51 protein-coding genes (1 of these 51 running past the window's edge) are annotated in these 57671 nt (G+C 67.6%); 31 read left to right on the top strand and 20 right to left on the bottom strand.

The features are described from left to right. The 5 genes from MRBLWO13_RS08960 to MRBLWO13_RS08940 form a co-directional block, all read right to left on the bottom strand. A protein-coding gene (locus tag MRBLWO13_RS08960; protein ID WP_341978105.1) for an LPXTG cell wall anchor domain-containing protein crosses the window boundary here: on the bottom strand, positions 1-1224 show its 5' portion. 1137 nt of this gene lie to the left of the window's left edge; 1224 of the gene's 2361 nt are visible here — the first part of the coding sequence; it begins with the start codon at positions 1222-1224; its stop codon lies beyond the left edge, outside the window. Between the two features lie 53 nt (positions 1225-1277). Continuing rightward, positions 1278-2117 (bottom strand): carbohydrate ABC transporter permease, encoded by an 840-nt coding sequence (locus MRBLWO13_RS08955; protein ID WP_341978103.1) that lies wholly within the window; start codon positions 2115-2117, stop codon positions 1278-1280. 2 nt (positions 2118-2119) lie between these two features. Further along, positions 2120-3067, bottom strand: coding sequence for a sugar ABC transporter permease (locus MRBLWO13_RS08950; protein ID WP_341978101.1), 948 nt, complete (start codon positions 3065-3067; stop codon positions 2120-2122). Continuing rightward, entirely contained in the window at positions 3064-4395 is a 1332-nt protein-coding gene (locus MRBLWO13_RS08945; RefSeq protein WP_341978099.1) for an extracellular solute-binding protein, read from the bottom strand. The genes MRBLWO13_RS08950 and MRBLWO13_RS08945 overlap by 4 nt, the downstream gene beginning before the upstream one ends. A gap of 81 nt (positions 4396-4476) precedes the next feature. Continuing rightward, a complete protein-coding gene (locus MRBLWO13_RS08940; protein ID WP_341978096.1) occupies positions 4477-5475 on the bottom strand; it encodes a LacI family DNA-binding transcriptional regulator in 999 nt (332 codons plus the stop codon). Positions 5476-5555: 80 nt separating this feature from the next. Here MRBLWO13_RS08940 and MRBLWO13_RS08935 point away from each other — a divergent pair, with 80 nt between their 5' ends. Continuing rightward, positions 5556-6932, top strand: coding sequence for an alpha-L-fucosidase (locus MRBLWO13_RS08935; RefSeq protein ID WP_341978095.1), 1377 nt, complete (start codon positions 5556-5558; stop codon positions 6930-6932). Between the two features lie 18 nt (positions 6933-6950). Then, positions 6951-8021 carry an alpha/beta hydrolase gene (locus MRBLWO13_RS08930; protein ID WP_341978092.1) on the top strand — a complete coding sequence of 357 codons (1071 nt, stop codon included), beginning with the start codon at positions 6951-6953 and terminating at the stop codon, positions 8019-8021. Positions 8022-8046: 25 nt separating this feature from the next. On the opposite strand, the gene MRBLWO13_RS08925 is transcribed toward MRBLWO13_RS08930, so the two are convergent. Beyond that, positions 8047-9420, bottom strand: coding sequence for a pyridoxal-dependent decarboxylase (locus MRBLWO13_RS08925; RefSeq protein ID WP_341978090.1), 1374 nt, complete (start codon positions 9418-9420; stop codon positions 8047-8049). 9 nt (positions 9421-9429) lie between these two features. Then, entirely contained in the window at positions 9430-10068 is a 639-nt protein-coding gene (locus MRBLWO13_RS08920) for a TetR/AcrR family transcriptional regulator (protein WP_341978088.1), read from the bottom strand. A 63-nt stretch (positions 10069-10131) separates the two neighbouring features. On the opposite strand from MRBLWO13_RS08920, the gene MRBLWO13_RS08915 reads away from it, so the two are divergent. The 6 genes from MRBLWO13_RS08915 to MRBLWO13_RS08890 all read left to right on the top strand — a co-directional run bounded on the left by MRBLWO13_RS08915 (position 10132) and on the right by MRBLWO13_RS08890 (position 17205). Next, positions 10132-11154: an agmatine deiminase family protein gene (locus MRBLWO13_RS08915; protein WP_341978085.1), complete on the top strand. Its 1023-nt coding sequence runs from the start codon at positions 10132-10134 to the stop codon at positions 11152-11154. Positions 11155-11262: 108 nt separating this feature from the next. After that, positions 11263-12978: an amidase gene (locus tag MRBLWO13_RS08910; protein WP_341978083.1), complete on the top strand. Its 1716-nt coding sequence runs from the start codon at positions 11263-11265 to the stop codon at positions 12976-12978. Positions 12979-13189: 211 nt separating this feature from the next. Continuing rightward, entirely contained in the window at positions 13190-14044 is an 855-nt protein-coding gene (locus tag MRBLWO13_RS08905; RefSeq protein ID WP_341978081.1) for a tryptophan 2,3-dioxygenase family protein, read from the top strand. Further along, positions 14044-15093 (top strand): hydrolase, encoded by a 1050-nt coding sequence (locus tag MRBLWO13_RS08900; protein ID WP_341978079.1) that lies wholly within the window; start codon positions 14044-14046, stop codon positions 15091-15093. Before MRBLWO13_RS08905 ends, MRBLWO13_RS08900 begins: the two co-directional genes overlap by 1 nt. Position 15094: 1 nt before the next feature. Then, positions 15095-16309 (top strand): aminotransferase class V-fold PLP-dependent enzyme, encoded by a 1215-nt coding sequence (locus MRBLWO13_RS08895; RefSeq protein WP_341978077.1) that lies wholly within the window; start codon positions 15095-15097, stop codon positions 16307-16309. Further along, positions 16306-17205: a PaaX family transcriptional regulator C-terminal domain-containing protein gene (locus tag MRBLWO13_RS08890; RefSeq protein ID WP_341978075.1), complete on the top strand. Its 900-nt coding sequence runs from the start codon at positions 16306-16308 to the stop codon at positions 17203-17205. Before MRBLWO13_RS08895 ends, MRBLWO13_RS08890 begins: the two co-directional genes overlap by 4 nt. Here the strand turns inward: MRBLWO13_RS08890 and MRBLWO13_RS08885 are convergent. Beyond that, positions 17192-18199, bottom strand: a complete 1008-nt coding sequence (locus MRBLWO13_RS08885) for a LacI family DNA-binding transcriptional regulator (RefSeq protein WP_341978073.1) — start codon at positions 18197-18199, stop codon at positions 17192-17194. The genes MRBLWO13_RS08890 and MRBLWO13_RS08885 overlap by 14 nt on opposite strands. Positions 18200-18344: 145 nt before the next feature. Between MRBLWO13_RS08885 and MRBLWO13_RS08880 the strand changes: the two genes are divergently transcribed. From MRBLWO13_RS08880 to MRBLWO13_RS08865, 4 genes are all read left to right on the top strand, one after another. Next, positions 18345-19628, top strand: coding sequence for an extracellular solute-binding protein (locus MRBLWO13_RS08880; RefSeq protein WP_341978071.1), 1284 nt, complete (start codon positions 18345-18347; stop codon positions 19626-19628). A 10-nt stretch (positions 19629-19638) separates the two neighbouring features. Next, complete coding sequence (locus MRBLWO13_RS08875) at positions 19639-20703, top strand: sugar ABC transporter permease (RefSeq protein WP_341978070.1); 1065 nt, start codon at positions 19639-19641, stop codon at positions 20701-20703. Next, a complete protein-coding gene (locus MRBLWO13_RS08870) occupies positions 20700-21575 on the top strand; it encodes a carbohydrate ABC transporter permease (RefSeq protein WP_341978068.1) in 876 nt (291 codons plus the stop codon). Before MRBLWO13_RS08875 ends, MRBLWO13_RS08870 begins: the two co-directional genes overlap by 4 nt. A 61-nt stretch (positions 21576-21636) precedes the next feature. After that, positions 21637-23985 carry a glycoside hydrolase family 3 N-terminal domain-containing protein gene (locus tag MRBLWO13_RS08865; protein WP_341978066.1) on the top strand — a complete coding sequence of 783 codons (2349 nt, stop codon included), beginning with the start codon at positions 21637-21639 and terminating at the stop codon, positions 23983-23985. On the opposite strand, the gene MRBLWO13_RS08860 is transcribed toward MRBLWO13_RS08865, so the two are convergent. Next, on the bottom strand, positions 23963-24448 hold the full coding sequence (locus tag MRBLWO13_RS08860; RefSeq protein WP_341978064.1) for an FBP domain-containing protein: 486 nt from the start codon (positions 24446-24448) through the stop codon (positions 23963-23965). The two genes, MRBLWO13_RS08865 and MRBLWO13_RS08860, sit on opposite strands and share 23 nt — an antisense overlap. 312 nt (positions 24449-24760) lie before the next feature. Here MRBLWO13_RS08860 and MRBLWO13_RS08855 point away from each other — a divergent pair, with 312 nt between their 5' ends. Continuing rightward, positions 24761-25108, top strand: a complete 348-nt coding sequence (locus MRBLWO13_RS08855) for a hypothetical protein (protein ID WP_341978062.1) — start codon at positions 24761-24763, stop codon at positions 25106-25108. A gap of 34 nt (positions 25109-25142) precedes the next feature. Here the strand turns inward: MRBLWO13_RS08855 and MRBLWO13_RS08850 are convergent, their stop codons facing one another. After that, entirely contained in the window at positions 25143-25532 is a 390-nt protein-coding gene (locus MRBLWO13_RS08850; protein ID WP_341978060.1) for a hypothetical protein, read from the bottom strand. Positions 25533-25770: 238 nt separating this feature from the next. Here MRBLWO13_RS08850 and MRBLWO13_RS08845 point away from each other — a divergent pair, with 238 nt between their 5' ends. Beyond that, on the top strand, positions 25771-25977 hold the full coding sequence (locus MRBLWO13_RS08845; protein ID WP_341978058.1) for a CsbD family protein: 207 nt from the start codon (positions 25771-25773) through the stop codon (positions 25975-25977). Positions 25978-26020: 43 nt separating this feature from the next. Here the strand turns inward: MRBLWO13_RS08845 and MRBLWO13_RS08840 are convergent, their stop codons facing one another. Next, positions 26021-26185: a hypothetical protein gene (locus tag MRBLWO13_RS08840; protein WP_341978056.1), complete on the bottom strand. Its 165-nt coding sequence runs from the start codon at positions 26183-26185 to the stop codon at positions 26021-26023. A 128-nt stretch (positions 26186-26313) separates the two neighbouring features. Between MRBLWO13_RS08840 and MRBLWO13_RS08835 the strand changes: the two genes are divergently transcribed. Together MRBLWO13_RS08835 and MRBLWO13_RS08830 are read left to right on the top strand one after the other, a co-directional pair. Continuing rightward, a complete protein-coding gene (locus MRBLWO13_RS08835; RefSeq protein WP_341978054.1) occupies positions 26314-27393 on the top strand; it encodes a YbdK family carboxylate-amine ligase in 1080 nt (359 codons plus the stop codon). 61 nt (positions 27394-27454) lie between these two features. Continuing rightward, a complete protein-coding gene (locus tag MRBLWO13_RS08830) occupies positions 27455-28849 on the top strand; it encodes an MFS transporter (protein WP_341978052.1) in 1395 nt (464 codons plus the stop codon). Between the two features lie 22 nt (positions 28850-28871). Here the strand turns inward: MRBLWO13_RS08830 and MRBLWO13_RS08825 are convergent, their stop codons facing one another. The 3 genes from MRBLWO13_RS08825 to MRBLWO13_RS08815 all read right to left on the bottom strand — a co-directional run bounded on the left by MRBLWO13_RS08825 (position 28872) and on the right by MRBLWO13_RS08815 (position 35577). Next, positions 28872-30254, bottom strand: coding sequence for a HupE/UreJ family protein (locus MRBLWO13_RS08825; protein WP_341978050.1), 1383 nt, complete (start codon positions 30252-30254; stop codon positions 28872-28874). Further along, on the bottom strand, positions 30244-34680 hold the full coding sequence (locus MRBLWO13_RS08820; protein WP_341978048.1) for a LamG-like jellyroll fold domain-containing protein: 4437 nt from the start codon (positions 34678-34680) through the stop codon (positions 30244-30246). Before MRBLWO13_RS08820 ends, MRBLWO13_RS08825 begins: the two co-directional genes overlap by 11 nt. Positions 34681-34842: 162 nt before the next feature. Then, complete coding sequence (locus MRBLWO13_RS08815) at positions 34843-35577, bottom strand: GntR family transcriptional regulator (protein ID WP_341978046.1); 735 nt, start codon at positions 35575-35577, stop codon at positions 34843-34845. Positions 35578-35776: 199 nt separating this feature from the next. Between MRBLWO13_RS08815 and MRBLWO13_RS08810 the strand changes: the two genes are divergently transcribed. The 5 genes from MRBLWO13_RS08810 to MRBLWO13_RS08790 all read left to right on the top strand — a co-directional run bounded on the left by MRBLWO13_RS08810 (position 35777) and on the right by MRBLWO13_RS08790 (position 39327). Continuing rightward, positions 35777-36577: an endo alpha-1,4 polygalactosaminidase gene (locus MRBLWO13_RS08810; RefSeq protein WP_341978044.1), complete on the top strand. Its 801-nt coding sequence runs from the start codon at positions 35777-35779 to the stop codon at positions 36575-36577. Positions 36578-36716: 139 nt separating this feature from the next. Further along, positions 36717-37604, top strand: a complete 888-nt coding sequence (locus tag MRBLWO13_RS08805; protein ID WP_341978042.1) for a CPBP family intramembrane glutamic endopeptidase — start codon at positions 36717-36719, stop codon at positions 37602-37604. A gap of 9 nt (positions 37605-37613) precedes the next feature. After that, positions 37614-38276 carry a hypothetical protein gene (locus MRBLWO13_RS08800; protein WP_341978040.1) on the top strand — a complete coding sequence of 221 codons (663 nt, stop codon included), beginning with the start codon at positions 37614-37616 and terminating at the stop codon, positions 38274-38276. Next, positions 38273-38830 carry a hypothetical protein gene (locus tag MRBLWO13_RS08795; RefSeq protein ID WP_341978038.1) on the top strand — a complete coding sequence of 186 codons (558 nt, stop codon included), beginning with the start codon at positions 38273-38275 and terminating at the stop codon, positions 38828-38830. The genes MRBLWO13_RS08800 and MRBLWO13_RS08795 overlap by 4 nt, the downstream gene beginning before the upstream one ends. Beyond that, a complete protein-coding gene (locus MRBLWO13_RS08790) occupies positions 38827-39327 on the top strand; it encodes a hypothetical protein (RefSeq protein ID WP_341978036.1) in 501 nt (166 codons plus the stop codon). The genes MRBLWO13_RS08795 and MRBLWO13_RS08790 overlap by 4 nt, the downstream gene beginning before the upstream one ends. On the opposite strand, the gene MRBLWO13_RS08785 is transcribed toward MRBLWO13_RS08790, so the two are convergent. Then, a complete protein-coding gene (locus MRBLWO13_RS08785) occupies positions 39211-40485 on the bottom strand; it encodes a hypothetical protein (RefSeq protein WP_341978034.1) in 1275 nt (424 codons plus the stop codon). The genes MRBLWO13_RS08790 and MRBLWO13_RS08785 overlap by 117 nt on opposite strands. 38 nt (positions 40486-40523) lie before the next feature. Further along, on the bottom strand, positions 40524-41336 hold the full coding sequence (locus MRBLWO13_RS08780) for a phytanoyl-CoA dioxygenase family protein (protein ID WP_341978032.1): 813 nt from the start codon (positions 41334-41336) through the stop codon (positions 40524-40526). 56 nt (positions 41337-41392) lie between these two features. Here MRBLWO13_RS08780 and MRBLWO13_RS08775 point away from each other — a divergent pair, with 56 nt between their 5' ends. After that, the gene (locus MRBLWO13_RS08775; RefSeq protein ID WP_341978030.1) at positions 41393-42238 is read left to right on the top strand and encodes a helix-turn-helix domain-containing protein; all 846 of its coding nucleotides are present in this window, start codon (positions 41393-41395) and stop codon (positions 42236-42238) included. Positions 42239-42266: 28 nt separating this feature from the next. Here the strand turns inward: MRBLWO13_RS08775 and MRBLWO13_RS08770 are convergent, their stop codons facing one another. Continuing rightward, positions 42267-42719, bottom strand: a complete 453-nt coding sequence (locus MRBLWO13_RS08770) for a DUF6463 family protein (protein WP_341978028.1) — start codon at positions 42717-42719, stop codon at positions 42267-42269. A 201-nt stretch (positions 42720-42920) separates the two neighbouring features. Between MRBLWO13_RS08770 and MRBLWO13_RS08765 the strand changes: the two genes are divergently transcribed. From MRBLWO13_RS08765 to MRBLWO13_RS08730, 8 genes are all read left to right on the top strand, one after another. Next, the gene (locus tag MRBLWO13_RS08765; protein WP_341978026.1) at positions 42921-43961 is read left to right on the top strand and encodes a substrate-binding domain-containing protein; all 1041 of its coding nucleotides are present in this window, start codon (positions 42921-42923) and stop codon (positions 43959-43961) included. A gap of 51 nt (positions 43962-44012) precedes the next feature. Further along, complete coding sequence (locus tag MRBLWO13_RS08760) at positions 44013-45530, top strand: sugar ABC transporter ATP-binding protein (RefSeq protein ID WP_341978024.1); 1518 nt, start codon at positions 44013-44015, stop codon at positions 45528-45530. Between the two features lie 23 nt (positions 45531-45553). Further along, entirely contained in the window at positions 45554-46555 is a 1002-nt protein-coding gene (locus MRBLWO13_RS08755) for an ABC transporter permease (protein ID WP_341978022.1), read from the top strand. A 2-nt stretch (positions 46556-46557) separates the two neighbouring features. Then, positions 46558-47541, top strand: coding sequence for a sugar-binding transcriptional regulator (locus MRBLWO13_RS08750; protein WP_341978020.1), 984 nt, complete (start codon positions 46558-46560; stop codon positions 47539-47541). Further along, positions 47534-48526 (top strand): aldo/keto reductase, encoded by a 993-nt coding sequence (locus MRBLWO13_RS08745; protein ID WP_341978018.1) that lies wholly within the window; start codon positions 47534-47536, stop codon positions 48524-48526. Before MRBLWO13_RS08750 ends, MRBLWO13_RS08745 begins: the two co-directional genes overlap by 8 nt. Before the next feature lie 61 nt (positions 48527-48587). Continuing rightward, the gene (locus tag MRBLWO13_RS08740; RefSeq protein ID WP_341978016.1) at positions 48588-50306 is read left to right on the top strand and encodes a glycerol-3-phosphate dehydrogenase/oxidase; all 1719 of its coding nucleotides are present in this window, start codon (positions 48588-48590) and stop codon (positions 50304-50306) included. Positions 50307-50329: 23 nt separating this feature from the next. Beyond that, complete coding sequence (locus MRBLWO13_RS08735; protein WP_341978014.1) at positions 50330-51148, top strand: class I fructose-bisphosphate aldolase; 819 nt, start codon at positions 50330-50332, stop codon at positions 51146-51148. Further along, positions 51138-52655 carry an FGGY-family carbohydrate kinase gene (locus MRBLWO13_RS08730; RefSeq protein WP_341978012.1) on the top strand — a complete coding sequence of 506 codons (1518 nt, stop codon included), beginning with the start codon at positions 51138-51140 and terminating at the stop codon, positions 52653-52655. Before MRBLWO13_RS08735 ends, MRBLWO13_RS08730 begins: the two co-directional genes overlap by 11 nt. Positions 52656-52723: 68 nt before the next feature. Here the strand turns inward: MRBLWO13_RS08730 and MRBLWO13_RS08725 are convergent, their stop codons facing one another. Both MRBLWO13_RS08725 and MRBLWO13_RS08720 read right to left on the bottom strand, forming a co-directional pair. After that, positions 52724-54247, bottom strand: a complete 1524-nt coding sequence (locus MRBLWO13_RS08725) for a CoA-acylating methylmalonate-semialdehyde dehydrogenase (protein ID WP_341978010.1) — start codon at positions 54245-54247, stop codon at positions 52724-52726. A 38-nt stretch (positions 54248-54285) separates the two neighbouring features. After that, a complete protein-coding gene (locus MRBLWO13_RS08720; RefSeq protein WP_341978008.1) occupies positions 54286-55458 on the bottom strand; it encodes an iron-containing alcohol dehydrogenase in 1173 nt (390 codons plus the stop codon). Positions 55459-55576: 118 nt separating this feature from the next. On the opposite strand from MRBLWO13_RS08720, the gene MRBLWO13_RS08715 reads away from it, so the two are divergent. Then, entirely contained in the window at positions 55577-56491 is a 915-nt protein-coding gene (locus tag MRBLWO13_RS08715; RefSeq protein WP_341978006.1) for a LysR family transcriptional regulator, read from the top strand. Between the two features lie 51 nt (positions 56492-56542). Here the strand turns inward: MRBLWO13_RS08715 and MRBLWO13_RS08710 are convergent, their stop codons facing one another. Then, on the bottom strand, positions 56543-57562 hold the full coding sequence (locus tag MRBLWO13_RS08710; RefSeq protein WP_341978004.1) for a 2-dehydropantoate 2-reductase N-terminal domain-containing protein: 1020 nt from the start codon (positions 57560-57562) through the stop codon (positions 56543-56545). Positions 57563-57671 lie beyond the last annotated feature (109 nt).

Raw genomic sequence — 57671 nt, 5'->3', positions numbered from 1 at the left:
GCCCTCCTCCCCGAACACGACGTCTTGGAAGGGGGTGTAGCTCGGAGCGATCCACGAGTTCCATGACACGAGTCGCTCCGGGTTTCCGGTGCGAGCAGCGTTGCCCAGCTCTTCGAAATCGGCCGGGTAGTAGATGAGGCCGTCGTCGAAGAACCAACCGTCGAGCTTGTCGCCATAACGTTCGCCGATCTCGCCGACGATCGTCTTCCAGTTCTGGATCATCGTCGAACGGTCACCGGCGCCGGTCGGGGTGAACGAATTCGGGAACTGCTGGGCCTGCCAGAAGTCCGTCGAGTTGTAGCCGAGGTGCTCGTCCTGCCCGACGTGGTAGTAGAGCATGAACATGATGCCCCGCGACTGCAGTTCGGTCGCCAGTTCCCCGATCAGATCGCGGGATGCCGTGCGGTCGCCGTTTCCGACGACGCCGTCCACCGACGAGATCGGCGCCTGCAGCTGATATGTCCACCACGACACCGACCAGATGACATGGCCTGCGCCGACGCTCTCCACCAGGTCGGCGAAGGCTTCGACATCGAAGGCGTCGGTGTGCGCCTCGATATCGGGGTTCTCTCCGGTGGTCGGGTAGGACCACGGGCCGTACTGGAACATCAGCCCGAGGCCGGACTTCGAGAACTCGGTTCTCGTCGGGATCGCCGCTGCCTTGAAGTCGGCGACCCGCTCCTGGAATCCCGCCCAGGCATCGGCGGAGACCAGCTCGATCGACTTGATCGACGCGTCGCCCGATCCGCCATCGCGATACGCCGTGATCGTGCTCTCACCGGCAGGGACCGTGATGGTGCCGGCATCCAACCGCAGCCAGCCCGCCTCCGGAGCAGTGACCCGCGTTCCTGCACCGCCGGCGACGTCGATCACGAAGTCGTCCCCCGACTGCGCTGCAGCCAGCAGATCGACGCGGAACGATGTCTCGACCTCAGTGCTGACCGACCAGGTCACGGTGCGCGAGCTGTCGGTGAATCCATCGACCCAGAAGTGCTTGGGCTGAGCTGTCTCCCAGCGAACGGTGAGCCCGGGCGACTTCTCACCGGAAGCGGCCATCAGCACGGTCGGCGCTTCCACTGCCCCGGACGACGGCAGCGAGACTGCTTCTGTCGCCGCAGTCGCTGCGTTCGTGGCCCCCGCCCCGAGCAGCGCCGCGACGACCGCCGTGGCCGCGGCCAGGGCTGTCAGACGTCGGCCTCTGCCGACGCGTGTCGTTGTATTCATCATGCTCCTTTGCATCATTTGGTAGTCCCCCGAGGTTGTTCCGCCCGCCCGAATCACTCCTTCAATCCGCCGGCGGCGAGTCCCCTCGTCACGAATCGGAAGGCGAAGACGATGATCAGCAGCGCCGGAACGCCGAGGAGCACGAGGGCCGCGAAGTACTGCGACGACTCGAGCGGCGTCGGCGCGAAGGCGCTCTTGATCGACTGCACGGCCTGCGCCGCGGTGGTCAGCTCAGACGAGCGCAGCAGCACCGAGGGGAAGATGAAGTCCTGCAAGGACCACATGATGCTCAGCGCGGCGAGGTTCGCCAGCGGTCCGCGGCACAGCGGCAGCACGACGTGGCGGAAGATGCCGACGTGCGTGGCCCGGTCGATGATCGCCGCCTCGACGAGCTGGCGGGGGATGTCATCCATGCGGTTGCGCAGCAGCAGCACCGCGAACGGCAGGGTGAGCACCGCCTCGGGCAGCGCGACACCGATGTGGCTGTTGAACAGGCCGAGGGTGCCGCTGATGAAGTAGACCGGCACCAGGATCGCGGTCGCGGGAACGGCGAGGAACAGCAGGACGCCGTAGTACATCGCCTCGCGGCCGCGGAAGTCGATGAACGAGAAGGCGTACGCGGCGAGCGCGCCGATCGTGCAGACGAGGAGCGCGTGCATCACGGCGACGATCGCGCTGTTCAGGAAGCTCTGCGGGATGGAGACGCCGTTGAGATCGCGGGTGAGAACCGCCCAGTAGTTGCCGATGCCGCCCACCGCGAGCGACATCTGCACGGCGTTCACGAGGGGCGCCGCGAACGCCACGGCGAACACGATCAGGAACCCGTAGATGAGGATGCGGTCGACCGGGCGTGCGCGCAGCGGCAGCGCCTCGACGTCTTCGGTTCGCGCCATGGTCACAGCTCCTTTCGCTTGACGACGATCTGGATCACTGAGATCGCGAGGGCGATGACGAGGACGAGGATCGAAGCGGCTGCGGCGTACCCGACCCGGTCGAGGCCGAGGGTCGCCTTATAGATGTAGGTGCCGACGATGTCGGTACGCCCTCCCGGCTGTCCGCCCGTCGAGAAGTAGATGATGTCGAAGGCCCGGAAGCTGCCGAGGATCACCGAGAGGATGACGGTGATGTGCGTCGAGCGCAGCAGCGGGAACAGCATGATCCGGTAGATCTGCCAGACCGAGGCACCGTCGAGGGTTGCGGACTCGACGATCGAGGCATTCACCTGAGCGACATCGGTCGTGTAGTACATGATCGGCAAGCCGATCGTGTAGGTGAGCAGGATGCCGACGGCCACGTACGCCGCGGTGGGATCGCCCAGCCAGTCGGGTGCGATCGCGTCGAGCCCGAACTGTCGCAGGAACTGGTTGAACGCACCGTCCTTCGTCTCCAGCATCCGGCCGAAGACCGTCGCGAACAGCGACATCGGGATCAGTGACGGCAGCAGGAAGACGGTGTAGAAGAGCCGTCGGACGCGGATGCCGGAGGCCAGCATCATCGCCAGGGTGAAGCCGAGGGTCAACGAGACCAGCACGCTGATCACACCGAACAGGACGGTGTTCAGCAGCGACCGATGAAACGACGGGTCCTGGATGACGAGTACGAAGTTCTGCAAGCCGACATCCACCGCGTTGCGGAAGGTGAGCCCGACCTGCTGGGTGCTGACGACGCCGAGGATGCCGAAGCTGTACAGGAAGTACACCGCATAGAACACCACGAGCGGCGCGAGGAAGCCGACCGCGTATCCCCACCCGCGCATCGGCGAACGACCCGCCCGCGACGGGCGCCGGCGCGAACGCCGACCCCCGTCGCGAGTGACCATGGTGCGGGTCTCGTCGGATGTCACTTGTCGGTTCCGTGCGGGTAGCGGCCCGACTCCCACTCGGACTGCATCCGGGCGGCGGCGTCCTCCGCGGTCGCGGTGCCGCGCAGCACGTCGAGGATCGCGTTGCCCTCGACCTGGTTCAGGAAGTCCTGCTGGCTGTCGCGCTGCGACGTCGGCGCGGAGATGACCTCGGTGGCCGCGGCGAAGCCGTCGCGGGCGGCGTCGCTGGTGAGCACGGTGTCGGGCAGCTCGTAGCCGGTGAGGCTGGGCACGAGCACGAGGTCCTTCGCCCAGACGTCCGCGCCTCCGGCGCCGAGCATGAACTCGACGAACTTCGCCGCCGCCTCGACGTTCTTCGACGACGAGGGGATGCCGAGGCCGCCCTCGGCGAGCGCGCGCACAGCCGGCTTGCCGCCGTCGAGCACCGGGAGGGGCGCCACGCCGACGTCGGCGAGGTCGATGCCGTTGTCGGCGCGGAAGGTCTCCGACAGCAGCGAGTTCTGCCAGGAGCCGTCGATGTAGAACGCGGCGTCACCGGCGGCGAACAGCTCGCTCGGACGGGAGCCGAGGAGGCTGAGCACATCGGCGCCGACGATGCCCTGATCGAACAGCGACTTGTACGCGTTCAGGCCGTCGATGACGCCCTGCTGGTCCCACGCCCCTTCGCCGCCGATGATGTCGTCGGAGAGGCCGGGCGACTTCTGCTCGGCGATGCCGAACAGCATCTCCTCCTGCCAGTACGGCTCACCGCTGAACACCACGGGAGTGACGCCGGGGTCGGCCGCGGCGATCGCGTCGACGGCCGCCTTCCATTCCGCGCCGGTCGTGGGCACGTCGAGACCGAGCGAATCGAGGATCTCGGCGTTGTAGTACATCAATGGGCTGCCGATCGAGCCCATCGGCACCGAGTACAGCTCCCCGTCCGATGCCATCCCTGCGGTCTGCTCGACCATGGTCTCGTTGACGCCGCCGAGCCAGTCGCCTGCCCACTCGTCGACGGGCGTGAGGTAGTCCTTGACGGAGTCGGTCATCGCCGACACCTGCACGCCGACGACGTCGATCTCCTCGCCGCCGCTGAGCGCCAGCGGCAACTGCTTCTGGTAGTCGGCTGCCTCGAAGGTGCGCAGCTTCACCGTGATGTTCGGGTTCTCCTTCTCGAACGCCTCGATCGCGGCATCCAGAGTGGCCTGCGGCGGGAACCAGGTCCAGTAGGTGATGGTCGCCTTGTCGCCGGAGTTCTGCTCGACCTCTCCTGGCCCGCCCACGCCGCCGCTGTCGCCGCAGCCGACGAGCGCGATGCCCATCGCGGCGGTGAGCGTGAGGGCGGTGAGCGTTGTGCGATTCTTCATGTCGTTTCCTTTCACTTCTTCGTGATCAGTCCGCTCAGGGAAGCGGACCGGGGTGTGTCAATCGTGTTGATCGGTGCTCTGTTACGCGGGCGGTGGTCCTGTCGAACTGTGCACATCCCAGGTGGTGGGGAACAGCACATCGCGTCCGGGGCCGTCGTACTCGCCCTCGATGCGCTGCAGCAGCAGCGCAGTCGCCGATGCCGCCATCTCGGAGATCGGCTGGATGACGCCGCTGAAGAACGGGTCGAGAACGACATCGGTTCGTGCGTTGTCGAACGTGGTGACCGACAGATCGCCGGGGATGCTGAGTCCGAGCGCGCGCGCCGCCTGAGCGGCACCGAGGGCGATCACGTTTCCTGCGGTGACCAGCGCGGTCGGCGGCTCGCTCGCGCGCAGGACGACGGAGGCCATCTCGTGGCCGCTGCCTGCGGTGAAGGCGCCGAACTGCACGACAGGCGCAACCCCGGCATCGCGCATGGCGTCGCGATAGCCGTCTGCCCGCTCGCGAGCGGTCACGATCGTCTCCGCGCCGCTCAGCATCGCGATGCGCCGATGCCCGAGGTCGAGCAGATGCTCGGTCGCTGCCTTCGCAGCCGTGCGCGTGTCGCACCGCACGACGTCGACGTCGTTATCGGGCATCGGATAGCCGAGCACCACGATCTCGGAGCGCGCGTGCTGGGCGAAGTCGACCGACTCGGGAGTGTTGAAGACGGGCGAGAGGATGACGCCATCCACGCGACGCTCGATCATCGAGCGCAGCTGACGCAACTCCTCCGCGGGGTCCGATTCGGTCTGCGCGAAGATCACGGTGTACCCGTTTTCGCGTGCGGCGGTGCCGACACCGGTGATCTGCTGGATCGTGAACGGGTTGGTGATATCGCTCACGATCAACCCGATGGCTTTGGTGCGCTTGCGGCGCAGACCCAGGCCCACGCGGTTGGGGATGTAGCGGAGCTCGGTGATGGCTGCTTCGACGCGGCCGCGCGTCTCCGGCGAGACCGAATCGGGATTGTTGAGCACTCGGGACACCGTCATCGGAGCCACCGCCGCTCGTTCTGCGACATCGCGAATCGTGCTCATGACTCCTCCTCGAGTGTGACGGCCCGCTCTTCGTCGGGGTGTTGATCGGCCCGCGTTGTTACGCGTACCATGATCTCTGGATGATACGCGTAACATCCGACCTTTGGCAAGAGGCCTCGAACAAGGGAGTTCCCATCAACACCTCGCAACCCGCATTCGACTGGTTCACCAGCGCGAAGTTCGGCATCTTCCTGCACTTCGGCCACTCGGCCCACCGCGGCTGGGAGCTCTCCTGGCAGATGACCGGCGGCGTCGAGGGGCAGTTCCCGGCCCGAGAGCCCGTCGCCTGCGCGGAGTACTTCGCGAACGCGTCCGAATTCGACCCGCAGCAGTTCGACGCCGAGGAGTGGGCGGCGCACATCCACGACGCCGGCGCCCGCTACGCGGTGTTCACGACGAAGCACCACGACGGCTTCGCCATGTTCGACACCGCGCACAGCGACTACTCGATCACCCGCACCTCACCCTTCGGTCGCGACATCACCGCCGAGTTGACGTCTGCGTTGCGCGCCCGCGGCATCCGCGTCGGACTGTACTTCTCTCTCCCCGACTGGCACCACGCCGACTATCCGCCGATGACGGATGCCACCACGACGAAGCCGTACCGGCTGGGCAGCTACGTGCGCACGTCCCCCACGCAGTGGGCGAGCTATCGGGCGTTCTTCCTCTCCCAGCTCACCGAGATCCTCACCCGCTACGGCGCGATCGACGTGCTGTGGCTCGACGGCGAATTCGAGCACACTGCCGAGGAGTGGGACTTCGCCGGCATCCGCGAGCATGTGCGCACGCTCCAGCCGGATTGCCTCGTCAACGATCGCTGCGTCGGTCACGGCGACTTCGCGACACCCGAGCAGCAGATCCCTGCGGAGAACCCGGACGCGCACTGGGAGATCTGCATGACGATGAACGACTCGTGGGGATGGACCTCTGAGGATGATCACTGGAAGAGCACGCCACTGATCCTCAGCCGGCTCGTGGAGACGATCACCGGCGGCGGCAACCTGCTCCTCAACGTCGGCCCGCAAGGCGACGGCACGTTCCCGCCCGAGGCACAGCAGCGCTTGCGCGAGATCGGCGAGTGGATGCGGCGCAACGACGAGGCTGTCACGGATGTCGTCCCTGTCGTCCCGGGAATCCGCGCAGCCGTCCCGCTCGCCCACAGAGTGACGGCCTCGGGCGAGACCCTCTTCCTCTATTGCACGCTGCGCCCATGGGACACGCTCACCGTCTCGGGCGTACCGGTGAATCGCGTCTCGTCCGTTCGGGCTCTCGGCTTCGACGACAATCTCGGATACCGCAGCATCCCGAGCCTCCCGGAGGTGCATTCCGGCACCTCCGACCCGCTCGGCGATCTGGAGATCATGATTCCCGCCACGGTGGCGGACTCGCTGATGCCGGTGATCGCCGTCACCCTGACGCACGAATCGCTGGAATCCGGCCCGCTCCTGCCAGACTGATGCCAGAAGGGGGGCGCCATGACCGCGCACGCGCACACCGATGAGCCCGACGGCCAGAACACCGATGAGCGCAAGGCGTCACGCCGCCCCTGGCATCGCACCAAGGTGACCGTCGGCGCGCTGGCCGCGCTGGTCGTCGTGGTCGTCGTCGTCGGCTCCATCACCCCGTGGCCCTCCGCGATGCTGATCCGCTCGGTGTTCACCAAGGGCGGCGATGAGACCGCCGCCGAAATGGACAAGCACGTTCCCGACACGGAACTGACCGAGACGCTCGACGTGCCCTACGCGGACGGCGGCGCCGACACCACGATGGACGTCTTCCGCCCGGCATCCGCCAGCGGCCCGTTGCCGACGATCGTGTGGATCCACGGCGGAGCCTGGGTCTCCGGGTCGAAGGAGAACGTCGACCCCTACATGCGCATCCTCGCCGCCGAGGGCTACACCACCATCGCGGTGAACTACACGATCGGGCCGGAGGGCGTCTACCCGCTCGCGGTGCACCAGCTCAACGATGCGCTCGGCTACATCGACGAGCACGCCGAGGAACTCGGTGTCGATCCGGCGCAGATCGTGCTCGCCGGCGACTCAGCCGGAGCGCAATTGGCCAGCCAGATGGCGACTCTCGTCACCAGCAAGGACTACGCCGAGATCCTCGACATCACCCCGAAGATCGAATCCGACCAGGTGGTCGCCACCGTGCTCAACTGCGGTGTCTACGACCTCGCAGCGCTCGCGGCGCTCGACGGCATCATCGGCTGGGGACTCAAGACATCGATGTGGGCGTACTCCGGCACCCGCACCTGGGCCGAGGACTCCACCGGTGCGACGATGTCGACCGTGGACTGGGTCACCGCCGACTTCCCCACCACGTACATCTCGGGCGGCAACGGCGATGGACTCACCTGGCTGCAGTCGATCCCGATGGCGCAGCGACTCGACGAGCTCGGTGTCGACGTGACCACGCTCTTCTGGCCCGCGCCCCACAAGCCGGCGCTGCCGCACGAGTACCAGTTCCACCTGGACCTGCCTGACGCCCAGACCGCGCTTCAGAAGACGATCGACTTCCTGGACGCGCACACGACCCGCTGAGCGTGGGGCTCCCGCGCCGCGTTCCCTACTTCATCGTGTCGAGGATCCCGACGAGGTCTTCGAACGTCGTCATCGGGTTCAGGATCGCGAACCGGGTGTTCGGCCGGCCCGCGTGCGAGCTCGGCACCACGAAGGCGCGCTGCGAATCGAGCAGTTCGTCAGACCAGCGGTCGTAGTCGGACCGCTCCCAGCCGTTGCGTTCGAACACGACGACCGACAGCTGCGGGTCACGCACCAGCGTGAGCTCAGGGCGACGCGCGATCTCGGCGGCGATCCGCTGGGTCAGCGCGAGCGTCGAGCTCACTGCATCCCGGTAGGCGGCGACGCCGTAGGTCGCCACCGAGAACCACATCGGCAACCCGCGGGGGCGTCTGGTCAGCTGGATCGAGTAGTCCGAGGGGCTGAACTCCTCGGCGTCCGTCAACGTATCCAGGTACTCGGCGTGCTGGGTGTGGGCCCGACGCCCGCTGTCCGGATCGCGGTAGATCAGCGCACAGCAGTCGAACGGTGCGAACAGCCACTTGTGCGGATCGACGATCACCGAGTCCGCCCGCTCGACACCGGCGAAGATGTGCCGCGCCTCCGGTGCGAGCATCGCAGTGAGTCCGTATGCGCCGTCGATGTGCAACCAGAAGTCGAACTCGTCCTTGAGCGCTGCGATGCCGGCGATGTCATCGACGATCCCGAAGTTCGTCGACCCGCCGGTCGCGACCACGGCGCACACCTCGTCACCGTGTTCGGCGAGCGCCTCACGCACGCCCTCCGCCCGCAGCACGCCATCCGGACCCGCCGGAACGAGAAGCACATCGGCATCCATGATCTTCGCCGCTGACTTGTTCGAGGAGTGCGCCTCGACGCTGCAGATGATCTTCCAGCGTGCCGGCGGCTGCTTGCCCTCCGCGGCCAGCCGCGCCTTCGCCGCCTCGCGCGCGGCGACCAGCGCCGAGAGGTTTCCGATCGTGCCGCCCTGCACGAACACCCCGCCCGCGGTCTCCGGCAATCCGAACTCGGCGGCGAGCCAGGAGAGCACCTCGTTCTCGGCGTGCACCGCGCCCGCACCCTCGAGCCAGCTGCCGCCGTAGAGGCCGGACGCCGACACCACGAGGTCGAACGCCATGGCCGCGATGGTCGGCGCGGTGGGGATGAACGACAGGTAGAGCGGATGACTCGTCGTCAGACAGGCCGGTGCGAGGATGTGCTCGAACACGCTCAGCGCGCGCTGCGCGCCGAGACCCGAGTCGGTGATCGTCGGGCCGACGAGTCGGTTGAGCTCTGCCTCGGTCTGCGGCTTGTCGAGCGGCACGTCGGAGGCGAGCATCCGGCGCCGCGAGTAGTCGAGCACGGCATCGACGATCGCTGTCGATTCGGGCGAGGCGGCGTGCATGCGCACAGCATCCATGGGCGGTCCTTAGGGTTCGTCGGAGTGAACGGGTGCGGGTGGATCGGTGCGGTCGAGGACGGCGGAGAGAGCGCGGCGGGCGAGGTCGGCCCGGTCGTGCGGCGCCCACTTCACCAGGGAATGCGCGCTCATGCCGTCGACCATCGCGAGCAGCAGCCAGGCAGCGGAAGCGGCATGAACAGCGGGAATCCCACCGGCGGATGCGGCGCGGGCGAGCGTTCCCTCGAGGGCACGCTGCCAGAGATCCATCTCCTGCCGTACGCGCGCCGCGAGATCGTCGTTGCGGGTGCCCAGCGCCCACGCCTGCACCCAGATCAGAGTGACGTCGTCGCGAGCGGGGTCGAGGAGCGTCTCGACCAGACGGAGCAGATCGGCACGTTGGACGTCGCCGGATGCGAACCCGGCGAACACCTCGTCGCGCTCAGCGGCGACGATCGTCCCGAAGACGTCGGCGACGAACGCCCCCATGCCGGGCCGGTAGTGCGCGACGAGAGCAGGGGTCACGCCGACGCGGGCGGCGACAGAGCGCACGGTGACGCTGTCGAGTCCCTCTTCGCGCGCCTGGGCGATGGCGCCGTCGAGGATGGCGCGATCGCGCTGCTCCGGCGACATCCGCCGAGGCGCCGCACCTGTTGACGTGGTCTTCATCACCGGATACCGTAGCACCTGTTGATCATGTGTTCAATAGAGCGCTGCAGCGAGGAGATCACGATGAACTGGCGCATGCCCGCAGAGACCGCACGCCACGACCGCACCTGGATGGCGTTCCCCGCCGAAGGGGTCACCCTCGGCGAGACCGCATCGGAGCGGGAGGAGGGGTATGCCACCTGGACCGCCGTCGCGCACGCGGTGGCCGAGTTCGAGCCGGTCACGATGCTCGTCGATCCCAGCGAGGTGGCCCGCGCCCGGCGCATGCTCAGCGGAGCGATCGACATCATCGAGGCACCGGTGGATGAATTCTGGATGCGCGACTCCGGCCCGACCTTCGTCATCGACGAATCCGGCACGCTGGGCGCCGTGGATTGGGTGTTCAACGGCTGGGGGGCGCCGGACTGGGCCCAGTGGCAGAAGGCGGCCCAGCACGCTCGCATCGTCGCCGGGGCCGTCGGTGCGGAACTCGTGAGCTCTGCACTCGTCAACGAGGGCGGCGGCATCCATGTCGACGGCGAGGGCACGGTGCTGCTCACCGAGACGGTGCAGCTCGACCCGAACCGCAACCCCTACGCCGACAAGCGGCGCGTCGAAGCCGAGATGCTGCGCACGATTGGCGCGACGACGGCCGTCTGGCTCCCCCGTGGCCTCACCCGCGACTACGACGACTTCGGCACGAAGGGTCACGTCGACATCGTGGCGACGATCACCTCGCCCGGCCGCATCCTCCTGCACGACCAGCCGAACCCCGAACACCCCGACCACGTCGTCACGCGCGAACTGCGCGCGCATCTGGAGCAGCAGACGGATGCCGCCGGCCGCCGTTTCGAGATCATCGACCTTCCCGCCCCCTCGACGCTGCGCGACGGCGAAGGCTTCGTCGACTGGAGCTACGTGAACCACCTCGTCACGAACGACGGCGTGGTCGCGTGCGGCTTCGGCGATGAGCAGGCAGATGCCGCAGCGCGCGCGATCCTCGCGGATGCCTACCCCGGCCGCCGCGTCGTCACCGTCGATGCACGGCCGCTGTTCGACCGCGGCGGGGGCATCCACTGCATCACCCAGCAGCAGCCCTCGCTCTGACCTCGCCCCCCTTCGTCTCGCTCCGCTCGTTCAACGACCAGTGCCGGTCGTTGAGCGAGGGAGGGCAGCGACCGAGACGAAACGCCCCCATCCGCCAAGGAGCCCCGCATGATCGACGTCTACGAAGCATCCATCGCCGACCTCCGCCGCGCCCTCGAGACGGGGGCCACGACCTCGGTCGAACTCGTCGACGCGTTCCTCGCCCGTATCGCCGCGTTCGACGCCCCCGGCACCGACGCGGCGCTGAACGCGGTCGTCGTCTCGAACCCGGATGCCCGCGCCGAGGCCGCCGCATCCGACGAACGCCGCGCGCGGGGCGAGGTGCGCGGCCCGCTCGACGGCATCCCGTACACGGCGAAGGACAGCTACCTCGTGCGCGGGCTCACCGCCGCCGCCGGCAGCCCCGCTTTCCAGCACCTCATCGCCCAGCACGATGCATTCACGATCGAACGGCTCCGGTCAGGCGGGGCGATCTGCCTGGGTCTGACGAACATGCCGCCGATGGCGAACGGTGGCATGCAGCGCGGCGTCTACGGCCGCGCGGAGAGCCCGTACAACGGCGACTGGCTGACGGCACCGTTCGCCTCCGGGTCGTCGAACGGCTCCGGCACGGCGACGGCCGCGAGCTTCGCCGCCTTCGGCCTCGGCGAGGAGACCTGGTCGAGCGGCCGCGGCCCCGCCACCAACAACGCCCTGTGCGCGTACACGCCCTCCCGCGGCGTGATCTCGGTGCGGGGCAACTGGCCGCTGGTTCCGACGATGGACGTCGTGGTGCCGCACACGCGCAGCATGGCTGATCTGCTCGAGGTGCTCGACGTGATCGTCGCCGACGACGCCGAGACCCGCGGTGACTTCTGGCGCGTGCAGCCGTGGGTGCCGATTCCGCAGGCTTCGACTCTTCGCCCGACGTCATATCCGGAACTGGCGGCCGACGCGTCGAGCGCACTGACCGGCGCCCGCATCGGCATTCCGCGGATGTACATCAACGCGGACCCCGCCGCCGGAACGGCGGACGAACCCGGAATCGGCGGACCGACTGGCCGGCGCATCCAGACGCGCGCTTCGGTCATCGCCCGGTGGGAGGCCGCGCGCCGCGACCTCGAAGCGGCCGGCGCCACCGTCGTCGAGGTCGACCTCCCGGTGGTGTCGAACTACGAGGGAGACCGACCAGGCGCACCGACGATCGCGACCCGCGGTCTCGTCTCGCCCGCGTTCCTGAAGCGCGAGATCGTCGACCTCTGCGCGTGGGGCTGGGAGGACTTCCTGCAGGCGAACGGCGACCCTCAGCTGCGCACGCTGGCCGATGTCGACGGGGCAGCGATCTTCCCTCATCCGGAAGGTGCGTTGCCCGACCGCTACACCGGGTTCGACGACGACATCGCCGAGTACCCCGAATGGGTGCGCGACAACCCGGGCGCCGGCCTCGACGCGATACCGGAGCTCGAGTCGGGCATTCGCGGACTCGAGGAGACCCGCCGCGTGGACCTCGAGTCGTGGATGGACGCCCTCGGCCTCGATGCCGTGGTGTTCCCTGCGGTGGCCGACGTGGGCCCGGCCAACATGGATGTGAATGCGGCATCCGCTGATCTCGGCTGGCGCAACGGCGTATGGATCGCGAACGGCAACCTCGCGGTGCGGCACCTCGGCATCCCGACGGTCACGGTGCCGATGGGTCTGATGGCTGATATCGGCATGCCGATCGGCCTCACGTTCGCCGGCCGGGCCTACGACGATGCCCGACTGCTCCGCCTCGCCGCGGGCTTCGAGGCGGTCGGCGCTCCTGGCTCTCGCCGCACACCACCACCGCGCACACCCCGCCTCTGACGACTGAGGCTTCACCCGGATGCTCGTCGCTGTCGGGAGACCGCCCGCCCTCGCCGAGACCCCCGCCTGTCGCCGAGACCCTCTGGTATTCACGTCAGTGCCAGGGGGTCTCGGCGATAACCGGGGGCGTCGGCGCTAACCGGGGGTATCGGTGCCACAAGTAAACATTTCAGATCTGTGACGCCCGCCACATTGGTGATATATTCAGGCCATGAGCACCGAGCAGAACGAGCGCGAACTCGAGACGGGGATCGTCACCGACCTCTCGGGCAAAATGACGTACGGGTCCTACCTCGGTCTCGACCAGTTGCTCAACGCGCAGCATCCGGTCTCGAACCCCGAGCACCACGATGAGCTGCTGTTCATCATCCAGCACCAGACCACGGAGCTCTGGCTGAAGCAGCTGCTGCACGAGCTCTCGTCCGCGCGTGAGCTGCTCGCCAGCGACGATCTCCGCGAGGCCCTGAAGCGGGTCGCGCGCGTCAAGAAGATCCAGGACGTGATGACGCAGCAGTGGTCCGTGCTCGCCACCCTCACGCCCACCGAATATGCGCAGTTCCGCGGCGCGCTCGGCAACTCCTCCGGGTTCCAGTCGGTGCAGTACCGGGCCGTGGAGTTCGCGCTCGGCAACAAGAACGAGCGGATGCTGCAGGTCTTCGCCGATCACCCGGAGAACCTCGCCCTGCTCACCGCCGAGTGGGAGAAGCCCACCCTCTACGACGAGTTCCTCCGCTTCGCCGCGCGGCGCGGGCTTCCGGTCCCGACCGAGATCCTCGAGCGCGACGTGCGCCTGCCCTACCGCGAGTCCCCCGCGCTCGTCCCGGCGATCCGCGAGATCTATGAGAACCACCAGCAGCACTGGGATCTGTACGAGGCCTGCGAGGACCTCGTCGATCTCGAGGACAACTTCCAGTTCTGGCGCTTCCGCCACCTCAAGACCGTCACCAGGACCATCGGCATGAAGGTCGGCACCGGCGGCTCCAGCGGGGCCGGCTTCCTGCAGCGCGCCCTCGAACTGACGTTCTTCCCCGAGCTGTACACCGTGCGCACCTCGATCGGCAGCTGATGCACGCCGCCACGTTCTTCGACGGCGGGGGATGGCGCGACGGCATCCTGTCCGTCGACGACGGCGGCCGGATGCTGCTTCGCGACGAGCCCTCGGCCCCCGATCTCCCCCGCCTCGACGGCGTCGTGGTCGGTGGGTTCACCGACCACCACGTGCACCTGCAGCTCGTCGACCCGTCGCTCCTCGCCCACTCCGCGCTCGGGCGGGTCGTGGATCTCGGCGGGAATCCCGAGATTCTCCGGTCGTATGCCGGAGAAGCGCGTTTCGTCTCACTCGCTGGCGCTCCCTCGCTCAACGACCGAAACCTTGCCCCGCGGTCGTTGAGCGAGCGGAGCGAGACGAAACGCATCGATCCGACGTTCGACAACCGGAGATCGGTGAACATCGAGTTCGCGGGGGCCTTCCTCACCGCGCCGGGCGGATATCCGTCGGATCGCGACTGGGCGCCGGAGGGTTCATGGCGCGAGATCGGTACCGTCGCGGATGCCGAGGCGACGATCGCCGAGATGGCGGATGCCGGAGCATCCTGCATCAAGGTCGCCAGCAACCGCACCGCCGGACCGGTGTTCGGCGACGGGATCCTGCGCACGATCGTCGAGCTCGCGGCGGAGCGCGGCCTGCCCGTGATCGCGCACGCCGAAGGAACGGGCGAAGCGCAGCGGGTGGCCCGACTCGGCGCCAGGGCGCTCGCCCACGCACCGTTCACCGAACGCCTCACCGATGAGGAGATCGTCGAGCAGGCGGCATCCGTCTCCTGGATCTCCACTCTCGCCATCCACGACGCTGGCGACCGCGCCCGAGCGATCGACAACGTGCGTCGCTTCCACGCCTCGGGCGGCACCGTGCGCTACGGCACCGATATGGGCAACGGCCCGACGCCTGTCGGCCTGAATCCCGGCGAAATTGCGGCGCTGCGCGAAGCGGGGGTCGACGGCATCGATCTGCTGCGCGCACTCGCACCTGCCGACCCGCTCGATCCGGCATCCGCCCTTCTCCTCCTTCCCGCGACGACTCTCGATCCGCTCGACGCCAGACCTCTGAAGGCATGACATGACCGACCTCCTCACAGCCGCCCGCGCTCTCGACGCCGCCGACCCGCTCGCGGCTCACCTCGACGCGTTCGCCGAAGCGCCGGGCGTCGGCGCCTACCTCGACGGCAATTCTCTCGGACGACCGCTCAAGGACATCCCCGAGAAGCTCGCCGCATTCGTGCGCGAGGACTGGGGCACACGTCTCATCCGCTCCTGGGACGAACAGTGGATGGCGCTCCCCCTCGAGCTCGGCGATCGGATCGGCCGTGTCGCCCTCGGCGCTGCGCCCGGCCAGACCGTCGTCGCCGACTCCACCAGCGTGCTGATCTACAAGCTGATGCGCGCCGCGGCGGCCGCCGACCCGAGCCGCACCGAGCTCGTGATCGAGGCCGGCAACTTCCCCACCGACCGGTTCCTCGCCGAGGGCGTCGCCGGCGAGACCGGGATGACCCTGCGGTGGCTGGAACCCGACCCGGTGCACGGAGTACGGCCGGCGGATGTCGCGGCTGTCGTCTCCGACCGCACCGCGCTCGTCTCGCTCAGCCACGTCGACTACCGCTCCGGCGCCCTCGCCGACATGCCGGCGATCACGACCGTCGCGCACGACGCCGGCGCGCTGATGATGTGGGACCTCTGTCACTCGGTCGGCGTCATCCCGATGCAGCTCGACGCCTGGGGCGTCGACATGGCGGTCGGCTGCACTTACAAGTACCTGAACGGCGGGCCCGGCTCTCCGGCCTTCGCCTACCTGCGCCGTTCGCTGCAGGGCGTCCTTCGGCAGCCGATCCAGGGATGGTGGAGTGCCGCCGACATCTTCGCGATGGGGCCTGCGTACGTGCCGGCCGGCGACATCCGCCAACTGCTCAGCGGCACCCCGCCGGTCACCTCGATGCTCGCGATGCAGGGGATGCTCGACCTCATCGAGGAGTCCACGATCGAGCAGGTCCGCACGAAATCGAAATCGCTGACCGACCTCGCCGTGCGCGCATACGACGAGGTGCTCGCCCCGTCGGGCGTCCGCTTGCTGAGCCCGCGCGACGCGGACCTGCGCGGCGGTCATGTCACCATCGGCCACCCCGACTTCCGCGCCGTCACCCAGCGCCTATGGGCGGACGGCATCATCCCGGACTTCCGCTTCCCCGACGGCATCCGCCTCGGCCTGTCACCGCTGAGCACCTCGCACGTCGAGACCGTGACCGGTGTGCTCGCGATCCGGGACGCCCTGCGCGGATGAACCGAATGCCGGATGCCGTGGTCCCCCCGCCCGTCGAGGGCGTGATCCTCGACGACATCGACGCGCGCCCCGGGAGCACCGCCTCGCTGCTGCGCACGTTCATCGGACTCTACCTGCGTCGTCTCGACGACTGGATCTCCGCGGCCGATCTGGTGCGCATCGCCGGCTTCCTCGGCATCCCTGCCGCGACCGCACGCACCGGCGTCACCCGACTCAAACAGAAGGGCCTCCTGCTCGCCGAGCGGGAGGGCGGCATCGGCTACCGCCTCAATCCCGCGGCGATCCCGATGCTCGAGCGCGGCGACCGGCGCATCTTCGAAGTCCGGCAGATGGCGCTCGGCGACCCATGGTGCCTGCTCTCGTTCTCGATTCCGGAGACCCGCCGCGACCTGCGCCATCAGCTGCGTCGACGGCTGCAATGGATCGGCTGCGGCATGGTCTCGCCCGCGCTGTGGATCTGCCCCGGCTATCTGCAGGACGAGGTCGAGGAGATCCTGACAGAGCTGCACGCACGCGAGTGGGCGACCCTCTTCCGCACCCAGACTCCGGAGGTCGCCGGCCCCCTCGCCGATGCGGTGTCGGGTTGGTGGGATCTCACCGCCCTCCGCGCGGAGCACGAGCTCTTCCAGGAGTCGATCGCTCCGCTACCGGATGACGCCCCCGGACCCTTCGCCGCGTACGTGCGGCTCATCGACGCGTGGCGCGTGCTTCCCTATCGCGATCCCGGCCTTCCCGCAGCGCTGCTTCCGGCGGATTGGCCAGGGCACCGCAGCTTCGACGCCCATGCCCGCCTTTCGGCGCAGCTCGCCGGGCCGGCATGGGATTTCGTGCGTACGGCCATCGCCGATCGGGCGTCCGCGAGGCCCGATCACGACGCGGCGCTCAGCGCGGACTGACGCGCGGCGGGGCCGTGGTGGCGCGGACCACGAGTCGCGTCGGCAGGATCACGTGCAGCTGCTCGAGCGGCTCTCCCGAGAGCTGGGCGAAAACCATCTCGGCAGCGACGACGCCGAGGCGATGCATCGGCTGCCGAATGGTGGTCAGCGGCAGTGCCCGCCGCGACGCTTCGGGAACGTCGTCGAAGCCGATCACCGACAGATCATCCGGCACTCTCAACCCCATCTCCTGGGCGACATCGATGACGGCGATCGCAGAGAGATCGTTGGCGGCGAAGACGGCGGTCGGACGGGTGTCGCCTGCGAGCATGAGACGAGCCGACTCTCGGGTCGTCTCCAGGTCGTAACGCCCGACACCGATCAGCGCGGGATCGACGAGGATGCCGGCATCTCCCAGCGCCCGGCGGTAGCCGGCATCACGGAGCCCGGCTGAACGCAGATCCGGTCGCCCTGCGAGGAAGCCGATGCGTCGGTGTCCGAGTTCGATCAGGTGTCGCGTGGCGGCAAGGGCACCGCCGAAACTGTCGGACTCCACGGTCGGCAATCCGGCCCGGCCGGTATGCGGATCGACCGCCACGACGGGGATCTCCGTCGACGCGCTCACGACCGTCGGCGTCACCATGATCGCCGCGTCGATGAGCGTGCCGGACAGCCTGCTCAGCGACCGGCGCTCCCATCCTTCCGCCGCACCCTGGCGAGAGCTGTAGGCGAGCAGATCGAAGGCCGTGCCATGCGCCGCGGATCCGACCCCCTTGAGGATCTCCGCGCTGAACGGCTCGAAGTCCGCCAGGAGGACTCCGATCACTCCGGTCCGTCGCGCCCGCATGCTGCTGGCGACCAGGCTGGACTCGTACCCCAGCTCGCGCACCGCATCGAGAACGCGCCGAACCGTGGCATCTGCGATTCCGTAGCGTCCGTTGACCGCCTTGGAGACGGTCGAGACCGACACCCCCGCCGCTTTCGCGACGTCGTGGATCGTCGTTCGTCCGCTCATGTCTGGACAGCGTAGCGGCGATCCATCCACGGATGGAAACTGTTTTCGAAAACGTTTGACGCTGCGGTCGATTCCCGCGAAGCTCTCCAACGCCTCACCTGACGCTGACGACGACGAGGCCCTCAACGAAGAGAACGGGAATCACATGAAAGCCAACAAGCTCCTGCTGGCATCGGCCATCGTGACCGCGGGCGTTCTCGCCCTCGGCGGATGCAGCGCCCCTCCCGGCGAATCCGCCGACGGCAAGGTCACGCTCACGTTCTGGCAGAACTCGACGACCGGCGACGGCCAGCAGTACTGGAAGGACACGATCGCCGCTTTCGAGGCGAAGTACCCCGACGTCACGGTCAAGATGCAGTCGATCCAGAACGAGGAGATGGACGGCAAGCTGCAGACCTCGCTCAACTCCAACGAGGGTCCGGACATCTTCATGGCGCGCGGCGGAGGAAAACTCGCCGACGTCGTGGAAGCCGGTCAGGTGATGGACATCACCGACAAGATCTCGGATGCCACGAAGTCCGCTGTCAGCAGCTCGCTGTCGGCGTTCGAGATCGACGGCAAGCAGTACGGGGTGCCGACGGCCGTGCTGCCCTCCGGCATCTTCTACTCGGCCGACCTGTTCGAGGCCGCCGGCGTCACGGCGACGCCCACCACGATCGACGAGTTGACCGACGTCACGGCGGAACTTCGCACATCCGGCGTCGCACCCATCGCGGTCGGCGCGAAAGACGCCTGGCCCGCTGCGCACTGGTACTACAACTTCGCCTTGCGTGCGTGCTCGAAAGAGGCGCTCGACGAGGCCGCATCCACCAGGACGTTCGACGATGAGTGCTGGCTGACCGCCGGCGAGAACCTGCAGACGGTCATCGACGCCGAACCCTTCAACGACGGTTTCCTCACGACGACGGCGCAGCAGGGCGCCGGATCTTCCGCAGGCCTGCTCGCCAACCACAAGGCGTCGATGGAACTCATGGGCGCGTGGGACCCGGGCGTGATCGCCTCCCTGACCCCGGATGAGAAGTCGCTGCCCGACCTCGCGTGGTTCCCGTTCCCCGAGGTCGAGGGCGGCGACGGCGAACCCGGCGCCATGATGGGTGGAGTCGACGGGTTCTCGTGCTGGGTCAACGCTCCGAAGGAGTGCGTCGACTTCCTCGACTTCATCGCCGAGAAGGGCAACCAGGAGGCCTACGCGAAGGCGTTCCAGACCGTGCCGGCCTCCTCCGAAGCCCAGGCCGCCGTCACCGACCCGGTGCTGAAGAACATCCTCGACGCCTACAGCGCGGCACCGTACGTCGTCGTGTGGCTGGACACGCTCTACGGCCAGAGCGTGGGCAACGCGCTGAACGTCGCAGTCGTGAACATGTTCGCAGGCCAAGGCACCGCGCAGGACATCGTCGACGCGGTGAACAGCGCCGCTGCGAAGTCCTGAACGGCATCGCATGACTACCACTCGCGTGTCACCGCAGGGCGCTGCGATCGCGCCAGGGACACCGGACTCGGCCGGGGGCGTGCAGGCGCAGCCCCCGGTCGGGCGACCGCCGATCTCCCGGCCGGCATCGCAGCCACCCCGACGTCGGGGCATCGGTTGGGGAGCCCGTGCCGAACTGATGATCCTGATCGGGCCCGCCCTGATCGTCTTCCTCGCCTTCGTCATCCTTCCCGTCGGCCTGGCCGCGTACTACGGATTCTTCAGCTGGTCCGGCTTCGGGACGCCGACCGACTTCGTCGGTTTCCGCAACTACGTCACGATCCTCAGCGACCCGGCCTTCCACGAGGCGCTCGGCCACAACCTGTTCATCCTGGTGATGTCTCTGGTCCTGCAAGGGCCGATCGCTCTCGTCTTCGCCCTTTTGCTCAACCGCAAACTGCGATTCCAATCGGTCATCCGGGTGCTGATCTTCGTGCCGTACGTGATCTCCGAGGTCGTGGTCGGCATCGGCTGGAGCCTCATGCTGCAGACCGAAGGAGCCTTCAACGGCCTGCTCGAGAAGATCGGACTGACCGGTCTGCAGGCGGACTGGCTCTCGGACCCGGCGCTCGCGATCTGGACCCTGATGCTGATCATCACCTGGAAGTACATCGGCTTCGCGGTGATCCTGTTCCTCGCCGGTCTGCAGGGCATCCCCGATGAGCTCTCCGAGGCCGCCGCCATCGACGGTGCGTCGTACTGGCAGGTGCAGCGCCTCATCGTGCTGCCGCTGCTGGGACCGACGATCCGGATCTGGGCGTTCCTGTCGGTCATCGGCTCACTGCAGCTGTTCGACCTCGTCTGGATCATCTGGGGGCAGTACGTCTCGTCGACGGCTGGGACCTCGACGATGGCGACCTACATGGTGGCCAATGGCCGCGGCGCGGGGAGCTTCGGATACGGCAGCGCCGTCGCCGTCGTCCTCTTCCTCATCTCGCTCACCATCGCGCTGATCTACCAGCGCTTCGTGCTGCGCCGAGACACCGCGGGAGCACTGACCGAGAAACCCGACACGACAGCGGAAGCGACACCATGATGGCCACCGCACTCATCCTCACGTCCGAGCCCCGAGCACGGTATGTCCCCGGCCGGCGCCGCGGCAGCACGTTCCTCATCTACTTCGCCGCGCTGCTCCTGATCGGACTGATGCTGGCTCCGGTCGTCTATACCGTGATCGGCGGATTCCGCACGAACTCCGACATCACTGTCGATCCGTCGGGTCTGCCGTCGGTATGGCGCTGGGAGAACTTCGTCGACGTTCTCGCCAGCGGGGCGTTCTGGAGGCAGGTGCTCAACTCCACGATCGCCGCGGGGACCACCACCGCGGTCGTGGTCGTCCTCGGCCTCATGGCGGCCTTCGCGCTTTCGCGGTACACGTTCCGCGGACGAGGGGCCCTGTTCGCCCTCTTCACCGCCGGGTTGATGTTCCCGATGACGGTGGCGATCACGCCGCTGTACATCCTGGTGCGCGACCTCGGCCTGTCGAACTCGCTCGCCGGCGTCATCGTCCCGCAGATCGCGTTCGCGCTCCCCGTGACGATCATCATCCTGGTGCCGTTCCTGGCGGCGATTCCGAACGAACTTCAGGAGGCCGCATCGATCGACGGATGCAGCCGCCTCGGGTTCTTCTGGCGGATGGTCATCCCGCTTGCCGTGCCCGGAGTGATCACCGTCGGCATCCTGGCCTTCATCGGGAGCTGGAACAGCTACATGCTGCCACTGTTCCTGCTCAGCGATGAGCAGCTGTACACGTTGCCGCTGGGGACGCAGGCTTTCGCATCCCAGTACTCGGTGGACACCGCCAAGGTGCTCGCGTTCACGTCGCTGTCGATGATTCCGGCGCTGGTGTTCTTCAGCCTGTTCGAGCGACGCATCGTCGGCGGGCTGACCGGCGCGGTCAAGGGCTGAAGCCGACCGGCACCACAGGAAAAGCCCCCACCAGAGCAACCCCATCAGAACGAAGAAAGAGATGAACGTGCTGCAGCAGACCCCGCGCCCCTTCTCCGCGCGCGTCGAGGCGCTCCTCGCCCGGATGACCCTCGAAGAGAAGCAGGCGCAACTCGTGGGCTTCTGGGTCGACCAGGGCGATGAGGTCGTGGCGCCGATGTCGGGCGAGAAGAAGACATCGACCCGCTACGAGGAAGCCACATCCGACGGGATCGGTCACCTGACACGGGTGTACGGCACCCGCCCTGTGGCGCCCCTGGAGCGGGCGAAGTGGCTCTGGGCCGAGCAGCGGCGGCTGCAGCAGGAGACCCGTCTCGGCATACCGGCGCTGGTTCACGAGGAGTGCCTGACCGGCCTTGCCGCGTGGCAGGCGGCCACCTTCCCGACCCCGCTGGCGTGGGGCGCCTCCTTCGACCCCGAGCTCGTCGAGGAGATGGGCCGCGCGATCGGCGGCACGATGCGCGCCCTCGGCATCCATCAGGGCCTGGCGCCTGTGCTCGACGTGATCCGCGATCCGCGGTGGGGTCGGGTCGACGAGTGCATCGCGGAGGATCCGCTGGTCGTCGGAGTGCTCGGCACCGCCTACGTCCGCGGCCTGCAGTCCGAAGGCGTGCACGCGACCCTCAAGCACTTCGTCGGATACTCCGCCTCGCAGGCCGGGCGCAATCACGCCCCGGTGCACATCGGCCTCAGGGAGATCGAGGACGTGCTGCTGCCCCCCTTCGAGATGGTGCTGCGCGAAGGCGGAGCACGCAGCGTGATGAATTCCTACACGGACATCGACGGCGTACCGGTCGCCGCCGACCCCCGCTATCTCGACGAGATCCTCCGGGAGCGCTGGGGCTTCGACGGGGTGGTCGTGTCGGACTACTTCGCCGTCGACTTCCTGCGCAGCATGCACCGCGTGGCGGCCGACGCGTCAGAGGCTGCTCGGCTCGCGATCACCGCGGGAATCGACGTCGAGCTCCCCTCACCCGACGCGTACACGACGCTCGCCCAGCAGGTGCGCGACGGCGCGCTCCCGCAGCACATCCTGGACCGGGCAGTCGGTCGAGTGCTCGCGCAGAAGGAGGAGCTCGGCCTGCTCGACGCCGACTTCACCGCCGAACCCGCCGTCGTCGACCTCGACCCACCGGGGCACCGCGCGATCGCACGTCGGCTCGCCGAGGAATCGGTCGTGCTCCTGAGCAACGACGGCATCCTCCCGCTCGACCCGACCTCGCCGCGTCGCATCGCGGTGATCGGCCCCAACGCTGACAGCGCGGAGGCATTGATGGGGTGCTATTCGTTCGTCAATCACGTGCTCGTGCACCACCAGGGCACCCCGCCGGGAATCGCCCTGCCGACGGTGCTGGAGTCGTTGCGTGCGGAGTTCTCGGATGCCGAGATCAGCCACGCGCCCGGCTGCGAGGTCGAATCGCCTGATCGTGGCCTGCTCGCGGCAGCCGTCGCGCAGGCAGACACGGCGGACATCGCCATCGTGGTCGTCGGCGACCGTGCCGGCTTGTTCGGGCGCGGCACGGTCGGTGAGGGTAACGACGTCGAGACGCTCGAGCTTCCCGGAATCCAACGGGTACTCGTCGAGGCCGTCGTCGCAACAGGCACGCCCGTGATCCTCGTGGCGCTCACGGGGCGCCCGTACGTGTGGGACTGGGCACTGCCTTCCCTCGACGCCGGCGGAGGGGTGATCACCGGCCTCGGTGCGGTGAACTCCGCGGCGCCGACGGCCGCGGCCACGACTGCCGGCGGAGCGCGGCCGGCCGCCGTCCTGCAGGCGTTCTTCCCCGGCGAGGAGGGCGGACCGGCGATCGCCGCGCTGCTGAGCGGCAGGGTCTCGCCCTCCGGTCGGCTGCCGGTCTCGCTTCCTCGATCCGCCGGCGCCCAGCCGTATTCGTATCTGCGCCCGGTGCTCGGCGGACGGACCGACGTGACCAGCGCGGACTCGACTCCGGTGCGCCCTTTCGGATTCGGCCTGGGTTACACCACGTTCTCGCACGAGCACCTCACGGTCGACGCATCCGTCGCGCCCGGCGGGAGCTTCCGCGCGTCTGTGGTGGTGCGCAATACCGGCACGACAACGGGCACCGACGTCGTGCAGCTCTACGCGCACGACGAAGTCGCGAGCGTGACCAGACCGCTGGCGCAGCTGATCGGCTTCCAGCGGATCACGCTCGACGCCGGTGCCGAAGAGGTGGTGCGCTTCGAGGTGCCGAGCGATCGCCTCTCCTTCACCGGCGTCGACGGGAACCGGCGGGTCGAGCCCGGACGGATTCAGCTGTGGGTCGGCCGATCATGCGATGACGAGGAGACGACCACGACGCTCGAGGTCGTGTCCCCCGCCGCGCCGCTCAGCCCGTCACAGCCTGGATGAAGCCGGCGACGTGCTCCTGCAGTCGGAGCATCCGCAGATCACGGGCGGTCTCGCGGTCGAAGCCCTCGTAGGCGAGCGGCGGCAGCCGACGCACGTTCGCTGAGCACTCGAAGTTCGCGCAGACGAGCGTGCCGGTGCTGTCGCCCTTGCGCCCAGCGGCACCCGCCTTCCGCGCGGTGAAGAGCTGCACCTCGTTGCGGAGCGTGACGTCGTCGCACCACGAGCACTGGGCACGCGCCACGACGCGCTGCTCCGCGCGCTGCAGGACGATCCCGACGACCCCGTCGGATGTCTCGGCGACCACGTACGCGCGCCGAGGGAACTTCGGATCGGACCACCCGAGGTAATCCAGACGCTCGAAGTCGACGTCGGCGAAGCCGGGAGGCAGGGTCAGATCGGAGACCTCCTTGCGGGAGGCGTTGCGGAAGCTGGCGCGGATGTCGCGCTCGGTCACGGGAGACATGGGAATCCATTCAAGAGGTGCGCAGCACGCAGGGCGCGTACGCGGGTGTCATCAGAGGCGCACGCCGGAGACGTGCGATCGGGCGGCGCCGTGGCGCCGAAATCGGAGGCGACGAAGGTCAGCCTCTGCCGCCGGCGCAGTGGACGCCGACGACCTCCGATCTGCCGGAGGGCACTCTGCTCATGATGGACACGCCCGAGATTCTACCCGCCGATCATGTGACCGCTGTGTGTCGTTCCGTGTCGCCTCGGGTTCCGCATCCGCCGACGGCGATCTAACGTTGCCCACACACCATCCAGAAGGAGACCCATCGTGTCCACGCCGCTCAACCGCCTTTCGCCCCTCCAGGTGCGTGAGCGTGCAGCGTGCATGTGCGAGCACGGAGACGTCTGCTCCTCGCTCGCTCCGGGACACGCCCTCCATCTGATCCAGGCGCGGCTGGCGTCGGCGACTCCCGCCGATTGGATCGACGGGATCGTCGAGTCGGCGGATCCCGTGAGCGGTGACCTCGTGGTGCGCACGCTCGACGGTCAGGCCCGCGCGCTCTGGAACGCCTCCGGCGCGGCACTCGAAGCGTCCCCGGGCACCCCGGTCGCGCTCCATGCTCGCTACGGCGTGCTGGCGGTCGGACGCGTGCAGTTCAACGTCGCCGCAGCGTGACGACGTCGGGCTCCTGAGCCCGTCGAGGATGCGGTCAGGCAGCGATCATCATGTCCTTCATCGCCATGCATGCATCCATGCAGGCCTGGCAGGCCTGAGCGCACATCTTGCAGACTTCGCTGTGGTCGGCGTGCCTCATGCACTCGTCCATGCACATCTGGCACATCGCGATGCAGGCGTTGAGCATCGCCATCATCGAGGCGGGGGTCATGCCCTGCATTCGCATCATCGATCGCATCATCGTGTTGCACATGTCCGCGCAGTTCATGCACGCGGGCGAGCAGTCCATCATCTGCGTCGCGCAGACGGTACACGCCTGCTCGCACGCTGAACAGGCGTCCATGCACGCCTGCATCACCGACATGTCCATCATGTCCATGCCCGGCATCGCCATCATGTCCTTCGACATGGCGTTCATCATCATCGAGTCCATCGCACACCGCTTCCGTCGTCGGCTTCCGCCGAGTCCCGTGCGGGCAGGTGCACCCGCCTGACGCCAGGCTAGTCCTCGCGATGCCCGGCGTCGATGCTCAATTCCGTTGCCATGCTCGCGGCGTGATTCGGTTGCCATGCTCGCGCGCGGATGTCAATGCCTTGGTGAAGTTCGAGAGGTGGTGCGAGGGTGGCACCTCCACCGAATCTACGAATGAGAGGACGAGGACATGGGACTCGACGACAAGATCAAGAACGCGGCCGAAGAGCTGAGCGGAAAGATCAAGGAGGGTGTCGGGAAGGTCACCGACAACGAGAAGCTGGAAGCCGAAGGAAAGCTCGATCAGGCCAAGGCAGACGCGAAGCAGGCCGGCGAACACGTCAAGGATGCCGCCCGACACGCGGGAAACAGCGTCCGCGACGGCCTCAAGGACTGAGAAAAAGGGCCCGCCTTCCGGCGGGCCCTTTCTTCTCCGGCCGTCAGACGCTGCGCTTTCCGCTGACCGCGCGGATCAGCCAAGCGATGACGGCGATCGCCAGCAGGACCAGGCCGACCCACAGCAGAAACTGGAGCGACTGGACGAGCCCACCGGTGATCGCAAGGATCACGGCGACGACGACGACGATGATCAACAGGATGTTCATCAGATTTCCCTTTCTGCCAGGGGCGACGAGCGCCCGTGTTCGGTGACTCACCGTAGCGACGAACGCCCGCTACGACTCAGGGGGTTGACTCAGGGCCCCACAAGTGCCTGTGAAAGGAGTTGGGGACCATGCCGACAGCCCGCTTCGGGGTAGAGGAGGAATTCCTCCTCCTCGACGAGGAATCGCTCGTACCGCTCGCGCTCGGCGACGGATCCAGGGAGCGCATCACCGGAAGCAGCACGCTCGGTTCCGTGACGCCGGAGTATCTGACCTGCCAGCTGGAGTGCGCCACAGATCCGGTCTCGACGAGGGCGGATGCCGAAGCCCAGCTGCGTCATCTCCGCGGCCTGCTCGGTGCGCATGCAGCGGGGCAGTCGGTGATCGCAGCGGCATCCGGAACTCCGTTCGCTTCGACCCACACGCTTGCTGTCTCCCCCTCCCCGCACTACGACGATGTGTCCGCGCACCTCGCGCACATCACCCGCGAGCACGCGGTGAACGGCCTCCACGTGCACGTCGAGGTCACCGACGACGAAGAGCGGATCCGCGCACTCAATCGGGTGCGCGGTTGGTTGCCCGTGCTCCTCGCCCTCACCGGGAACAGCCCGTTCGTGGACGGCGTGCATTCCGGCTTCGCCAGCTGGCGCAGCATCCTGATCCGGCGTCTGCCCTCCTCGTGGTGTCCTCCGCGATTCCGGGACCTCGCCGACTACCGAGCGCACATCGCGCAACTGGTCGATCTGCAGGCGGTGCCGGATCCGGCATCCCTCGCCTGGGCCGTGCGCCTGTCCGACCGTTTTCCGACGGTCGAGGTACGCGTGTTCGACGCCCAGCTCCTGCCCGAGGACACCGTTTTCGCGGCGGCGCTCAGCCGTGCGATCGTCCTGACCGACGACCGGGTGTCGATCGGTGAGATCGACGGCATCGACGCCTCGCTCTGGATGGCCGCGCGCAGCGGGATGGACGCGCGCGTCGTCGATCCCACAACGGGAGCGGTCGCCGACGCCTGGCAGGTGGCGGGACGGATGCTGGACGCGACCCGCCCCGTGCTCGCGGAGCTCGGCGACGAGGAGTTCGTGGCGGAGCACCTCGAACGGATCCGCCGCCACGGGACCGGCGCGCAGCGGCAGTTGCAGGCGTTCGCGCGTGCCGGCATCGACGGTCTGCGCGACCTGTACCGGGAGGGCACCCCCGCACTCTCCCCGTGACCGTCGAGCCGGTTCCGCGCTCACGGCCCCCGGCGTCCTCGGCCGGGAGTAGGGTCGGGCCGTGACATCCTTCGCCCCGCTCCAGCGGCTCGTGATCACGATCGCCGTTCTCGCCTCTTTCGTGACGTTCCTCGACAGCACCGTCGTCACGGTCGCGCTCCCGGCGATCAGCCGCGAACTCGGCGGCGGCATCACCACCCAGCAGTGGGTCGTCGACGCGTACCTGATCACCCTCAGCGCTCTGATCCTGCTCGCCGGCTCCGTATCCGACGCCTATGGCCGCGTCATGGTGATGCGCGTGGGGCTCATCGCCTTCGGCGTGGCGTCCGTCGCCGTCGCTGCCGCACCCGACCCGCTCATCCTCATCATCGCCCGCGCTCTGCAGGGTGCAGCCGGAGCCCTGCTGGTGCCGAGTTCGCTGGCGCTGATCACGGCGACGATGCGCGCCGACGTGCAGGCGCGTGCCATCGGGGTGTGGACCGCGTTCACAACCGCTGCGATGCTCGTCGGTCCGCTCCTCGGCGGCCTGTTCGTCGATTACCTCTCCTGGCGGCTCGTCTTCCTGATCAATGTCATCCCGATCGGCATCACGCTGCTGCTCCTGGCGCGACTGCATCTGCCGCACCAACCACGCGGCGCCCGCGTCGACTGGTGGAGTGGCGCCCTGTGCGCCATCGGACTCGGCGCCGTCGTCTTCGCGCTCATCGAACAGCCGAACCTCGGCTGGCAGTCGCCGGCGATCTGGATCCCCGGCATCATCGGTGCGGCTCTGTTCGCGCTGTTCCTGGTGCGGCAGCAGCGTTCGCCGGCCCCGCTCATGCCCCTGTCGCTGTTCCGGGTGCGCAACTTCGGATGGGGAAACCTCGCGACACTTTTCGTCTACGCGGCGCTCGCGCTCAACGGCTTCGTCGTCGGGGTGTATCTGCAGCAGGGCGCAGGACTCAGCGCAACAGCGGCGGGTCTCGCCAGCCTGCCATTGACGATCCTGATGATCCTGCTCAGTTCACGAGCCGGCGCATGGGCCGGCCGCTTCGGTCCACGGATCTTCATGACCGTCGGCCCCCTGCTGATGGCGGTCGGCGCTCTGCTGCTGCTCGCCGTCGGTTCGGATTTCGACTACTGGTGGCAGGTGCTCCCGGCGATGATCGTGATGGGTCTCGGTCTTTCCCTCACCGTCGCTCCCCTCACGTCGGCGATCCTCGGCGCCATCGACGAGGGGCGCTCCGGCATCGCGTCGGCGGTGAACAACGCCGTGGCCAGGGTGGCCGGCCTCCTCGTCGTCGCCGTGCTGTCGACCATCGTGGGCGGCACGCTCGACCTCGATGGCTTCCACAGCGCAGCGTGGGTGACGGCGGCACTGATGGCGCTCGGCGGCGTCGTGTCCTGGATCGGCATCCGGCGGAACCCGGTGGAGGCTGAGCCTGACGGCGCCGCCCCCGCAGCACAGGAGGGGTGAGCGCCCCTCACTCAGCCGCCAGTCATCCCAGGCTGAGGAGCCGTTCGACGAACCAGAAGAGTCCGACGGCGGCCACGGCGATCTCGATCCACAGCGGCACCCGCGGGAGCCTACGCCGGACCCAGAGCAGGAGCGGGAAGGCGACCGCAATGATGAGCAGCTGCGCCAGCTCGATGCCCACGTTGAACACGAGGAGCGCGCCGAGCAGGCCCCACGAGAACGGTTCGTCGATGCCGAGCGCGCCCGCGAAGCCGACCCCGTGGATCAGTCCGAACGCGAAGACGACCGCGACCCGCACGAGGTCCGACCGGCTGAATCCGCGGCGAGCATCCTGCCGACCGTGCGGTGCTGCAGTGGCGACGCGTTCGCGCACAGCCAGACCACCCGCGGTCCTGGGCGCGCCGGCAACGGATGCGGCGGTCTGCCGCCCGTCGGAATCCGCGCGCGAGGAGTCGACCGGCACTCCTGCGTCGATCCGACCGCGCCGGTGCACCCAGACGCTCCAGAGCGCCACGACGGCGATCGAGAGCGCGATGATCGGCTCCACGATGGCCGCCGGGATGCTCACGACGCCGAGCGCGGCCAGCACGAACGTCAGCGAGTGGGCGACCGTGAACGCCGTTGCGACCACGACGATGTCGCGCAGGCGACGCGATCCGGCGATGAGCGCGAGCAGGAACAGGAGGTGATCCGGGCCGAGCAGCAGATGCTCGGCACCCAGGATCAGGAAATCCCCCATCTGGGATCCCCAGTCCTGCGTCGTGGTCATCGTCGGGTCCGTGTCGGTGTCGAGGTTCGTGACGCCGGAGCCTGAGCGCAGGTCGTAGCTGACGATCGTCGTCGTCTTGCCCCCTGGTGCGGTCCCCGGGAACAGCTCCGTGCCGATCCGATACACCGCCGGGGCCGCGCCGACCTCCGAGCGGCAGTCGGAATCCACGACGATCCGCGCGTACGGAACACCGTCACGCAGTGTGATCGCGTACGGCTCGGCGAGCGCATTCTGGCAAGGCTCCGCCGCGGTTCCGGCATCCGCCGCCGCTGCCTCCACCGTGACGGAGTAGCGCGGCAGGATGTAGCCGAGCACCGTGTCGGAGTGCTCTTCCAGCACCGCGGTCGTGAGCTTCGACGCGTCACGCCCTGATGCCTGCACGTCGGCGTAGGCCTCCGCCTCGAACGCACTGTCGCCCATCTCTCTGGCACCGTCGGTCGCAAGCAGCACGTACTCGACCTCGAGAACCGTGCGCACGAGGCCCGGCTCGGGTTCGGTCACCTCGGCGAACACCGTCGCGGCATAGCTGTGCGCGGCAGCGGGTGCGGCAGGGAGGAGGAAGCAGGCGGCGGCGAGGGCGCACAGGAGCACGCGCAGGGTGCGCGTGCTCCTGACGCGTCGTGATTCAGTACGCACCGAGGTCCACCCATGCCGAGTGCTTGGGCTTCGCGGCACCGGGCTCCTGGCCGCGGGTCCACCACGATGCGCGATAGAGGTGCCCCTTGTGCGCCACGGTCTCTCCGCCCGTGTAGATCCAGGACGCGGTCCAGGCGCGCACGACGCCGCGCGACGTACTCACCTCGACGCCGCGTTCGGCCCAGGCACCGTTGCGGTCAGCGGCACCCGGCACGTTGCCCTTCGTCCACCACTGCGCCACGAACACGCGACCCGAGTGCAGCACCGTGTCGCCGGCCCCGTAGACCTGCCCTGACTTCCAGACCGGGAGCGCCCTGACCTGCACGGGCGCCGATTCGGCCACGCCGGGAGCGAGATCCGCACCGCTCGCTGTGACGGTCACCGCGACCTCGGCGCCGTTGAGCGCCGGCCCGACCTTCAGCTGGGAACCGGTCTCCCCGGAGAGCTCCTCGCCGTCCGCACTCCACTGGTACGTGAAGGTCAGCCCGTCCGCATCCCACTCGCCAGGGTTCACGAAGAGGATGCCGCCGACCTCGGCTGTTCCGGTGATGCTCGGCGCCACGGTGGCGACCGGCGCCGGCAGCTCCACGGTGACGACGTAGTCGGCGGTGGTGGTGTTGCCGGCGGCATCGGCAGCCGTGTACGTCAGCGTGTACTCGCCCGCAGTCGGCGGCACGATGACGCCCGGTTCGAGCGGCACGTCCGTTCCGATCGGTCCGGACACCGTGATCGCGACGGTCGCCGAACCCGAGTCGTCTCCGGCGACGCCGGCCGGCACGGTGTACTCGGCGCCAGGGGTCGCGGTCGAAGCGGGTTCGGGGACGACCTCCAGCAGCGGCGCCGTCACGTCGTTGCTCTTCAATGCGGCCGCAGCGAGCCGCGTGATGTCGCTCACCGATGGCACATCGCCGTAGATGTTCGCCGTCGCGATGACACCCTCGAACGGGTACTCGACGGCACCAGACGAGGAGATGTCGCCGCCGATCACGAAGGAGCGTGCGGCTCCCGACGGGTTCTGCACCTTGCCGCCTCCGGCTGCGACGGCCGAACCGGCCTCGCGCCCGTCGACGTAGACGCGCAGATCGCCGCTCTGGGCGTCGTACGTCGCCACGATGTGCGTCCACTTCCCCGCCGTGACCGCGTTCTCGGCCCGTGCGACGACGTACTTGCCGCCGACGCGTACCCACAGTTCGGGCGTCACCTTGCCGGGCTGGGTGCCTGGCAGCATCTCCAGCCCCTGCCCCGAGCTCTGGGTGTTCGAGATCATGTCGCGCTCGGCGGTGATCGCCGGCACTTGGAAGACCGACTCGATGGCGAAGCCGTCCTCCGTCTTCGCATAGTCGGAGTCGGACCAGGGGATGCGCGCGCCCTCGGCGGAGCTGGCCGTGAACGTCGCCGCCTCGCTGCCGAGTGCGGCATCCACCGCCACCGCCGCTGTGCCCGCGGTGACGGCATGCGCACCAGGCGACCGATCGACGGGCTTGCCGCCGACGTAGTCGAGATCGAGCAGGTCCGCGACCGGAAGCGGCTCGAGCAGCTCGGCCAATTCCGCCGACCCGTTCACGGCGGTCACCGTGAACGTCTTCTGCGTCTGGCGCGCGGCCGCGTCGGTGATCACATAGGTGACCGTGTGCGCGCCCGGCGCGGTCGGGGTGAAGGTGAAACGGCCGCCGCTCGTGCGGGTGACGTCGATGACGCCGCCCGACGGATCGGTCACCTCGACGGCGACCTTGACGACGCCCGAGTTGTCCACCGCCTGCGGAGCCGGGGCGATGTAGGCGTGGCCCACCACCGCATTCGCACCGGGTGCGGGGACGACCTGCACCTGGGGCGGGGTCTCGTCGAGCAGCTTCAGCTCGCGGTTGGCCACCCGGTACACGTTCTTGTCCGAGAGCGCGGTGCTGTAGATCTCCGCACTCGCGATGCGGCCGTTGAAGGTGGCGTCATCGAGCGAACCGCTCGTGTTCGCGTCTCCGCCGATCGTCATGTAGCGGGCTTCGGCGCTGGTCGGCTTGACCGGGAACGTGACGCTGTCCGCCGAAGCCACCTCCAGACCGTCGACGTACAGACGCGCGTCCGTGCCGTCGTACCATCCGGTGACGTGGTACCAGGTGCCGTACTCCAGTTGCACGGTCGGGCGGGGGTTCGAGTACCAGAACTCCAGGTCGAAGTTCTCCGCCGAAGATGTGCGCACCGCTTCAAGACCGATACCGCCGCCCTGCATGCCGCCGAAGATGTCGACATAGCCGCCGACGGGCTTGTCGATCGAGTCGACCTTGAAGGTGACGTCGAGTGTGAAACCGTCCTGGAGTCGCGCATAGTCCGCATCGCTCCACGCCGCTGTACGGATGGCGGATGCCGTGCCCTGCGCGCCGACGGCGACCTGAGCTCCCAGGTCGGCATCGTCGGCGACCTTCGCCGCGCTGCCTGCCGTCAACGTCCACGCCTTGGGCGAGGCATCCGCTGCCTTGCCGTCGGCGAAGGAGACGTCGAGCAGGTCGGCCTTCGGCATCTGCTCGCGCAGATCGTCGAAAGTGAGGGATGCCGGGTCGAAGGGCGGGTCCATCGGTCCTGTCGAACCGCTGGTCGTGAACCGCGCTGTGAGGGGCGCGCCCTCCTTGCCCCAGGCGTTGATCGGGGTGACTCTGACCTCGTAGTCGCGCGACGGGCGCAGGTTCCACACCTCGTGATTGCGGTTCGCGGGCATCGGCAGGTTGTAGAAGCCCGACCACTGCAGGAAGGTGTTGACGGTCTGACCCGAGGCCACGTCGACGGTGGTGTAGCGGTACTTGTGCACGATGTCCTGCACGGTGTTGGGTGCCGGTACCGCCTGCGGGAAGGCGACCATGGCCTTGTCCTCCGCGATCCCGTCGACGGCCACCGCGGAGCCTGCTGGCCACACGGGCGCCTGGCTCAGGCTCGCACGGTGGGTGTTATTGAGCGGGAAGCGCTCGTCGTAGCTCTTGCTGGTGTCGGCGGACGCAGCGACATCCCACGACCAGGTCTGATCGATCCACTCGTCGGCGAGCAGATCGTAGTTCTTGATCGTGACCTTCGAACCGGTGATCTCGACGATGGCCGTCTGACGGTTGTTGCCGGCGTCATCCGGCGTCGTGTCATTGGAGCGGCTGGTCGGGCTGGTGTTCACGACACCGGACTCGAACTCGTAGTAGGCCAGCGGCGGGGCATTCACCGTCGTGAAGCCCTTGCCCGCCTTGTCGCCGCTGCGATCCTCCTGCCCCTGCCAGACCGAGGTCGGGATGTTCTGCGGCGTGTGGATGTGGCCGCCCCAGACGACTGCCTGGGGGAAGTCGTCGAACACCGACTGCAGCGTGTCGCCGCATCCGCTCGACAGCCCCGTGCCGTACCACTCGTTCGAGACGTAGTGCGTGCACTGCAGCGGGTGGTGCACCAGCACGATGACGGGCTTCGTGGGATCTTCGGCCGTGGCGGCCGCGAGTCGCTGCTGCAGCCAGGACGCGGCGTAGGCGTAGTTTCCGGAGCTCGCCGACGAGGGCTTGCCCGTCGTCGGGTCGAGGGTCCCGGCGCCCGGCGACACGGTGATGAAGTGGTAGCCGTTGATCGTGTAGTCCGCGTTCGGCTTCTGCCCTCCGGTGGCCTGCGTGAACAGGTCGTACGAGGAGATGGCGGCGACATCGTGGTTTCCCAGCGAGGCGACGAGCTTGATGCCGAGGCCGGCCTTGGAATCGAGGGTGGACTTCAATCCGGCGTACTCGCTCGCGGTGGCGTTGTTCGTCAGGTCACCCACGAACAGCGCGGTGTCGACGTTCTCGGCCTTCCAGAAGTCGTACGCCTCGGCGAGCTCGCTCCAGTTGTTGTGGATGTCGCCGATCGCTGCGAAGCGGATGTCGGGTTCGCCCGTAGCGGGAGCCTCCTCAATCGCTGCGGATGCCGGTGCGGATGCCTCGGGCGCCGGCTGTTCGACTGCTCTCCCGGTGACCGCGACGACCTGCGTCTCCTGAGTGATCTCGCCGGCGGCATCCGTCGCCGAGAAGGCGACCTCGTAGTCGCCCGCGAGAGCCGGCGTGAACCGGTAGAGGCCGTCGTCGCCCGGGCTCACCGCGGCGACCACGCCGTCGGGGCTGGTCACCGTGACGACGAGTTCACCCCCGAGTCCGGTGGGCGCGGAGAACGCGATCACGTCGCCGAGCGAGGCGCTCGCCGGCACTGGCGTCGCGTCTCCGGTCCGGGCGCTGAGTGGCGCTTCGGCGTTCGGTGTCGGTGCCGGCGTGCTCGTCGGCACCGTGGAGGGCGACGCGGCAGCCGGAGCGAGCGGCATCGACGAGGCGTAGGCGGGAGTGACGACACTGACGGCGAGCGCCGTCGTCGTGGCGACGATCAGTGCCGCGCGACGCCAGGAACGGCGGGCGGCGGCGGGAGAGGTGGGGGCAGAGGGCTGCGACACGATACGTCCTTCGGGTGACCTGGGTCGGAACCCTGCCAGAACACCGGCCGAACGTGTCCATCGGGTGAACGCGACGAGACGTCTGGGCGACAGAGCTGAGGGATCGAGCGAATCCGACAGCCCACTGCGCACAGTGGGCTTTTCCGGATGCTCGGGGCGCGATCAGCGCGTGTCCGGCCGCTCCGCCGCGCCCGCAGCCTGTCCCTTGAACGAGATCGTGTGCGGCAGATATCGGTCTTCACCGCATTCAACCGGTCGTCCGTCTGCGGCGTAGGTCTCGCGGCGCACCTGCAGCATCGGGCTCGAGCGACGCACATGGAGCAGCCGCGCGTCTTCACTCGAGGCGGCGACGGCTTCGATGCGGTGATCGCCGTGGGTGATGACGATGCCGGCATCGGCGAGCAGCCGCGTGGTGGAGACGGCGTCGTCGGGCATGCGCTCGATGTGTCCGATCACCCAGGGAGCCCAGGTCGAACGTTCGATCATGACCTCGCGCCCCTCCAGAGTGCGCACCCTGACGACATACAGCACCTGTGCGGCCGTGCCGATCCCCAGCAATCGAGCCTCGCGTGGCGTGGCCCGCCGCAGCTCTCGCGAAAAGACGCGGCCGCCGGGTGTCCTGCCCCACCCCCGCGCCCACTGCGCGAACGAGATCATGCGGTCGAAGCCGTGCGGCTGCGCTGAGGTCACGAACCAGCCCGAGCCGCGGCGCGATTCGATCAAGCCCTGTCGAGCGAGCGCGGCGAGCGCACCGCGAACGGCGCCGCGCGATGCCCCCTGCCGCGTGGCGAGCTCGACTTCGGTGGGCAGGCGCGCTCCCGCCGAGAACTCGCCGGAGAGGACCATCGCTCGCAGCTCGCCGACCGCATCGATCTCACCGGCATCCGCGCGCACCACGCCGGCCAGTCTACGGGCGGCGTTCCGCGTCCCCGTTGACGACTTCCGGCGAACTCCCGTGCGGACGCCGGGAGGAGTGGCAGGATAAGCCGGACGGGTGGCCGCGGCATCCGCCCCACTCGCGCGGCATGGGCTCGAAGGAGATCGCGGAATTGTACGGAGCAGGAAGCTGATTCGCGTCGGTCGACCCCTGCGCGCGGTGGCTGCGGTCGCTGCGACGGGGGCGCTCGCGCTCGCATGGGCCCTCACCGGGTGCTCGACACCGCCGGCCACGGTGACGCTGCCGCCGCCCGGCGCCCTCCCCGACTACCAGCTCGGCGGCGCCTACGAACCCGAGGCCGGGGTCGGCGTTGTGGGTCGGGATCGCAGCGCCTCGCCGGCATCCGGCACCTACTCGATCTGTTACGTCAACGGGTTCCAGACGCAGCCGGGCGAGATCGAGTCGTGGCCGTCCGACCTGCTGCTCCAGCGCGACGGCGAGACGGTGTTCGATCCGGACTGGCCGGACGAGGCCCTGCTCGACACGTCGACCGCAGAGCGTCGGCAACGGATCAGTGACGTGGTGGTCGACTGGGTCGAGGGCTGCGCCGATTCCGGTTTCGATGCCGTGGAGTTCGACAACCTCGACTCGTACACGCGTTCTCACGGCGCACTGACGCTGGAGAACAATCTGGCTCTCGCCACGATGCTCGTCGATGCCGCCCATGCCGCCGGCCTGGCCGCCGGGCAGAAGAACGCGGCCGAAGATGCCCCGGCACTCCACGAGCACGCCGGATTCGACTTCGCGGTGACCGAGGAGTGCGCGGTCTATGAGGAGTGCGGCGGCTACGAAGCCGTCTACGGCGAGCACGTCATCGACATCGAGTACGCCGACGACCTGCCCCGATCGTTCGCGGAGATGTGCGCCGATGACCGGTCGCCGGCCTCGATGGTGCTGCGTGATCGCAACCTCGTCACTCCGGGCGACGAGGGCTACGTGTTCGAGCTCTGTCCTCGTTGAACGGTCGTGCAGTTGAACGAGCGGTCAGCGGCAGCGCGATATATGCCTCTGGCGGCACGGGCCCCCGAGTGGAACACTGAGGCATGACACACCGGGCCCGCGTCACCACGGGCCTATCCCGGACTGGGAGGACCGCAGCATGAGCGTCGTCGACAACCCCGTTTCATCGTCCGGTATCGCTCGAGGCGGCATCCTCGCCCGATACCCGCTCATCTCGTTCTTCACGATCGCGTACCTCTTCTCATGGCTCATCGAGATACCCGTCGCCCTCTCGACGCACGGAATCATCCCGGTGATTCCGAAACCGGCAGTGGCGATCGCCATCATCGCCGCGACCTTCGGGCCCATGGTCGCGGCGTTCGTCATGACCGGCGTGACGGAGGGCAGGAGCGGCGTCGTCCACCTGCTGCGCCGATGCGTCCGGTGGCGTGTGGGGCTCCTGTGGTATCTGTTCCTGCTGGTCGGTGTGCCGATCATCATCATCCTGGGCACGATCGTGGTGCCGGGCGCCCTGGAGTCGTTTCAGCCCATCCTCGGCACTCTGCTCGCCGCCTATCCGCTGGCTTTCCTGATGACATTCCTCTTCGGCGGTCCGCTGGGAGAGGAGCCGGGTTGGCGAGGCTTCGCCTTGCCGAGATTGCAGGAGCGCAACGGCCCGCTGTGGGGCAGCCTGATCCTCGGAGTGCTGTGGGCGCTGTGGCACTTCCCGCTCTTCTGGAGCGGCGTGTGGACCCCTCCGACGATCCCGAACATGGTCATGTTCGTCGTCATGATCACGGCGCTGACGATCATGATGACCTGGGTCTTCAACCATGCGAGGGGCAGCGTGCTTCTCATGATGCTGATGCACGCATCGTTCAACACGTTCGCGAACAAGGTCGGATACCCGCTCTTTCCCGCACCGATCTTCGACGACTACGGGCTTCTGCCCGTGCTGATCGGGTTCACCGCCACCGCCCTCGTGCTGATCATCGTCACTCGCGGCCGCCTGGGCTACGACGCCTACCTCGCTCGGGACGGTGGGTAGGCTGACCCCATGACGAACTCGGGGGGTGTCGCCGCGAAGGTCGGCACCTTCTGGGGTCGGACCAGGCGCTCGCTGTTCGCCTCTTCTTCCGCGCCGATATGGATCGCCGCGATCGTCGCGCTCGCAGTCATCCTCGGATTCATCGCGTTCGGTGGCCTGCGGCAGGCCGAGAGCTCCCCGACCCTCACGCCTGCGGGCGAAGAAGCGCGCACATCGCTGTACGCCGTGACCGTGCTGAGCGCCGAGCTCGCCGACTCCGTCGACGAGCAGCTCTTCGAGGCAGAACCAGACGACGACCTGCTCATCGTCACGGTTCGGCTCGAGAACCTGAGCTCACAGGCGGTCGGCGTCGACCAGGGGGCCGATCGCGTCAAATCACAGCTGATCCGCGCCCAAGAGCCGCTGCTGGCCCTTTCCGGCGTCACGGCAACAGAAGACCCCCGCGCCTGGCGCACCGACGGCACGCTCCGCGGGGTCATCCTGCAGCCCGGGGTCCCCGCCGAAGTCCGGCTCGTCTGGCCGGTCCCCGAAGGCTCCTTCCCCGACGGCATCGCGCACCTCGACGTCTTCGATGCCAGAGAGCGGACAGGGCAGGCCATCCTGTCGGCGTCCGCAGTGACCTGGCGTCGCACCGAGCTGGCGACCCGCATCGCCGTAGAGGTGCGGTCGTGAGGCGAGCACGCCCCTGGCTGATCGGCGCTGCGCTCGTCGTCGCCGCAGGTCTCGTGAGCGGCGTCACCCCCTCTCAGGATTCCCTCGTCGACCCGTTCCTCATCAGGGGGGACTCCGCGGACACAGTGACCTCGCGCATGCTGATCGCGACCGTCTCCGGCGCCTCATTCGCGGACCGCGTCGTGTCGGCAGATGGGGAATGGGAGGCCGAGGGCAACTGGCTGGTGGTGGAACTCGCGGTGTCGGCTGCTCGCACAGAGGTGGATGCAGAGATCCCGCTGGCGACCCTGCACATCGACGGCCTCGTGTTCCATGCGAGCGAGCGGGCGCCGAAGTCGCTGCTGAATACCCGCTTGCATGTCGGTACCGACACGGTGGGCACCCTGGCGTTCGAGCTTCCGGAGGGTCTGCGCGGAGGCGTCGGCGAACTGCGGCTGACGCATGAATATCTGACACCCGAACTCGACGACGTCATCACGATCACTGTTCCGCTCGACGGAGCGCCGACCGCATCGAGCATCGAACTCGACGCGCCGCGAATCGGGGCACCATGACCTGGCGGCGGACGCATGGCCGCGCGCTGGCGGCCCTGCTGGTGGCGGCCACGGCCACGGTGGGAGTGCACATCTGGTTCGATGTGCTGCAGGCGGGAGGACCGGAGCAGCCGGCGTACGTCCTCGCCGAGGGAACGACGGAGATCGGCGGACACGAGCTGACGCTCATCTCCACGAGGCCGGGCGAGTTCGAAGCGCCTGCGGGCTCGAAGACGCTGAGCGTATGGCTCGACGCTCGCAGCGACGATGACGCTGCCCCGTGCAGAAGCATCACGCTCACGGAGATGAGCGGGAGTCGCACGTGGCTCGATGCGCAGTCCGACCTGGACACCTCTTCCGATGCGGACGCGCGTGACGCTGAGGCGACGTGCAGGGAAGAATCACCCTTCTATCGCATCCTCTCGGTCTTCCTGCTGCCGGAGGACGCGACCGGCCCCTTCTGGCTCGACGTTCCCGTCGGGATCGACGAGACCGCGCGATTCCGTATCGAACTCTGACGATCGCACCCCGATTCCGGCGCCGGGCCTGGCGACGATCGAGTCGAAGGCCGTCGCAACGATGGCGACCCGCAGCGGCTCGGCGATGACGGCGACTCCCACCATGATCAAGGGGAAGTACGCACTCCAGAAGTTGTTCTCGTGGCCTCCGATCAGCTGCAGCACTCCTCGCGCCCCGACCCGCTCAGCGAGAGCCCAGACGGCATAGACGCAGGCGAACAGGCCGAACAGCAGGGGCCCACCGCGCCAGATCGCGGCGATCGCGGCCCACAGATCCTCGAGGCGCTGCAACAGGGTCCGGGACAGACTGCCGACGGCGCCGCGCAGCGATTCGGTCCCCCGCCGCAGCAGCGGCGGCAAGGTGTCGAAGTCGGCGCCGTAGATCACGCCGGCGACGGCGAGCCAGGCGGCCGGAACGATCACCGCAGCGGCGATGATGCCGACGAGCCACAGCGCAGCCTCCCACAGCGATGCCAGCGGCGGGAGGGATGCCGCGACCCAGTCGCCGATTCCATCCAGCCATACCGCCCCGGCACGTCCGGAGAACCACTCCTTCACTCCCGCCCACCACTGGCCGACGAGAGTGAAGAGCATGAAGGTCCACAGCACCTCCGTGTATGCGGCGAGCGCGAGTGTCCACGACGGCAGCCGCTCACGGAACCGCGCGAGGAACAGACGAGCGACGAGCGCGACCACCAGAACGACCACCGGAATCAGCCCGACAGAGATCAGACCGCCGCGATCGCCGATCGCCTCGTCGATCCCGTAACCGGACTCTTCGAAGGCGATACTGATCGCGATCGCGAAGAAGTCCTTCATGTCGGCGTCCAGCATTCCCCAGGCCGCGTAGAAAGCGAAGAACGGCAGGATCGCGACGAGGGTCGACCGCGCGAAGCCGCGGTACTTACTCTCCGCGTCGTCTGCCGCGACGTGCGGCAAAGACGAGCGCACCGTCAGGTACATCGCGACATAGGAGATGAGCCGTGCGGCGACGGCCAGCGGCAACAGCAGCAGGCCGCCGAGCGTGGTGTGACCTCCGACGAACCCGGCGCCCTGCACGAGCACCTCGTGCAGGGCCTCTCCACCGAGGTACCAGGCCATGAGCGCTAGCCAGTGCCGGGCGAGGATGCGCCCGAATGTGCGGAGGGCCTGGTGCATCCCGCTACCGTATCGGAACCGATGAGCTCACAGCGGACTCAGTGAGGAGCGGTCGGCGTCCACCCGTCACCGCATGCTCCGCCATCAGCGGATTCGGCGATCGTGACCTCGCTGCCGTCGAGACGCAGCAGGGGGTTGTAGAACTTCGAGATCTCGATGCTGTCCACCGGGACGTAGTGAAAGATGAGCGATCGCCGGAAACGATCGTCCGACCGGTTCGGACCCGAACCGTGGACCATGCTCCCGTGGAAGAAGAGCACATCTCCCGAGGCGAGCTCGGTCTGCTCGGCGGAGAAGCCTTCGGGCAGGGTGATCTCGGTGCTCGTGAAGGATTCCTCCGGGTCGGCTTCGCCCGGGCAGATGATCTCGTAGCGATGCGAGCCGGGCACCACCTTCAGCCCGCCATTCACACCGTCGCAGTCGTCGATCGCGACCCACGCTGCGATGCAGGTCTCCGGGTGCGCCTGCAGGAAGATGTTGTCCTGATGAAGCGCCTGTCCGCGGGCTCCCGGCGGCTTGAAGTAGAACATCGACTGGGCCGCGTACACCGGCCCGACCATCTCCTGCACCCGATCGACGATGCGTGGGTCCAGCATCCACTGACGTGCCAGACGACCGACAGCCAGCTCGGTGCGTCGATGCGGATGGATGAAGCGCGGATACCGGGCAAGGGGATCACCATCGCTGATGCGGTCGTCGTGGCCGAAGTCGTTGTCGGTCTGCACCTGATCCATGAACACGTCGCGGATCTCGGCGGTCTCGGCCGCGCTCAGGAGGCCGCGAAGCTGGACGACGCCGCGGTTCTCATAGTCGACGGCGAGGGTTGAGGTGACACTGCTTGAGATGGACATGACAGTAACTCTGGTCCGCGAATCCCGCCTGCGCCATTGCATTTTCTGTCGATGACATGGAAGATTCTGCTGTGATTGTCAGCGCGGTTCCTCCGGCGGAGACACCGCACCCTCATGTCATCCGCGTCATCGCCGGCGAGTTCGCCGCAGGCAGCGATTACTCGACCTGGCGCGAGAACGGCACGGCGGACTGGCTCCTCATCCACACCATCGCCGGCGCGGGTCGGGTGGCCGGACCCGCAGGTGACGTCATCACCGCGGCCGGCGACAGCATCCTCCTGCGCCCGCATGCGCGGCACGACTACGGCACGGCGGCGAGCGCGTGGACCCTGGCCTACGCCCATTTCCACGCACGCGCGGAGTGGGCGCCGCTTCTGGACTGGCCGATCCGAGGTGGAGGCGTCGGGTTCGTGCACGCACCGGGCGAGGTGCGGCTGCGCATCCTCGGCGGGCTGCGAACGTCTGCCGCGTTCTCCGCAGGATCCATGCCGCAGTCGGAGCTCTTCGCGATGAACAGCCTCGAGTCCGCGCTGCTGTGGATCGATACCCAGAACCCTCTGCGCGGTCGCATGGACGAACGCCTGCTCCGCGTGATCGAGCACATCGGCAGCAGCCTCGCCGCCGACCTGAGCGTGCCGGCACTCACCGGTGTGGCAAGGCTGTCGCCCTCGCGCCTCTCCCACCTCTTCACCGAAAGCCTCGGAGTCTCACCCCAGCGCTACGTGGAACGCGAGCGGCTCGCTCGTGCGGCGCAGCTCCTCACCACGACCGATCGCGCGGTGAACGACATCGCGCGCGATGTGGGCCTGTCCGACCCGCTGTACTTCTCCCGGCGATTTTCCCGGCTGTACGGAATCAGTCCGACCGGCTATCGTCGCCGACCGTCCGCATCCGCCGACTGACGCACCACGAGTCGTCCGCCCCGCACGCTCATCCGGCCGCCTCTGCGCCACGACGCCGCGATCGGGCTCGTGCGACGATCATCAGCACAGCGGGCACCAGGACCATCACGAAGCCGCTGGGACCGACCATCCAGAAGCACGCGAGCGCCCAGAGCCCGAGAGCCGTGCCGACGTATGCGGGCATCGTCTTCCCACGCCGGCCGGCTCCGAGAATCAGGAGCGCCAGAAGCACTCCCGGAACGACGAAGCCACCGGGCAGTCCCCAGAACTGCACGCTCGCGTCGACCGGCGGCTGCGTGGTCCGGAACGGACCGGCCAGCCACTCCCCCCACCATGGATGCACCGCGAAGAGGGCCGTGTGCAGAGCGCAGATCACGAGCAGCGACACGCCTGCGGCGATGGTCAACCGGTCTGCGGGGGTGCGCGCACCGAGGGTGCTCTCTGGAGCGGAAACGGATGCTGCGCCTCGTTGATTCGTCATGCATCCAGCCTGGAGCGCCGCGTTCGCGCGAGCGTCCCTCATCCGGGCGAACCGCCTCGCTCTCGCGGGTGAGAACGCACGCGTCGCAACACGCCACAGGTGCAAGATATTTCAGCCAACGAAATCTATTGCATCGAGGCAGGAACTCTGTCACCATCAATCAGTCGTCCTGCATCATCCACACCAAGTAAGGGGCAATCAATGAAGATCTCCCGCACCACCGCCGCCGTCGTCGCAGCATTCGCTGTCCTCGCGATCACCGGTTGCACGGCGCCAGCCGACAAGAAGCCGACCGCCTCGGAATCCGAAGGGTTCCAGTGCGCCGAAGGCGAGACCTACGTGATGAACGTCATGGTCTCCGCCCACCAGTACTGGGTTCCCGTCTACCAGGGGTTCAAGCAGGCCGCTGAGGCGATGGGATGCGAGACGGTGTTCTCCGGCACTCCCGACTACGACATCAGCAAGCAGCTCGCCTCGTTCGAACAGGATCTGGTCGAGAAGCCCGCCGGCGTGCTGCTGCACCCGATGCAGGCGGACCCGTTCATCGAGCCGATCAACTCCGCCATCGAAGACGGGGTCGAGGTGGTCACCTTCGCCGCCGACTCGCCCGAGTCCAACCGGACCTCCTACGTCACCTCCGACAACCGTGCTGAGGCTGCCTTCGCGGCCGAAGAGATCGTCAAGGTCGTCGGCGAGGAAGGCGAGTACGCGGTTCTCGAGAACCCCGGTCAGAGCAACCACGACCTGCGCGTCACCGCATTCATCGAGTACATGGAGAACAAGTACCCGAACATGAAGCTCGTCGGCCGCCAGGCGACCAACCAAGACAGCACCAAGGCATACCAGGCCACCGGCTCGATCCTGCAGGCCAACCCCGACCTCGATGCGATGTGGATCCCCGAAGCCGGCTCCGCCGAAGGCGCCGCCGCTGCCATCACCGAAGCGAACGCCGACGTGCTGATCCTCCACGCCGACATCACTCCCACGACGCTCGACCTCATCAAGGACGGAACGATCCACCTGTCGGTGAACCCGAACCAGGGCATCCAGGGATTCATGGGCTTCATGACGCTCTTCATGGCGGCGCACCCCGACCTGATCGATCCGTTCAACGACTACAAGGAGTCCGCGTACAACCCCGCCCAGGTCCCGTTCGTCGACAACGGATTCTCCGTCATCACCAAGGAGAACGCCGCGTCGTTCGACCTCGAGAAGTACATGGAAGGGCGCACGACCGAGTAACTCGGCCCTGCCCCCGCCCCTTGCCCTCGAGCTCGATGGATGGAGACAACCATGGAACCCACGACGATCCTCGATATCAAGAACGTCAGCAAGTCGTTCGGTTCGATCCATGCACTGAGGTCCATCGACTTCAGCCTCCGCAAGGGGGAGATCCACGCCATCGCCGGCGAGAACGGCGCGGGCAAGTCCACCCTGATGAACGTCATCGACGGGATCGTGCGGCCCGACAGCGGCACGATCCTGCTCGATGGCCAGCCGGTCGAGATCTCTTCGCCGGCCGTGGCCCAGAAGCTCGGCATCGGGTTCGTGCATCAGGAGATCGAGCTGTGCCCCGATGTGACGGTCGCCGAGAACATGTTCATGGCAGCCACCAACGCGAGCCGCTCGTGGCTGATGGACCCGGACTCGCTCGAACGCAGAGCGGGTGAGATCCTCCGGCAGCTCGGCAACATCGATCCGCGGGCGCTGGTTCGAGATCTGTCGATCTCGAACCAGCAGCTCGTGGAGATCGCGAAGGCGCTCACCCTCGACTGCCGCGTGCTCATCCTGGACGAGCCGACGGCCGCCCTCACCGAGATCGAGGCGCAGACGCTGTTCCGCATCATGCGGGAGCTCTCCGCCCGCGGCATCTCGATCATCTACATCTCCCATCGGATGGTGGAGATCTTCGAGAACTGCGACCGGGTCTCCGTGTTCCGCGACGGTCAGCACATCATGACCAGCAACGTCGCCGAGACCACCCCATCGGAGCTGGTCCGCTCGATGGTGGGACGCGCACTCGACAATCAGTACCCCGAGAAGCAACGGGAGGATGAGCGCTCAGATGACGTCATCCTGTCGGTGCGGGGTCTGACCGACACCCCCCGATACCAGGACATCTCGTTCGATGTGCGCCGGGGAGAGATCCTCGGCCTCGGCGGTCTCATCGGCGCCGGCCGCAGTGAGATCGCCAAGGGCATCTGCCGGCTGGAGGGGGATGCGAAGGGTGAGGTGATCCTCAAGGGAGAGCCTCTTCGCCTGAAGCACTATCAGGACTGCATCGCCCACGGCATCGTCTACCTGTCCGAGGATCGAAAAGGCGAGGGCGTCTTCCTCGACATGTCGATCGCGGAGAACACCTCGGCGATGTCGCTGCGCGAGATCTCGCGCTTCGGCCTGATCGGCAGACGTCGCGAGCATCGCCTCGCCGCAAAGGTCGGCCGCGGGCTGCGCCTCAAGTTCGGCGAACTCGACGATGCCGTCTCGACGCTCTCCGGAGGCAATCAGCAGAAGGTCGCTCTGGCCAAACTGCTGGCCGTCAACCCGCAGGTGATCTTCCTCGACGAACCCACCCGCGGGGTGGATGTCGGGGCCAAGGCGGAGATCCATGCCCTTCTGCGCGATCTCGCGCGAAAAGGGATCGGCATCGTGGTCATCTCCTCGGAGATGCCGGAACTGATCGGCGTCTCGGACCGGGTGATCGTCATCCGGGAAGGCGAGACCAGCGGCGAAGTCACCGGCGATGACATGACAGAAGAGAACATCTTGAGCTTGGCCTCGATGGTCGAGCGGAAGCAGGAGCTGGTGTGATGATGACCCAATCTCAGACTTTGATGACCGCGCCGCCCATGCCGGCGGCGCCCGACGCGCGACCCGATCTGAAGCACTACGTCTCCCGTTTCCTCCGGATGCGCGAGACGGGTCTGATCCTGATCCTGCTCGTCCTGGTCGTCGCGATGTCGTTCGCCTCACCGCACTTCCTCACGATCGCCAACATCGAGGCGATGGCCATGGTCTTCGCGGTCGAGGGGATCGTGGTCGTCGGCATGACGATCCTGCTCATCTCCGGCGGCATCGACCTGTCGGTCGGTTCGGTGACGGCCTTGTCGATGGTGCTGGCCGGGTGGCTCTACCTGCAGGGCATCGATCCCTGGCTGGCCTCGGGCATCGCGATCCTGGCGAGCATCGCCACCGGCGCCGTGATGGGAGTCCTGGTGACCAAGGTCGGGCTGAACCACTTCGTGGTCACGCTCGCCGTGATGGTCATCGCCCGCGGAGTCTGCCTCCTCCTCACCGGCGGCCGCCCTCTGGGACTGTATTCGCTGCCGAGTGAGTTCAAGTTCATCGGCCAAGGCTCCCTCGGACCGATCCCGCTCGTGATCGTCATCTTCCTGGTCGTGGTCATCGCCTTCGACTTCATGCTTCGACGCACGACCGCGTTCCGGAAGGTGTTCTACACCGGAAGCAACGAGAAGGCCGCCGCGTACTCGGGCATCCGCACGAAGCGCGCGATCTTCTTCACGACCGTGCTGTGCTCCGCGCTCTGCGGCGTGGCCGGCATCATCTACATGGCACGGTTCGGATCCGCGCAGCCGACGTTCGGAATCGGAATGGAGCTGAACGTCATCGCCGCGGCCGTCATCGGCGGAGCGAGCCTCAAGGGCGGGTCAGGGACCATCTTCGGAGCAACGCTCGGCGCGATCCTGCTCTCGGTGGTCTCGAGCTCGCTCACCCTTCTCGACGTCTCGGTCTACTGGCAGGACATCGTGCGCGGCAGCATCCTGCTCGCCGCCCTCCTCGTCGACCACTACCTGTCGCGTCGACGGGGGGCATGATCATGGTGTTCGAGAACAGAGAAGACATCGCGACCATCCGTCAGATCCACACCGTCGTCACGCTTCACTTCGTCGAGGGAATGACGCAGTCAGAGCTCGCCACGCGTCTGAATCTCTCCACTTCCAAAGTGAATCGGCTCATCCGGCGAGGGCGCGAGCTCGGCATGGTCAAGATCACGATCGATGCGGGGCCGTTCCAGCCGCTCGTCGATCTTGAAGGCGAACTGGTCCGGACGACAGGGCTCGGCAACGCGGTCGTGACGCCCACTGTGGAGGGAAACCCCGACACGAATCTGCAGGTCGTCGGCCGCGCTGCCGCCAACGAACTGCTCGCGACGATCCGCGACGGCGACGTGATCGCGATCACCGGTGGCAAGGCGCTCAGCGCCGTCGTCGACGGCCTCGCGCCGGACCGCGTCTTCGATGTGACGGTCGTTCCGCTCACCGGTGGCGTGCAGGGCAAGTACTACACCGACGTCAATCACCTGGCGACCCAGCTCGCCGACCGCCTCGGCGGCAGGGCCGTGCTGCTCCACGCCCCGCTGTTCGCGGAAAGCCGCGAACAGCGAGACACCCTCATGGAAGTCGGCTCGATCAAGCACGCGTTCGATCTCGCTCGGCGCGCGAACGTGGCACTGGTCGGCATCGGATCGGTGGAGACGGAGGGGTCCAGCTACTACGATCTCGCACCGCTCTCGGAGTCGGATCGCGAGCTGCTGCGCAGCGGCGACGTCGGCGGAGAGTTCCTCGCCCACGTGATCAACGACGACGGATCGCTCGCGGACTCGCCGCTGAACTCGCGTCTGCTGGCGCTCAGCCCGTCCGAGCTCTCCGCGTGCCCGACCTCGATCGGCGTCGCCGTCGGCCCGGAGAAGGTGCGCCCCATCCGCGCCGCCCTGGCCGGCGGCTTCATCCGATCGCTCATCGTCGATGAGCAGACCGCGGCGTCGGTGGTCGCACCGGCCCAGAAGGAGAGAAATGACTGAGATGCTCACGCGCACGATCGGACACTCATCGATCGAGGCATCCGCAGTGGGTCTGGGCACCTGGGCCATCGGCGGGTGGATGTGGGGCGGCACCGATGAGTCGGAGTCCATCGCCGCCATCCAGGCCTCGATCGACGAGGGGATCTCGCTCATCGACACAGCGCCGGCCTACGGGCAGGGGCGCGCCGAGGAGATCCTCGGCACGGCGATCCGGGGGCGTCGAGACGACGTGGTCCTCGCGACCAAATGCGGTCTCGTGTGGCACACCCAGAAGGGCAACCACTTCTTCGACTACGACGGAGAACCCGTTCACCGCTATCTCGGCCGCGAATCGATCGTCCACGAAGTGGAGGAGAGTCTGCGGCGCCTCGGAACCGACCACATCGATCTGTACATCACCCATTGGCAGGACCCCACGACTCCGATCGATGAGACGGTCGCGGCGCTCGTCCAGCTGCGTGAGCAGGGCAAGATCCGCGCCATCGGCGCGAGCAACGTCTCAGAGGAGAACCTGCGTTCCTACCTGGCGACGGGCGCTCTGGATGCCATTCAGGAGGAGTATTCGATGATCGCCCGCGGCATCGAGAAGGATCTCCTGCCGATCGCCCAGGGCGCCGGCGTCTCGACGCTGAGCTACTCGTCGCTCGCACTCGGACTCCTGTCCGGGAGCATGGGTCCCGACCGGACCTTCTCGGGCGACGACCAGCGCAAGGACAACCCCCGCTTCTCGCTCGCGAATCGGGAGAAGGTCGCCCGATTGATGCAGGCGATCGAACCCGTCGCCGAGGCGCACGCCGCGACCAAGGCGCAGATCGTGATCGCGTGGACGCTGCAGCAACCGGGCATCACCTACTCGCTCTGCGGTGCACGCAATCCGCAGCAGGCTCGGGAGAACGCCGCGGCGGGACGCATCCGACTGTCCGGCGACGAGCTCGAGCTGATCGACGACGCCGCGGCACTGAGCCTGACCGATCTCGACGCATGACCCCGCGGCCGCGGTCGACAGATCGGCCATCCCACCGACGGAGCACGCAGGAGGAAGACTCATGACCACCCCCAGGAGCGCCAGGTTCGATCAGATCCGTGCCGACGGCTCGTTCGATGCGATCGTGGTCGGCGGCGGGATCAACGGCGTCGGAGTGTTCCGGGAGCTGTCCCTCCAGGGCCTTCGAGTGCTGCTGGTCGAGCGCGTGGACTTCTGCTCCGGTTGCAGCGCCGCCCCCTCCCGGATGATCCATGGCGGACTCCGGTACTTGGAGAACGGCGAGTTCGGCCTCGTGCGCGAATCTCTGCGGGAGCGCGATGCGCTACTGCGCAATGCACCGCACATGGTGCGCCCCCTGCCGACGGTGGTCCCGATCACCTCGGTGTTCTCCGGTCTGTTCAACGCCGCTGCGAGCTTCTTCCGGCTCTCCACCCGGCCGGCCAGACGCGGGGCCGTGCCCTTGCGGATCGGACTGAGCATCTACGACTGGGTCACCCGCGAGCGCCGGGCGCTGCCCCGACACCGTTTCCTCGGCACCCGCGCCGCGTTCCAGCAGTGGCCGAAACTCACCGAGCGGATGAAGTTCGCCGCCGTCTTCTACGACGCGTGGATCAGCTACCCGGAGCGGCTGGGTGTGGAGCTGGTCATGGACACGTCGGAGATGTCGCCCGGTTCCATCGCGCTCAACTACGCCGAGATCGCCAGTGACGGATCGGGCTTCGTGGTGACCGACGGCGAGACGGGCACGCGATACCCGGTGACGACGAAGACGGTCGTGAACGCCACCGGCGCGTGGCTCGACGAATCCCTCGCGACACTCGTCCCCGCCGGCGACCTGCCGGGTCAGCTGGTCGAGGGCACGAAGGGGTCGCATCTCGTTCTCGACAATCCGGAACTGCACGACGCCCTCGACGGGCACATGGTGTACTTCGACAACTCCGACGGCCGGATCTGCATCGCCTTCGGCTATCTCGGCCGCGTACTCGCGGGCTCCACCGACATCAAGGTCGAGCGAGCGGAGCGCGTGCGGTGCGAAGACGACGAGCGCGACTACATCCTCGAGTCCCTGCAGGCCGTCTTCCCCCGGGTGCCGGTGTCCACGGACCAGATCGTCTACTCCTTCAGCGGCATCCGCCCGCTGCTCAAGAGCGAACACGACTTCACCGGGAGGATCACGCGCGGTCACGATGTGAAGCGGATCGACGGCGACGTTCCCCAGTTCTGCATGATCGGCGGCAAATGGACGACGTTCCGCGCCTTCGCCGAGGACATGACCGATGAGGTTCTCGCCGAGCTCGGACGCGAACGCACCACGTCGTCCGCGGAACTGGGAATCGGCGGAGGGCGGGGTTTCGTCGATGCGTCGCGCATCGAAGCCGCGCTGATCGCGAAGTGGGGCGTGTCCGATGCCCGCGCAGCGCATCTCGTCGACGCATACGGCACCCGGGCGTCCGAGGTCATGGAGTACTGCGCCGGACGCGACGACGATCAGCCGATCGGCGCCGGCGTGCAGCTCACTGCTGCCGAGATCGCCTTCATGGTGCATCACGAGTACGCCACCAGACTCGGTGACCTGATCCTGCGCCGCACGGCGGTCGCGATCACGGGGGCAGTGGATGCCGGCCTGATCGAGACGATCGCCACCGTCGCTGCTGCGGAACTGGGTTGGAATGACGAACGCCGTCTCGCCGAGATCGGTGAACTGGTGACGGATCTCGAGAGGTATCACCGCGTCGACCGCGACGCCCTCGACCGTCGAACTATGGAAAGGACCGTGTGATGCGCCTGAGCAACCTTGCGAGGATGAACCGTCTCTTCAGCGATGGGGGCTGTCTGGATGTCGCCATCGATCACGGAGTGTGCAACGAGCCCGGTTTCCTGGTCGGACTGGAAGACATGCCGAGCGTCGTCTCGTCACTGATCGATGCGAAGCCCGACGCCATCCAGATGGCATACGGACAGGCCGACCTGCTGCAGTCCGCCCCCGGCAAGGACAAGCCTGCGCTCGTCATGCGCATCGACATGGGCAACCCCTACAACGCTCAGAAGCACCGGGTGATGTGGTCCATGCTGCAGAACCACGACGAGCCGATCATCGGGGCGCTGGAGATGGATGCGGCGTGCGTCGTCGTGAATCTCTTCATGCTGCCGGACGAACCAGAGCTCTTCCGCCAGTGCGTCGAGAACATCAGCAGGGTCCGTGCTTCCTGTGCCAAGTACGGGATGCCGCTCATGATCGAACCGCTGGTCATGCTGCCCAACGACGTCAGAGGCGGCTACCAGGTCGACGGCGACGCCGAGAAGATCGTGACGCTCGTGCGCCTCGCCAGCGAGATGGGTGCCGACATCATCAAGGCCGACCCGACCGACGACCCCGAGGACTTCCATCGCGTCGTCGAAGCCGCCCGCGTGCCGGTGCTGGTCAGAGGCGGCGGCAAGGAAGGACTCGAGTCGGTGCTGGCGAAGTCGGCGGCCCTGATGGCGCAGGGCGCATCCGGACTCGTCTACGGCCGCAACATCTACCAGCACGAGAACCCGAAGGCCGTCGTCGACGCACTGATGGGCATCGTCCACCGGGGCGCCTCCGGCGCCGAAGCGTGGGATATCTACAATGCCGGCTGACGAGAAGCAGTACCTCCTCGGAATCGACGTCGGCAACACCGTCATCAAGGCGGTGCTGTTCGATCTCGACGGCGAACGGGTCGCGTCGTACGCGATCGACGGCCAGTCGACGACCCCGGAGCCGGGGCACGTGGAGCGGGATCTCGAAGAGCTCTGGCGCAACGCGAGAGAGGCACTGCAGCACTGCATCGTCGAGGCCGGAATCGATCCCCGCCAGATCGTGGCGGCCGGATGCGCCGGACACGGCAACGGCCTCTACCTCCTCGATCACGACGATCGGCCGCTCGTCGGAATCCAGTCGCTGGACACGCGTGCGGCCGGTGTCGCCGGCGAGCTGGCAGCCGCTCACGGCGACGCTCTGCACGCCGCTGCGCTGCAGGAGCCGTGGCCGTCGCAGACCCCCGTCCTGCTGGCCTGGATGCGGCAGCACCGCCCTGACGTGATCGAACGCGCCGGCACCCTCCTGATGTGCAAGGACTACATCACGTTCAAGCTCACGGGGCAGAAGGTCAGCGACATCTCGGACATGTCCGGAGCGGGACTGCTGAAGATGCCGGAATGCCGGTACGACGACGAGCTGCTCGCTCTCTACGGCCTGGCCGGACTGCGAACGCTTCTGCCGCGGCTGGTCGATCCGACCGAGATCGCCGGAACGGTCACGGCGGATGCGGCTGCCCAGACGGGTCTCGCTGAAGGCACGCCGGTCGTCGGCGGACTCTTCGACGTGATCGCCAGTGCGCTCGGCGCGGGCGTCGTCGAGACCGGCGCGACCTCGATCATCGCCGGAACCTGGTCGGTCAACCAGTACCTGGCCGAGGAGCCGGTGGTGAACCGTGACGTCCTCATGGTCGCCGCCTTCGGACCCGAGCGATTCATGATCATGGACAACAGCGCCACGTCGGCGTCGCAGCTGGAGTGGTACGTCCGCGAGTTCGTCGAACGAGGCAGCCATCACGACGATCCCTTCGGCTTCTGCCATCTGCGGCTGGCCGAGGTCGCCCCCCGGATCGACGATCCGTACTTCCACCCGTACCTCTACGGATCACCGCAGGGCGCCGAGCATCGCGCCGGGTTCAACGGAGTGGCCGGCTGGCACGGCGAGGGACACCTGATCAGGGCTCTGTTCGAAGGCGTCGTGTTCGAGCACCGCCGGCACATCGAACGTCTTCGCGACGCCGGAGCGCAGATCGACAAGGCCACCCTCTCCGGAGGCGGCTCCCGCAGTGCGGTGTGGGGGCAGATGCTCGCAGACTGCCTTCGCCTCCCGATCGCGGTCGCGGCCGAAGACGAGACGGGTGCGCTGGGAGCGGCGCTGAGCGCGGGCGTCGGCGCCGGGGTGTTCCCCGACTACGAAGCCGCGGCCGCACGCATGACCCGCACGAGGCACGTCTACCAGCCCGACGCCGTCATGTCGGCGCACTACGATCGCCGCTTCCGCGTCTCGCGCGACCTCGCCACGGTTCTTCACGGCTTCTGGGACGCACAGCACCAGGATGCGCAGAGCTGAAACGCCCTCTGCGTGCACACGCGAAGAAGCCCCGGCAGGATGTTCCCGCCGGGGCTTCTTCAGGTCGTTCAGTCGTTCTGGGGGAATCCGAGGTTGATGCCGCCGTGGGTCGCCGGGTCGAGCCAGCGGCTCGTGATCGCCTTCTCCCGAGTGAAGAAGTCGAACCCGTGCACGCCGTATGCCTTGGCGTCGCCGAACAGCGACGCCTTCCATCCGCCGAACGAGTGGTACGCGACCGGCACCGGAATCGGGACGTTGATGCCGATCATGCCGACCTCCACCTCACTCTGGAACCGGCGGGCCGCTCCCCCGTCGTTGGTGAAGATGGCCGTGCCGTTGCCGAAGGCGCCCGAGTTGATCAGATCGAGCCCGTCCTGGAAGGACGCGACCCTGACCACCGAGAGCACCGGCCCGAAGATCTCCTCCTGATAGGCGCGTGACGTGGTCGGAATCGCATCGATGAGGGTCGGTCCGAACCAGAACCCGTCCTCGTGCCCGTCGACCGAGCAACCGCGCCCGTCGACGACGATCGTGGCACCGTCCTGCTCGGCGATGTCGACGTATCCCGACACCTTGTCGCGATGCACACCGGTGATCAACGGGCCGAGGTCGGGCTCACCTGCCGAGTCGCCGGCCCCGTTTCCGATCCGCAGTCGACTGATGCGCTCGGAGATCTTCTCGATCAGCTCGTCGGCGACCGGCTCCACGGCCAGCACGACCGAGATCGCCATGCACCGCTCCCCCGCGGCACCGTATCCCGCGTTGACGGCCTGGTCGGCGACCAGATCGAGATCGGCGTCCGGCAGCACGAGCATGTGGTTCTTCGCACCGCCGAGCGCTTGGACCCGCTTGCCGTTCTTCGACGCCGTCTCGTAGATGTATTGCGCGATCGGTGTGGAGCCCACGAAGGAGATCGACTTCACATCCGGGCTCTCCAGCAGCCCGTCCACTGCGAGTTTGTCGCCCTGCAGCACCGTGAAGACGCCGTCCGGCAGGCCGGCTTCCTTCCAGAGCCGCGCCATCCACAGTGCGGCAGACGGGTCCTTCTCCGAAGGCTTGAGCACGACCGCGTTGCCGGCGGCGATCGCGATCGGGAAGAACCACATCGGCACCATCACCGGAAAGTTGAACGGGCTGATGACGCCGACCACGCCGAGCGGCTGCTTCAACGAGTACACGTCGATGCCGGTGGAGGCATTCTCGGTGAAAGCACCCTTGATCAGGTGCGGGAAGCCCGTGGCGAACTCGACGACCTCCTGGCCGCGGAGGATCTCGCCCATCGCGTCAGAGACGACCTTGCCGTGCTCGGCGGTGATGATCTCGGCGAGTTCCTGCTTGCGGGCGTTGAGCAGCTCACGGAACGCGAACAGCACGGTCTGGCGCTTCGCGACCGAGTAACCGCTCCAGATCTGGTAGCCGCGCTTGGCCGAGGCGATCGCGGCGTCGATCTCCGCCTGGTCGGCGAGTGCGACATGCGCACTCACCGAACCGGTGGCGGGGTTGAACACGGGCGCGGTGCGGCCGCTCGTCGAGGCGCTCTCAGCGCCGTCGATCCAGTGGGAGATGACGGGGATGTCTGCGGTGGGGGTCACGTCGGTGATGCCTTTCTGATGTTCTCGGCTGTGGTTCGTCATCGAATGCCGCCGTCGAAGACGCGGTGGTAGAGGCGTTCGATGTCGGATGCCGTCGGCACCCGGGGGTTGTTGCCCGGCGAACCGGAGGCCAGCGCCTGCTCGGCCATGGTGGGGACGAGTGCCACCCAGTCCGCGCTCGAGACTCCGAATTCCTCCGGGGTCGGGACCGCGAGTCCGGTCGCGAGCGCGCGAAGCTCGTCCACCAGAGCGATGGCGGCATCCGCATCGGCGATGCTGTCGTCGACCAGCCCCAGAGCGCGGGCGCAGTCCGCGTAGCGGTCGTCGGCGACGCCGAGCGAGAACTCGGTGACAGCAGCGAAGAGCATCGCGTTCGACATGCCGTGACTCACGTGGAAGTGCGCGCCGAGCGGACGGCTCATGCCGTGGACGAGCGCGACGCTCGAGTTCGAGAAGGCGATACCGGCGAGCGTGGCCGCCTCCATCATCGCGGCGCGGGCGTCTCGGTCACCGCCGTCACGATAGGCCTCGCGCAGATTGCGCCCGATGATGGTCATCGCGCGAAGGGCGACAGAGTCGGAGAAGGCATTCCGATGACGGCTGACGTAAGCCTCGACCGCGTGGGTGAGCGCATCGATCCCGGTGTCGGCGGTGAGGCGAGGGGGCATGCTCATGGTCAGCTCGAAGTCGACGATTCCGGCGACCGGGAGGTACGACGGGCCCGCGCACAGCATCTTCTCTCCCGTGTCGCTGTCGGTGATGACGGTGAACCGCGTCGCTTCCGACCCGGTACCGGCCGTCGTGGGCACGGCGACGACGGGGAGAGCGGGCCCGTCATAGCTGAACGGAGCCTTGAGATCGCGCAGCTCGCCGTTGCGCACGGCGAGCACGGCGAGCGCCTTCGCGGTGTCGATCGGACTCCCGCCGCCCAGCCCGACGAGGACATCCGCCTGGTGCTCCTTTGCAGCTTCCAGTCCACCGCGCAGCGAGATCGTGGTCGGATCGGGCACCACACCCGAGAAGACCGCAGGGTGCAGGCCCGCGTCTCTGAGCAGAGCGGCGACTCGATCGGCCGTGCCGTTGCCGGTGAGGAACCCATCGGTGACGATCAATGGCCGAGCAGAACCGAGGCGCCGCAGCACGTCGGGCAGTTGTGCGAGGGATCCGCCGCCGATGCGGAGATCCGAAGGGACCGCGACCTGGAAAACCATGCTTCATTCCTCCGTACTGTCGCCCGGATGCGGGCATGCCTCAGCGTCTCCTGCAGGACCGCAGGCGTCAACGGCAGTTTCCGCAGGCCGACCTGCAGAAATGCAGTAGCCTGCGGGGATGAACACCGATGACCTCCGCATCCTGCTGGAGCTGTCGCGCACGGGGCGACTCAACGCCGTCGCCGGCCGCATGCAACTCGACGAGACGACCGTGTCACGTCGACTTGCGCGGCTCGAGCAGAGCGTGGGCAGCCGGCTCATCGATCGCGGACGACACGGCTGGCAGCTCACGGCGGCCGGCGAGATACTGATCCCCCACGCCGAAGCGATCGAGAACGCTCGGCTCGCCGCGGTCGACGAGCTCTCGACATCCCGGCAGACCTTGAGCGGGGCCATCCGCGTGCTCGCACCGGATGGATTCGGCGTCTACGTCCTGATTCCCGGCCTCGCTGATCTTCGGGACCAGCACCCTGATCTCACACTCGAGATCTCGACGGCGACGAGTCAGGGCGCCGTCACCGCACGCGACTTCGACGTGGCGATCTCACTCGAGCCCTCGAGCGTCCCCACCGTGCGTGCCGCACCGCTCGCCGAGTACGAGCTGCGGCTCTACGCCTCCGCCGACTACCTCCGCCGCAACGGCGAACCCTCGAGCACACGGGACGTGATCGACGGACACAGCGTCATCTGGTACATCGATTCGATGCTGGACGTGCGGCCGCTACGACTGCTCGACACGATTCTCGCCGGGGCACACGCTCGCGTGCAGTGCAACAACATCACCGGTCAGGTCCAGGCGGCGATCAACGGGCTGGGGATCGCACCGCTTCCCACATTCATCGGAGAGCGGGAACCGCGCCTCGTCCCCGTTCTGCCGGAGTCGTTCGCCGTGAAGCGCGCCTACTGGATGATCGCTCCGGAGATCGGGCTTCCCCTGCGCCGAGTGCAGGCGACCATCGAGGCCGTGCGCGCCCTCGTCGACAAGCATCCCGACCTCGACCTGCTGCCGCGGGCAGACGGCGCTCCCGGATGACTCAGGGATGGATGCGTGCCACGGGGCACATCGATGCGCCGAGTTCAGTCCTCACCACGCGCGCTCGGCGAACAGCGATCCGGACGTGAACTCCGGCGGGAGCGGCAACTCCCCTGGTCGCCCCTTGCGCGCTGCGTGGATGCCGAGTTCGCGCGCGACCGCAGCGTTGAGCGGTGCCGCCAGGCCGTGCCGTCTGGCGATGAGCGCGACCTCGCCGCTCAGGAAGTCGACTTCGCTCGTCGTCCCGCGCGCGAAACTCTGCCAGGTCGACAGGTGACCCGGCACATGCCCCGGCACGGGATCGACGTCAAGACGCGGCGCGTCCCACGCGGCGGGAGCGACCGACAGCCCCGCCTCGGCGAAGACGCGTCGGGCTTCACCGGCGAGGGCGCCTTCGGCGTACTCCTGCTGTTCGCTGGTCGCTCCGAACACGTCGACGATGTTCCGCAGGTTCGCGATGAGCTTGCGGCGCTTGGCCGCGGCGATGTCCGGCTCGATGATCGCAGCGAAGCCGGCCCGAGTGAACGCACCACGGTGCCGCTCCTCCTCGGCCGGGATCGACCGGGGATACCCGCCGATCCAGGCGACGCCGACGACGGGCCGGCCCGGTGAGACGATCACGCCCGGCTCGAGATGACTCGCGGGAATGCCGACTGAAACGCCGATCACTCTCTCGAACCTCCGGAGCGCGATCTCCTCGCTCGCCAGCCCGTTCTGCAGAGTGAGGATCGGCAGATCTGCCACGACTCCGAGCCCGTCGGCGAGTTCCACCCAGGCGATATCGGCGATGACGCGCTCCGCATCCTGAGACTTGACCGCTAACACGATCGCGTCGGACAGCCTTGGACGCGCCTCCTGGATCGACGCGACGACATCGACTTCGATCACCTCGTCTCCACCCGGCCGACGAACTCGCACCCCATCCCGCTCGATGACCTCGAGCGCGCGGCCTCGACCGACCAGCGTCACCGGCACGCGGGCGCTGGTCCACTGCGCAGCAAGCAACGCGCCGACTGCGCCGGCGCCGATGACGATGTACCGGCTCACGAGGCGGACCAGCCGTGTGACCACGCGTCGTGGGCGGAGTGCTTCGAGGGGTGCATGGAATCCTGCCGATCGTTGTCGTGCAGTCAGACTACGGACGACCATCCGCGCGCACGGCCGAGTCCACGATCGTGTG

The sequence above is a fragment of the Microbacterium sp. LWO13-1.2 genome, from assembly GCF_038397725.1.
GTDB lineage: Bacteria > Actinomycetota > Actinomycetes > Actinomycetales > Microbacteriaceae > Microbacterium.
This window is presented reverse-complemented; position numbering and strand designations above follow the sequence as displayed.

Bases quoted from the DNA above. Each gene is read 5' to 3' on its own strand.
- MRBLWO13_RS08955 (WP_341978103.1), bottom strand. From the start codon at position 2,117: ATGGCGCGAACCGAAGACGTCGAGGCGCTGCCGCTGCGCGCACGCCCG.
- MRBLWO13_RS08945 (WP_341978099.1), bottom strand. From the start codon at position 4,395: ATGAAGAATCGCACAACGCTCACCGCCCTCACGCTCACCGCCGCGATG.
- MRBLWO13_RS08940 (WP_341978096.1), bottom strand. From the start codon at position 5,475: ATGAGCACGATTCGCGATGTCGCAGAACGAGCGGCGGTGGCTCCGATG.
- MRBLWO13_RS08935 (WP_341978095.1), top strand. From the start codon at position 5,556: ATGATACGCGTAACATCCGACCTTTGGCAAGAGGCCTCGAACAAGGGA.
- MRBLWO13_RS08930 (WP_341978092.1), top strand. From the start codon at position 6,951: ATGACCGCGCACGCGCACACCGATGAGCCCGACGGCCAGAACACCGAT.
- MRBLWO13_RS08925 (WP_341978090.1), bottom strand. From the start codon at position 9,420: ATGGATGCTGTGCGCATGCACGCCGCCTCGCCCGAATCGACAGCGATC.
- MRBLWO13_RS08920 (WP_341978088.1), bottom strand. From the start codon at position 10,068: ATGAAGACCACGTCAACAGGTGCGGCGCCTCGGCGGATGTCGCCGGAG.
- MRBLWO13_RS08915 (WP_341978085.1), top strand. From the start codon at position 10,132: ATGAACTGGCGCATGCCCGCAGAGACCGCACGCCACGACCGCACCTGG.
- MRBLWO13_RS08910 (WP_341978083.1), top strand. From the start codon at position 11,263: ATGATCGACGTCTACGAAGCATCCATCGCCGACCTCCGCCGCGCCCTC.
- MRBLWO13_RS08905 (WP_341978081.1), top strand. From the start codon at position 13,190: ATGAGCACCGAGCAGAACGAGCGCGAACTCGAGACGGGGATCGTCACC.
- MRBLWO13_RS08900 (WP_341978079.1), top strand. From the start codon at position 14,044: ATGCACGCCGCCACGTTCTTCGACGGCGGGGGATGGCGCGACGGCATC.
- MRBLWO13_RS08895 (WP_341978077.1), top strand. From the start codon at position 15,095: ATGACCGACCTCCTCACAGCCGCCCGCGCTCTCGACGCCGCCGACCCG.
- MRBLWO13_RS08890 (WP_341978075.1), top strand. From the start codon at position 16,306: ATGAACCGAATGCCGGATGCCGTGGTCCCCCCGCCCGTCGAGGGCGTG.
- MRBLWO13_RS08885 (WP_341978073.1), bottom strand. From the start codon at position 18,199: ATGAGCGGACGAACGACGATCCACGACGTCGCGAAAGCGGCGGGGGTG.
- MRBLWO13_RS08880 (WP_341978071.1), top strand. From the start codon at position 18,345: ATGAAAGCCAACAAGCTCCTGCTGGCATCGGCCATCGTGACCGCGGGC.
- MRBLWO13_RS08875 (WP_341978070.1), top strand. From the start codon at position 19,639: ATGACTACCACTCGCGTGTCACCGCAGGGCGCTGCGATCGCGCCAGGG.
- MRBLWO13_RS08870 (WP_341978068.1), top strand. From the start codon at position 20,700: ATGATGGCCACCGCACTCATCCTCACGTCCGAGCCCCGAGCACGGTAT.
- MRBLWO13_RS08865 (WP_341978066.1), top strand. From the start codon at position 21,637: ATGAACGTGCTGCAGCAGACCCCGCGCCCCTTCTCCGCGCGCGTCGAG.
- MRBLWO13_RS08860 (WP_341978064.1), bottom strand. From the start codon at position 24,448: ATGTCTCCCGTGACCGAGCGCGACATCCGCGCCAGCTTCCGCAACGCC.
- MRBLWO13_RS08850 (WP_341978060.1), bottom strand. From the start codon at position 25,532: ATGATGATGAACGCCATGTCGAAGGACATGATGGCGATGCCGGGCATG.
- MRBLWO13_RS08845 (WP_341978058.1), top strand. From the start codon at position 25,771: ATGGGACTCGACGACAAGATCAAGAACGCGGCCGAAGAGCTGAGCGGA.
- MRBLWO13_RS08840 (WP_341978056.1), bottom strand. From the start codon at position 26,185: ATGAACATCCTGTTGATCATCGTCGTCGTCGTCGCCGTGATCCTTGCG.
- MRBLWO13_RS08835 (WP_341978054.1), top strand. From the start codon at position 26,314: ATGCCGACAGCCCGCTTCGGGGTAGAGGAGGAATTCCTCCTCCTCGAC.
- MRBLWO13_RS08805 (WP_341978042.1), top strand. From the start codon at position 36,717: ATGAGCGTCGTCGACAACCCCGTTTCATCGTCCGGTATCGCTCGAGGC.
- MRBLWO13_RS08800 (WP_341978040.1), top strand. From the start codon at position 37,614: ATGACGAACTCGGGGGGTGTCGCCGCGAAGGTCGGCACCTTCTGGGGT.
- MRBLWO13_RS08790 (WP_341978036.1), top strand. From the start codon at position 38,827: ATGACCTGGCGGCGGACGCATGGCCGCGCGCTGGCGGCCCTGCTGGTG.
- MRBLWO13_RS08785 (WP_341978034.1), bottom strand. From the start codon at position 40,485: ATGCACCAGGCCCTCCGCACATTCGGGCGCATCCTCGCCCGGCACTGG.
- MRBLWO13_RS08780 (WP_341978032.1), bottom strand. From the start codon at position 41,336: ATGTCCATCTCAAGCAGTGTCACCTCAACCCTCGCCGTCGACTATGAG.
- MRBLWO13_RS08775 (WP_341978030.1), top strand. From the start codon at position 41,393: ATGGAAGATTCTGCTGTGATTGTCAGCGCGGTTCCTCCGGCGGAGACA.
- MRBLWO13_RS08770 (WP_341978028.1), bottom strand. From the start codon at position 42,719: ATGACGAATCAACGAGGCGCAGCATCCGTTTCCGCTCCAGAGAGCACC.
- MRBLWO13_RS08765 (WP_341978026.1), top strand. From the start codon at position 42,921: ATGAAGATCTCCCGCACCACCGCCGCCGTCGTCGCAGCATTCGCTGTC.
- MRBLWO13_RS08760 (WP_341978024.1), top strand. From the start codon at position 44,013: ATGGAACCCACGACGATCCTCGATATCAAGAACGTCAGCAAGTCGTTC.
- MRBLWO13_RS08755 (WP_341978022.1), top strand. From the start codon at position 45,554: ATGACCGCGCCGCCCATGCCGGCGGCGCCCGACGCGCGACCCGATCTG.
- MRBLWO13_RS08750 (WP_341978020.1), top strand. From the start codon at position 46,558: ATGGTGTTCGAGAACAGAGAAGACATCGCGACCATCCGTCAGATCCAC.
- MRBLWO13_RS08745 (WP_341978018.1), top strand. From the start codon at position 47,534: ATGACTGAGATGCTCACGCGCACGATCGGACACTCATCGATCGAGGCA.
- MRBLWO13_RS08740 (WP_341978016.1), top strand. From the start codon at position 48,588: ATGACCACCCCCAGGAGCGCCAGGTTCGATCAGATCCGTGCCGACGGC.
- MRBLWO13_RS08735 (WP_341978014.1), top strand. From the start codon at position 50,330: ATGAACCGTCTCTTCAGCGATGGGGGCTGTCTGGATGTCGCCATCGAT.
- MRBLWO13_RS08730 (WP_341978012.1), top strand. From the start codon at position 51,138: ATGCCGGCTGACGAGAAGCAGTACCTCCTCGGAATCGACGTCGGCAAC.
- MRBLWO13_RS08720 (WP_341978008.1), bottom strand. From the start codon at position 55,458: ATGGTTTTCCAGGTCGCGGTCCCTTCGGATCTCCGCATCGGCGGCGGA.
- MRBLWO13_RS08715 (WP_341978006.1), top strand. From the start codon at position 55,577: ATGAACACCGATGACCTCCGCATCCTGCTGGAGCTGTCGCGCACGGGG.